50 protein-coding genes and 1 pseudogene are annotated in these 55,423 nt (G+C 70.4%); 27 read left to right on the top strand and 24 right to left on the bottom strand.

What is annotated here, in order from left to right; all coding sequences use genetic code 11:
* From ACFQS9_RS04460 to ACFQS9_RS04440, 5 genes are all read right to left on the bottom strand, one after another.
* A partial coding sequence (locus ACFQS9_RS04460; protein ID WP_378401988.1) for a 2-oxoglutarate dehydrogenase E1 subunit family protein occupies nt 1-223 on the bottom strand: 223 nt, incomplete at its 3' end.
* Between the two features lie 109 nt (nt 224-332).
* Nucleotides 333-4,184, bottom strand: coding sequence for an ABC transporter ATP-binding protein (locus ACFQS9_RS04455; protein WP_378401986.1), 3,852 nt, complete (start codon nt 4,182-4,184; stop codon nt 333-335).
* A 44-nt stretch (nt 4,185-4,228) separates the two neighbouring features.
* Nucleotides 4,229-4,990 (bottom strand): ABC transporter permease, encoded by a 762-nt coding sequence (locus ACFQS9_RS04450; protein ID WP_378401985.1) that lies wholly within the window; start codon nt 4,988-4,990, stop codon nt 4,229-4,231.
* On the bottom strand, nt 4,987-5,940 hold the full coding sequence (locus tag ACFQS9_RS04445; RefSeq protein ID WP_378401983.1) for an ABC transporter ATP-binding protein: 954 nt from the start codon (nt 5,938-5,940) through the stop codon (nt 4,987-4,989). Before ACFQS9_RS04445 ends, ACFQS9_RS04450 begins: the two co-directional genes overlap by 4 nt.
* 72 nt (nt 5,941-6,012) lie before the next feature.
* On the bottom strand, nt 6,013-6,870 hold the full coding sequence (locus ACFQS9_RS04440; RefSeq protein ID WP_378401981.1) for an LLM class F420-dependent oxidoreductase: 858 nt from the start codon (nt 6,868-6,870) through the stop codon (nt 6,013-6,015).
* A gap of 112 nt (nt 6,871-6,982) precedes the next feature.
* Here ACFQS9_RS04440 and ACFQS9_RS04435 point away from each other — a divergent pair, with 112 nt between their 5' ends.
* Nucleotides 6,983-8,161 carry a YbfB/YjiJ family MFS transporter gene (locus ACFQS9_RS04435; protein WP_378401979.1) on the top strand — a complete coding sequence of 393 codons (1,179 nt, stop codon included), beginning with the start codon at nt 6,983-6,985 and terminating at the stop codon, nt 8,159-8,161.
* A 40-nt stretch (nt 8,162-8,201) separates the two neighbouring features.
* Nucleotides 8,202-10,022: an HNH endonuclease signature motif containing protein gene (locus ACFQS9_RS04430; protein WP_378401977.1), complete on the top strand. Its 1,821-nt coding sequence runs from the start codon at nt 8,202-8,204 to the stop codon at nt 10,020-10,022.
* A gap of 603 nt (nt 10,023-10,625) precedes the next feature.
* Here ACFQS9_RS04430 and ACFQS9_RS04425 read toward each other — a convergent pair.
* The 3 genes from ACFQS9_RS04425 to ACFQS9_RS04415 all read right to left on the bottom strand — a co-directional run bounded on the left by ACFQS9_RS04425 (nt 10,626) and on the right by ACFQS9_RS04415 (nt 12,537).
* Nucleotides 10,626-11,258 carry a DUF305 domain-containing protein gene (locus ACFQS9_RS04425; protein ID WP_378401975.1) on the bottom strand — a complete coding sequence of 211 codons (633 nt, stop codon included), beginning with the start codon at nt 11,256-11,258 and terminating at the stop codon, nt 10,626-10,628.
* 68 nt (nt 11,259-11,326) lie between these two features.
* Entirely contained in the window at nt 11,327-11,836 is a 510-nt protein-coding gene (locus ACFQS9_RS04420) for a hypothetical protein (protein ID WP_378401973.1), read from the bottom strand.
* A 23-nt stretch (nt 11,837-11,859) separates the two neighbouring features.
* Nucleotides 11,860-12,537, bottom strand: a complete 678-nt coding sequence (locus ACFQS9_RS04415) for a hypothetical protein (RefSeq protein ID WP_378401992.1) — start codon at nt 12,535-12,537, stop codon at nt 11,860-11,862.
* Nucleotides 12,538-12,668: 131 nt separating this feature from the next.
* Between ACFQS9_RS04415 and ACFQS9_RS04410 the strand changes: the two genes are divergently transcribed.
* Nucleotides 12,669-13,517, top strand: a complete 849-nt coding sequence (locus ACFQS9_RS04410; RefSeq protein ID WP_378401971.1) for a helix-turn-helix domain-containing protein — start codon at nt 12,669-12,671, stop codon at nt 13,515-13,517.
* On the top strand, nt 13,514-13,927 hold the full coding sequence (locus ACFQS9_RS04405; protein WP_378401969.1) for a VOC family protein: 414 nt from the start codon (nt 13,514-13,516) through the stop codon (nt 13,925-13,927). Before ACFQS9_RS04410 ends, ACFQS9_RS04405 begins: the two co-directional genes overlap by 4 nt.
* Here ACFQS9_RS04405 and ACFQS9_RS04400 read toward each other — a convergent pair.
* Genes ACFQS9_RS04400 through ACFQS9_RS04390 form a run of 3 tightly spaced genes read right to left on the bottom strand, consistent with a single transcriptional unit; the run spans nt 13,897 to nt 16,312 of the window.
* Nucleotides 13,897-14,940, bottom strand: a complete 1,044-nt coding sequence (locus tag ACFQS9_RS04400; RefSeq protein WP_378401967.1) for a glutathione S-transferase family protein — start codon at nt 14,938-14,940, stop codon at nt 13,897-13,899. The genes ACFQS9_RS04405 and ACFQS9_RS04400 overlap by 31 nt on opposite strands.
* A gap of 33 nt (nt 14,941-14,973) precedes the next feature.
* Complete coding sequence (locus ACFQS9_RS04395) at nt 14,974-15,522, bottom strand: GNAT family N-acetyltransferase (protein ID WP_378401965.1); 549 nt, start codon at nt 15,520-15,522, stop codon at nt 14,974-14,976.
* Nucleotides 15,473-16,312: a phosphatase PAP2 family protein gene (locus tag ACFQS9_RS04390; protein ID WP_378401964.1), complete on the bottom strand. Its 840-nt coding sequence runs from the start codon at nt 16,310-16,312 to the stop codon at nt 15,473-15,475. Before ACFQS9_RS04390 ends, ACFQS9_RS04395 begins: the two co-directional genes overlap by 50 nt.
* A 115-nt stretch (nt 16,313-16,427) precedes the next feature.
* Between ACFQS9_RS04390 and ACFQS9_RS04385 the strand changes: the two genes are divergently transcribed.
* The 6 genes from ACFQS9_RS04385 (at nt 16,428) to ACFQS9_RS04360 (ending at nt 22,564) form a co-directional block, all read left to right on the top strand.
* The gene (locus ACFQS9_RS04385) at nt 16,428-17,024 is read left to right on the top strand and encodes a PadR family transcriptional regulator (protein WP_378401962.1); all 597 of its coding nucleotides are present in this window, start codon (nt 16,428-16,430) and stop codon (nt 17,022-17,024) included.
* A gap of 3 nt (nt 17,025-17,027) precedes the next feature.
* The gene (locus ACFQS9_RS04380; RefSeq protein WP_378401960.1) at nt 17,028-18,509 is read left to right on the top strand and encodes an MFS transporter; all 1,482 of its coding nucleotides are present in this window, start codon (nt 17,028-17,030) and stop codon (nt 18,507-18,509) included.
* A gap of 32 nt (nt 18,510-18,541) precedes the next feature.
* The gene (locus ACFQS9_RS04375) at nt 18,542-19,363 is read left to right on the top strand and encodes an enoyl-CoA hydratase/isomerase family protein (RefSeq protein WP_378401958.1); all 822 of its coding nucleotides are present in this window, start codon (nt 18,542-18,544) and stop codon (nt 19,361-19,363) included.
* Between the two features lie 76 nt (nt 19,364-19,439).
* Nucleotides 19,440-20,201 carry a crotonase/enoyl-CoA hydratase family protein gene (locus tag ACFQS9_RS04370; RefSeq protein WP_027502924.1) on the top strand — a complete coding sequence of 254 codons (762 nt, stop codon included), beginning with the start codon at nt 19,440-19,442 and terminating at the stop codon, nt 20,199-20,201.
* Between the two features lie 23 nt (nt 20,202-20,224).
* Nucleotides 20,225-21,559, top strand: a complete 1,335-nt coding sequence (locus ACFQS9_RS04365; RefSeq protein ID WP_378401956.1) for a DUF1254 domain-containing protein — start codon at nt 20,225-20,227, stop codon at nt 21,557-21,559.
* 39 nt (nt 21,560-21,598) lie between these two features.
* A complete protein-coding gene (locus ACFQS9_RS04360) occupies nt 21,599-22,564 on the top strand; it encodes an adenosine deaminase (protein WP_378401954.1) in 966 nt (321 codons plus the stop codon).
* A 90-nt stretch (nt 22,565-22,654) separates the two neighbouring features.
* On the opposite strand, the gene ACFQS9_RS04355 is transcribed toward ACFQS9_RS04360, so the two are convergent.
* Nucleotides 22,655-23,968, bottom strand: a complete 1,314-nt coding sequence (locus ACFQS9_RS04355) for a D-arabinono-1,4-lactone oxidase (protein WP_378401952.1) — start codon at nt 23,966-23,968, stop codon at nt 22,655-22,657.
* A 77-nt stretch (nt 23,969-24,045) separates the two neighbouring features.
* On the opposite strand from ACFQS9_RS04355, the gene ACFQS9_RS04350 reads away from it, so the two are divergent.
* Together ACFQS9_RS04350 and ACFQS9_RS04345 are read left to right on the top strand one after the other, a co-directional pair.
* Nucleotides 24,046-24,702, top strand: coding sequence for a TetR/AcrR family transcriptional regulator (locus tag ACFQS9_RS04350; RefSeq protein ID WP_378401950.1), 657 nt, complete (start codon nt 24,046-24,048; stop codon nt 24,700-24,702).
* Nucleotides 24,703-24,778: 76 nt separating this feature from the next.
* On the top strand, nt 24,779-25,957 hold the full coding sequence (locus tag ACFQS9_RS04345) for an amino acid deaminase/aldolase (protein WP_378401990.1): 1,179 nt from the start codon (nt 24,779-24,781) through the stop codon (nt 25,955-25,957).
* On the opposite strand, the gene ACFQS9_RS04340 is transcribed toward ACFQS9_RS04345, so the two are convergent.
* Both ACFQS9_RS04340 and ACFQS9_RS04335 read right to left on the bottom strand, forming a co-directional pair.
* Nucleotides 25,954-29,442 carry a TM0106 family RecB-like putative nuclease gene (locus ACFQS9_RS04340; RefSeq protein WP_378401948.1) on the bottom strand — a complete coding sequence of 1,163 codons (3,489 nt, stop codon included), beginning with the start codon at nt 29,440-29,442 and terminating at the stop codon, nt 25,954-25,956. The genes ACFQS9_RS04345 and ACFQS9_RS04340 overlap by 4 nt on opposite strands.
* A 55-nt stretch (nt 29,443-29,497) precedes the next feature.
* Entirely contained in the window at nt 29,498-30,001 is a 504-nt protein-coding gene (locus tag ACFQS9_RS04335; protein WP_378401946.1) for a uracil-DNA glycosylase family protein, read from the bottom strand.
* Between ACFQS9_RS04335 and ACFQS9_RS04330 the strand changes: the two genes are divergently transcribed.
* Nucleotides 30,000-30,764: an SIR2 family NAD-dependent protein deacylase gene (locus ACFQS9_RS04330; RefSeq protein ID WP_378401944.1), complete on the top strand. Its 765-nt coding sequence runs from the start codon at nt 30,000-30,002 to the stop codon at nt 30,762-30,764. The two genes, ACFQS9_RS04335 and ACFQS9_RS04330, sit on opposite strands and share 2 nt — an antisense overlap.
* A gap of 11 nt (nt 30,765-30,775) precedes the next feature.
* On the opposite strand, the gene ACFQS9_RS04325 is transcribed toward ACFQS9_RS04330, so the two are convergent.
* Nucleotides 30,776-31,414 (bottom strand): hypothetical protein, encoded by a 639-nt coding sequence (locus tag ACFQS9_RS04325; RefSeq protein WP_378401943.1) that lies wholly within the window; start codon nt 31,412-31,414, stop codon nt 30,776-30,778.
* A gap of 100 nt (nt 31,415-31,514) precedes the next feature.
* On the opposite strand from ACFQS9_RS04325, the gene ACFQS9_RS04320 reads away from it, so the two are divergent.
* The 3 genes from ACFQS9_RS04320 (at nt 31,515) to ACFQS9_RS04310 (ending at nt 33,834) form a co-directional block, all read left to right on the top strand.
* Nucleotides 31,515-32,129, top strand: a complete 615-nt coding sequence (locus ACFQS9_RS04320; RefSeq protein WP_378401941.1) for an alpha/beta hydrolase — start codon at nt 31,515-31,517, stop codon at nt 32,127-32,129.
* Nucleotides 32,126-32,881 carry a maleylpyruvate isomerase N-terminal domain-containing protein gene (locus ACFQS9_RS04315; protein ID WP_378401939.1) on the top strand — a complete coding sequence of 252 codons (756 nt, stop codon included), beginning with the start codon at nt 32,126-32,128 and terminating at the stop codon, nt 32,879-32,881. Before ACFQS9_RS04320 ends, ACFQS9_RS04315 begins: the two co-directional genes overlap by 4 nt.
* A gap of 167 nt (nt 32,882-33,048) precedes the next feature.
* Nucleotides 33,049-33,834, top strand: a complete 786-nt coding sequence (locus ACFQS9_RS04310; protein WP_378401937.1) for an ESX secretion-associated protein EspG — start codon at nt 33,049-33,051, stop codon at nt 33,832-33,834.
* A gap of 188 nt (nt 33,835-34,022) precedes the next feature.
* Here the strand turns inward: ACFQS9_RS04310 and ACFQS9_RS04305 are convergent, their stop codons facing one another.
* The 4 genes from ACFQS9_RS04305 to ACFQS9_RS04290 all read right to left on the bottom strand — a co-directional run bounded on the left by ACFQS9_RS04305 (nt 34,023) and on the right by ACFQS9_RS04290 (nt 38,817).
* A complete protein-coding gene (locus tag ACFQS9_RS04305) occupies nt 34,023-35,810 on the bottom strand; it encodes an AMP-dependent synthetase/ligase (RefSeq protein ID WP_378401935.1) in 1,788 nt (595 codons plus the stop codon).
* Between the two features lie 170 nt (nt 35,811-35,980).
* Complete coding sequence (locus ACFQS9_RS04300) at nt 35,981-36,607, bottom strand: phosphoribosyltransferase (RefSeq protein WP_378401933.1); 627 nt, start codon at nt 36,605-36,607, stop codon at nt 35,981-35,983.
* A 73-nt stretch (nt 36,608-36,680) separates the two neighbouring features.
* Nucleotides 36,681-37,478, bottom strand: a complete 798-nt coding sequence (locus ACFQS9_RS04295) for a carbon-nitrogen hydrolase family protein (RefSeq protein ID WP_378401932.1) — start codon at nt 37,476-37,478, stop codon at nt 36,681-36,683.
* A 55-nt stretch (nt 37,479-37,533) separates the two neighbouring features.
* Entirely contained in the window at nt 37,534-38,817 is a 1,284-nt protein-coding gene (locus ACFQS9_RS04290) for a TrpB-like pyridoxal phosphate-dependent enzyme (protein ID WP_378401930.1), read from the bottom strand.
* 126 nt (nt 38,818-38,943) lie between these two features.
* On the opposite strand from ACFQS9_RS04290, the gene ACFQS9_RS04285 reads away from it, so the two are divergent.
* The 3 genes from ACFQS9_RS04285 to ACFQS9_RS04275 are packed head-to-tail and all read left to right on the top strand — an operon-like array spanning nt 38,944 to nt 41,943.
* Nucleotides 38,944-39,486, top strand: coding sequence for a PadR family transcriptional regulator (locus ACFQS9_RS04285; RefSeq protein WP_378401928.1), 543 nt, complete (start codon nt 38,944-38,946; stop codon nt 39,484-39,486).
* Nucleotides 39,483-40,121: a GyrI-like domain-containing protein gene (locus tag ACFQS9_RS04280; RefSeq protein WP_378401926.1), complete on the top strand. Its 639-nt coding sequence runs from the start codon at nt 39,483-39,485 to the stop codon at nt 40,119-40,121. The genes ACFQS9_RS04285 and ACFQS9_RS04280 overlap by 4 nt, the downstream gene beginning before the upstream one ends.
* Before the next feature lie 40 nt (nt 40,122-40,161).
* On the top strand, nt 40,162-41,943 hold the full coding sequence (locus tag ACFQS9_RS04275) for a DEAD/DEAH box helicase (protein WP_378401924.1): 1,782 nt from the start codon (nt 40,162-40,164) through the stop codon (nt 41,941-41,943).
* A 4-nt stretch (nt 41,944-41,947) separates the two neighbouring features.
* On the opposite strand, the gene ACFQS9_RS04270 is transcribed toward ACFQS9_RS04275, so the two are convergent.
* Nucleotides 41,948-44,821 carry an AfsR/SARP family transcriptional regulator gene (locus tag ACFQS9_RS04270; protein ID WP_378401922.1) on the bottom strand — a complete coding sequence of 958 codons (2,874 nt, stop codon included), beginning with the start codon at nt 44,819-44,821 and terminating at the stop codon, nt 41,948-41,950.
* Between the two features lie 144 nt (nt 44,822-44,965).
* Between ACFQS9_RS04270 and ACFQS9_RS04265 the strand changes: the two genes are divergently transcribed.
* The 4 genes from ACFQS9_RS04265 (at nt 44,966) to ACFQS9_RS04250 (ending at nt 49,470) form a co-directional block, all read left to right on the top strand.
* On the top strand, nt 44,966-45,121 hold the full coding sequence (locus ACFQS9_RS04265; RefSeq protein WP_378401920.1) for a putative ATP-grasp target RiPP: 156 nt from the start codon (nt 44,966-44,968) through the stop codon (nt 45,119-45,121).
* A gap of 79 nt (nt 45,122-45,200) precedes the next feature.
* Nucleotides 45,201-46,226 (top strand): MvdC/MvdD family ATP grasp protein, encoded by a 1,026-nt coding sequence (locus ACFQS9_RS04260; RefSeq protein WP_378401918.1) that lies wholly within the window; start codon nt 45,201-45,203, stop codon nt 46,224-46,226.
* Complete coding sequence (locus ACFQS9_RS04255; RefSeq protein ID WP_378401916.1) at nt 46,223-47,314, top strand: TIGR04500 family putative peptide maturation system protein; 1,092 nt, start codon at nt 46,223-46,225, stop codon at nt 47,312-47,314. The genes ACFQS9_RS04260 and ACFQS9_RS04255 overlap by 4 nt, the downstream gene beginning before the upstream one ends.
* Nucleotides 47,311-49,470 carry a peptidase domain-containing ABC transporter gene (locus ACFQS9_RS04250; protein ID WP_378401914.1) on the top strand — a complete coding sequence of 720 codons (2,160 nt, stop codon included), beginning with the start codon at nt 47,311-47,313 and terminating at the stop codon, nt 49,468-49,470. Before ACFQS9_RS04255 ends, ACFQS9_RS04250 begins: the two co-directional genes overlap by 4 nt.
* 7 nt (nt 49,471-49,477) lie before the next feature.
* Here the strand turns inward: ACFQS9_RS04250 and ACFQS9_RS04245 are convergent, their stop codons facing one another.
* Nucleotides 49,478-50,071, bottom strand: coding sequence for a hypothetical protein (locus ACFQS9_RS04245; RefSeq protein WP_378401912.1), 594 nt, complete (start codon nt 50,069-50,071; stop codon nt 49,478-49,480).
* A gap of 74 nt (nt 50,072-50,145) precedes the next feature.
* Complete coding sequence (locus ACFQS9_RS04240; protein ID WP_378401910.1) at nt 50,146-50,670, bottom strand: hypothetical protein; 525 nt, start codon at nt 50,668-50,670, stop codon at nt 50,146-50,148.
* 154 nt (nt 50,671-50,824) lie between these two features.
* Between ACFQS9_RS04240 and ACFQS9_RS04235 the strand changes: the two genes are divergently transcribed.
* A complete protein-coding gene (locus tag ACFQS9_RS04235) occupies nt 50,825-51,295 on the top strand; it encodes an SRPBCC family protein (RefSeq protein WP_378401908.1) in 471 nt (156 codons plus the stop codon).
* Complete coding sequence (locus tag ACFQS9_RS04230) at nt 51,292-51,615, top strand: ArsR/SmtB family transcription factor (protein ID WP_378401906.1); 324 nt, start codon at nt 51,292-51,294, stop codon at nt 51,613-51,615. The genes ACFQS9_RS04235 and ACFQS9_RS04230 overlap by 4 nt, the downstream gene beginning before the upstream one ends.
* 10 nt (nt 51,616-51,625) lie before the next feature.
* On the opposite strand, the gene ACFQS9_RS04225 is transcribed toward ACFQS9_RS04230, so the two are convergent.
* Nucleotides 51,626-52,402 carry a deoxyribonuclease IV gene (locus ACFQS9_RS04225; RefSeq protein WP_378401904.1) on the bottom strand — a complete coding sequence of 259 codons (777 nt, stop codon included), beginning with the start codon at nt 52,400-52,402 and terminating at the stop codon, nt 51,626-51,628.
* 194 nt (nt 52,403-52,596) lie between these two features.
* Here ACFQS9_RS04225 and ACFQS9_RS04220 point away from each other — a divergent pair, with 194 nt between their 5' ends.
* Nucleotides 52,597-52,986, top strand: a complete 390-nt coding sequence (locus ACFQS9_RS04220; protein WP_378401903.1) for an ester cyclase — start codon at nt 52,597-52,599, stop codon at nt 52,984-52,986.
* A gap of 777 nt (nt 52,987-53,763) precedes the next feature.
* Nucleotides 53,764-54,672: a hypothetical protein gene (locus tag ACFQS9_RS04215; RefSeq protein ID WP_378401994.1), complete on the top strand. Its 909-nt coding sequence runs from the start codon at nt 53,764-53,766 to the stop codon at nt 54,670-54,672.
* A gap of 263 nt (nt 54,673-54,935) precedes the next feature.
* Here the strand turns inward: ACFQS9_RS04215 and ACFQS9_RS04210 are convergent.
* Nucleotides 54,936-55,073, bottom strand: a pseudogene (locus ACFQS9_RS04210) (WD40 repeat domain-containing protein); the annotation flags it as partial.
* Nucleotides 55,074-55,423 lie beyond the last annotated feature (350 nt).

Genomic DNA, 55,423 nt, shown 5'->3' with positions numbered 1-55,423 from the left:
TGCCGTTCGTCGCGGGCGCGGCGGTGCCGTTCGTCGGGGCGGGCGCCGCGGGCACCGTGGGGGTGCTCACGCCGTTGCCGGCTCCGGAAGCATCGGGCGTGTAATCGGTGAGGAATTCGTGCCAACTCGCGTCGACGGATGCCGGGTCCTTTTGGAACCTCTGGTACATCTCGTCGACCAGCCACTGGTTCTGTCCGAATTGTGACGTAGAACTGCTGCTCACGGCAGGTGTTCGCCTCGTTTCTCTCTTGGTCCCAGATCAGCGCGGATAGACCTGAGGCTAGCCCCCATCTGTGACGGGCGCGCACCGGGCGCCCGTCGAGTGAAGTACATCACTTCAGGCCGCCGGGTTCACTACTATCGATGACGGTTAGTCCTCGCGAATTATTCCCGGCCTGGCTCTGCGCTGCATCCCAGAGGCGCTCATAGTGACCACCGGCACGCCGCAGCTCGCCGTGCCGCCCGCACTCCACGATCCGTCCGTCGTCGATCACGACGACGAGGTCGGCCTGCGCGGCGGTCGCGAGGCGGTGCGCCACGATGACGGCGGTCCGGCGGCGGGTGAGCAGCCTGCCCGCCTCGAGCACGGTTCGCTCGGTCGCGGGATCCAGGGTCGCGGTGGCCTCGTCGAGCAGCAGCAGGTCGGGGTCGACCAGCTCGGCGCGGGCCAGGGCGATCAGCTGTCGCTGCCCGGCGGACAGGCCCTGACCGCGTTCCCCGATCGGCTGGAACATCCCGCCCCGGAAGCCGGCGATGGTGTGCAGTGCCCCGACCGCGCGGGCCGCGGCGACGATCTCGTCGCGAGTGGCGTCGGGCCTGCCGTAGGCGATGTTGCTCGCGACGTCCCCGGAGAACAGGTGCGCCTCCTGGGGGACCACGCCGAGCCGGCCGCGGTACCGGTGCAGCGGATAGGACCGCAGGTCGACGTCGTCGACGCGGACCGAGCCCTCGGTCGGGTCGTAGAACCTGGCGAGCAGCTTGACCACGGTCGACTTGCCTGCGCCGGTCTTGCCGACGAGGGCGACGGTGCGTCCGGACTCGATCCGCAGGTCCACTCCGCTCAGCGCGTCCCGTTCGGCGCCGCTGTAGCGGAAGCTCACCCCCGCGAAGGCGACGTCGCCGCGCAGGTGGCCCTCGATGGGAACGATGTCGGATTGGGTCGCGGTCTCGATCGAGCCGGCTTCCTCTAGAGAGCTGGACGTACGCAGGAGGTCGCCGATGCGGCTCAGGCCGACCCTGGCCTGCTGATAGCCGTCGAACACCTGCGAGAGCTGCTGGATGGGCCCGAACAACAGCCCCAGGTAGAGCACGAACGCCACGAGCGTCCCCGCGGTGGCGTCGCCGCCGGCCACCTCGCGGGCGCCGACCAGCACGACCGCGGCGAGCGCCAGGTCCGAGAGCAGCGTGATGAACGGGAAGAAGATCGAGATCGCGAGCTGCGAACGCATCCGGCTGCGCCGATAGCTGTCTGCCCGCTCCGCGAAGCGTTCGGCCGCGAAGTCCTCGCGCCGATACGCCTGGGCGGCGCGCAGGCCGGCGATGTTCTCCTGGAAATCGGCGTTCACGAGCGAGATGCGCTCGCGTGAGACCGAGTACGCGACGGAGGACACTCGCCGGAAGACCAGTGTGGCGACGATCAGCGGCGGCACCACCGCGAGGGCGACGAGCGCGAGGACGACATCCGTGAGCAGCAGCGCCACCGAGATGCCGACGACGGTGAGCACACTGACCACGGCCGTGGACAGGCCGGTCTGGAGGAACGTCGACAAGGCGTCGACGTCGGTGGTCATCCGGGTCATGATCCGGCCGGACAGCTCGCGCTCGTAATAGTCGAGCCCGAGCCGCTGCAGGTGGGCATAGCTGCGCACCCGCAGGCCGTAGAGAACCTTCTCTCCGGCCCTGGCGGTGATCACCGTCATCACCGCGACCACCGCCCAGTTGGCGGCCACCAGCGTGACGCCCGCGAGCGTCGCCCACCACAGCGCCGACGGCTGGTCGGGGACCACACCCTGATCGATGGCGAACTTGACGATCGACGGGAACACCACGCCCGCCAGCGAATCGAGCGCGAGGCAGGCGATCACCGCGGCCAGGATCCAGCGGACCGGCCGCAGCAGCGACGACAGGCGGAAGTCGCGGTCGGGCTCGCGCAGGCTCACCTCGTCCATCCGCGGGTCCTCGACGGCGGGTGGCAGTGCCCGGACCGCCGCGCGCAGCTCGGGGGTGGCCGCGACATCGCCGAGGGCGCCGGCCATCGGTCCGCCGCCACCGCCACCGCCACCGCCGCGGCCCGGGGCGCCGCCGTGTCCGTGCCCGGCCGGCGGGGCCCCGTTGTCGGCAACGACCGCGTCGAGCTCGGCAAGGGGCACGGTCTCGGGCCACAGTTGCGCGTCGGTGGGTTCGGGTCCGGTGGGCACCGGCGTCGGGTCCGAGTGCGCGCCTTCCGGATCCGGGTCGGCGAGCAGCGCCCGGAACAACGGACAGCGTGCGTCGAGCTCGGCGATCGTCCCGCTGTCGATGATCCGGCCGTCGTCGAGGACGGCGACCCGGTCCGCCAGGGTCAGCGTCGAGCGCCGGTGCGCCAGGATCAGCGTGGTCCGATCGCGCTGCGAGCGCAGGGTGTCGAAGATCGCGGCCTCGGTGGCGGCGTCGACGGCGGAGGTGGCGTCGTCGAGGATGAGCAGCTGCGGTGCGACCAGCAGCGCCCGGGCCAGCGCGACCCGTTGTCGCTGACCGCCCGAGAGGGTCAGCCCCCGCTCGCCGACGACGGTGTCGTATCCGTCCGGCAGCGCCTCGATGAACTCGTCGGCCTGCGCCATCTTCGCCGCCATCGCGATCTCCTCGGCACTCGCGTCGGACCGGCCGAGCGCGATGTTGGCGGAGATGGTGTCGGAGAACAGGAACGGCTCGTCGAAGACCAGCCCGACGGCCTCGCGCAGCTGATCGCCGCGCAGGTCGGCCACGTCGAATACCTGCCCCTCCACGGTGAGTCCCACACTGCCCGCGGCGGGGGCGTAGAAGCGGGGGAGCAGCAGCGACAGTGCGGTCTTGCCGGCGCCGGCCCGGCCGACGACGGCCACCGTCTCACCCGGGGCGAGGTCGAGGTCGAGGTCGCGCAGCACGTCGCGCCCCGGCTCGAAGCCGAACGTGACCCCGCGCAGCCGGACACCGATCGGTCCGGACGGCAGGGGGACCGGGTGCGCGGGGTCCGCGACCGCCGGCTCGGTGTCGATCACCTCGTAGACCCGTTCGACGGCGGCACGGGACAGCTGGGCCATGATCACCACGGACGACAGGAGCCGGGTGACGTTCGACATCGTCGCGACGTAGGTCGCGAAGGCGAGAAAGGTGCCCACGGAGATCGAGCCGCCCAGCGCCAGCGCGCCGCCGAGGGCGATCACCCCGACCAGGCCGAGTTGGGGCAGCGCGGCCATCGTCGGGGTGAATCGGGAGTTGATCCGGGCGGCCCGCATCCGCTCCGCGTACAGGTCGCGGCCGAGATCCTCGAGGCGTTGTACGGCCCTGGCCTCCTGACCGAAGCCCTTGACCACGCGGACCCCGGTGACGGTTTCCTCGACATGCTGGGCGAGGTCGGCGGCACGTTGCTGGGCCGACCAGGTGGCCGCGAACAAGGTGGGCCGGATCCGCCAGACCACCAGCGACACCGCCGGGACCACGAGCAGCGCGACGACGGTGAGCAGCGGGGAGAGGTACGCCATCACCACGACCGTGAGCAGGAACTGGATCAGCGCCCCCGCGGACAACGGGACCATGGCGAGCAGGCCCTGCACCAACTGCAGATCCGTGATCGAGCGGGACACCACCTGCCCGGTGCGGATCTGGTCCTGGCCGGCGCCGTCGAGGCGTTGCAGCGAGCCGAGCAGCCCGAGCCGGAGGTCGTGCTGCACGTCGATGGAGAGCCGCCCGGCGAGCATCCGGCGGCCGAACTGGCAGCCGAACCGGACCACGGCCAGCGCCGCGATGGTCGCGGCGACGGTCGCGATCATCTCGGTGGCGCCGCTGGTGGCGTCGTCGATCGCGATCCGGGTCAGGAGCGGGAACGAGATGTCGATGATCGCGGCGATCACCGTGACCGTGAGCGCGCCGAGCACGACGGTCCGGTGGGCCCAGCATTCGGCGGCCAGCCGACGTATCCAGCCGCGTTCGTTCTCCGAGTTCGCCATCGAAAACCACGGTAGCCCCGGGGTCCGACGCGAGTGTTTCAGGCCTATGTGATGTCGCGGGCCCGCGTCAGCCACCAGCCGAGGCCGCCGGACAGCGCCGCCCAGGCCAGCAGGGCCACCGGCGCGAGCGGCCACGGCGCGGTGTCGGCGAGTCCGTCGGTGGCCGCGCCCAGCACGGTGGACAGGGTGAGCGCGCCGGGCAACCACGGCACGACCGATCCGGCGCCGAACCCCGCGAGGACCGTGCCGACGATCATCTCGCCCACCGGATACCAGGCGAGCAGGGCGATCGCGGCGCCGACAGGGGATGCGAACGCCAGCCCCAGTCCGGCCCCGAGCAGTGACCAGGCGACCGATGTCAGCACCCCGGTCGCGAGCAGTCCCGTCAGCGAGCCGTCGAAGTCCGCGGCGCCGCCGAACGCCGTCAGGCAGATCACCGCGACGGCCAGGGCCGCGATCGCGTACAGCCCTCCGAACGCCGCCGTCACGATCAGTTTCGCGGCGAGCACCCGATCCCGGCCCGAGGCGGTGAGGAAGGTGGGAGTCAGTGTGCTGAACCGGAATTCGGTGCCCGTGTTCACCGCCCCGAACACGCCTGCGAACAGCGCGACCCACCCGATCGTGATGAAGAGCCCGACGTTCGCCGCGCTGGTGGTCAGTTCCGCGTCGATGGTGGCGAGGCTGTCGTCGACGGCCGCGAAGATCACCCCGGAGAAGAGCGCGACCGCCAGCGGTGCGATCGCGAGGGCCCACCAGAAGCGCAGCGTGGTGACCTTGCGCAGTTCGGCGGTGAGCAGTGCGGTCATCGCGGACCCCCGTACGCCTGGCCCTGCGGGTACCCCGCCGCGTACCGGCCGGAGGTCATCGACAGGAACACCTGCTCGAGGTCGACCGGCTCGGCGGTCGCGCCGAAGATGCGGACCCCGGCAGGATGGGCGATGGCCGCGATCGTGTCGAGTTCCGCGCCGGTGACGGCGAGGCGGCCGTCGGGCAGCACCTGGGCATCGGTGATGCCGGTGGCGGCCAGGGCGATCGCCAGGGTCGCGGGATCGGAAGCGGCGACCAGGACCCGGCCCTGACGCGAGCGTCGCAGTTCGTCGAGGCCACCCTGGTAGACGAGGCGGCCCTCGCTCACGATCACGAGGCGGTCGACGGTCTGCTCGACCTCACGGAGGACGTGGCTGGAGACGAGGACGGTGCGGCCGGATCCGGCGAACGCCCTGAGGAAATCGCGCAGCCACGCGATGCCCTCCGGGTCGAGGCCGTTCGCGGGCTCGTCGAGGACGAGGATCTGTGGGTCGCCGAGCAGTGCGGTCGCCAGCGCGAGCCGCTGGCGCATGCCGAGCGAGAAGGTGCCGACCCGCTGGTGTGCGGACTGTTCGAGCCCGACCAGCGCCAACACCGCTCGCGCGCGGGAGTCCGGTAGCCCGATCGCGGCCGCGTAGACGAGCAGGTGTCCGAGCGCGGCGCGGTTCGGGTGCAGGCTCAGCGAGTCGAGGACCGCGCCGACCACCCGGGCGGGCTGCGCGAGTTCCGCGAACGGCACACCGGTGACGGTGGCGCTGCCCGCGGTCGGCCGCACCAGGCCGAGCAGCATGCGCAGCGTGGTGGTCTTGCCCGCGCCGTTCGGGCCGAGGAACCCGGTTATCGATCCCTGCGGCACGGTGAAGCTCAGATCGGACACGGCGTCAACGGTTTTGAACCGCTTGCTCAGCCCGCTGGCCTCGAGTGCCGCCGGGTATCCCACTGCGCTCATGCCGTGCCCTCCCTCCGTGATTGGCGTCAGCCTATCCGCGGAGGGAGGGGCGGGCCGATCGCCCGCGCGGTTTCAGTTCTGCAGGCCGAGCGCCGTGGCGAGCGCGGTGAGGGCGGGCAGCTGGTCGCCGTCGACGGGGAGCGCCTGGATGGCGACATGGTTTGCGCCCGCGTCGAGGTGTTCGGTGAGGCGGGCGGCGATCGCGGCGGCGTCGCCGTGCGCGACGAGGGCGTCGATCACCCGGTCGCTGCCGCCGTCGGAGAGTTCGGCCTCGGTGAATCCGAGCCGGGTGAGGTTCGCGATGTAGTTCTGTAGGTGCAGATACGGGTTCTCCACGACGGGGCGGCCGATCGCCCTTGCGGCCGCGGCGTCGGTGTCGAGCACGATCTTGTGCTCGGGCGCGAGAAGTGGTTCGGGGCCGAGCAACTCGCGCGCTTCGCGGGTGTGCTCGGGTGTGGTCAGGTAGGGGTGCGCGCCCGCGGTGCGGTCCGCCGCGAGCCTGAGCACGCGCGGTCCGAGGGCCGCGAGGACGCGGCGCCCGGCGGGGACCCCGGCCGCGTCGAGTTCGTCGAGATAGGAGACGAGTGCCTGGTAGGGCTTCGCGTAGACCTGTCCGGAGTGCTCGGGATGACCGGCGCCGATGCCGAGCAGGAACCTGCCCGGGTGGCGCGCCTCCAGTCGGTGGAACGACGCGGCGACCTCGGCGGCGGGGGAGACCCAGATGTTGGTGATCCCGGTGGCGACGGTGAGACCGGTGGTCGCGTCGAGCAGGGACTCGGCGGTCGCGAGGTCCGCGGGTGGGGAGCCGCCGAGCCAGACGGTGCCGTAACCCAGTCGTTCGAGCGCCTGCCCGAACTCGGGAGTCGCAAAGTACGCGGGCTGCCACACACCGATTCGGCCGAGGTCTGGGGTTTCTTCGATGACGCTCATGGGCTCTCCGTCCGATTGGCTCGCCATAGGGGTGCTTTGCGCAACCTCGCGACGCGGGAGTTCATTCCGGCAGCTGATTCGGCGATTCTCGGCGGGTCGTAGCCTGCTGGTCATGGTGGTTACCGGGGGCAACGATCGGCTGCTCGTGCTGCGGGCGAGCCTCACGCTGGCGGTCGCGATGGGGCTGGGCCGGTTCGCGTTCACGCCGATCCTGCCGTTGATGGCGGACCAGGCGGGCCTGACCGCGGAGTCCGCCGCCACCCTGGCGACGGCGAACTACCTCGGCTACCTGGTCGGCGCGGTGGTGGCGATCTTCGCGCACTGGATTCCCAGGAGCCGCCCGGCATTACGGGTGTCGCTGGTGTTGCTGGTCGCGACGCTGGCGTTGATGCCGGCGGCCGAGTCGATGTCGCTGTGGCTGACCCTGCGGTTCCTGGCGGGCGTCGCCAGCGCGGTGCTGTTCGTGTACACCGCGCGGGTGGCGCATCAGCAGGTCACGGGCGGCGGGGACGGTGTCGGCTGGGTGTTCGGTGGGATCGGGGCCGGCATCGCGCTGTCCGGCTGCGCGCTGCTCGCGCTGGGGTCCGGCGGATCATGGCGGGTGAGCTGGCTGGTGGTGGCCGTGCTGGCGGCGGTGCTGGCGCTGTTCGCGTGGTCGCTGCCCGGTGGTGATCCCGCGACCGCTGCCTCGGCGGGCCGGGCGACGCCGGTGTCGCGCCGGGACCGGACGAGGTTCGCCTGGCTGATGTCGGCGTACTTCTGCGAGGGCGTCGGCTACATCGTGTCCGCGACCTTCATCGTCGCCGCGGTGGCGTCGATCGGAACGTCGGCCTGGCTGGGGAGTGCGGTGTGGATTGCGGTCGGGTTGGCCGGACTGCCGTCCTGTGTGCTGTGGATCAGGCTGTCGCGCAAGCACTCCCGGGTGGCGATGCTCGCGGTGGCGTACGCCGTCCAGGTGGCCGGGGTGGCGGCCTCGGCACTCTTCGACTCCACGGTGGTGCAGTTGGTCGCTGCGCTGGCCTTCGGCGGCACGTTCATGGGGATCGTGATGCTGACGCTCGCGGAGGGCACGGAACTGGTGGGCCCGCGTGCCCCCGCCATCGGCACGGCGCTGTACGGGCTCGGCCAGGTGCTCGGCCCGCTGATGGTGGCTCCGTTGCTCGACACCGGCTACTCGAGGTCCCTGGCCGTCGCGGCCGGAATCCTTGTGCTCGGGTTGGCGTTCGTGGTGCCGCTGTTGAGGGCCGGGCGGGTGGAAGCGCCGGAACCCGAGCAGGTCATCTCACGCTGAAACCCCATTCCTGTCGGCCCTCAGGGGTATTGTCGAATGTATGTTCGAGTACGGTGGTGGGGTTCAGGTGGGCGAGGTGAGGGCCGGTGCCGAGGCGGCGGCCGCGTCGTTGCTGGCTGATGTCGCCGCCCTCGACGAGGTCGGTCGGTCGTGGCGCGTCGAGAATCGGTGTGCGGCGCGGAAGGTGTTGGCGGCGGGCCGGTTCTGGGAATCGTGGATCGAACGCGATATCCGGTTGGGGTCGGGCGACATCGTCGACTGCGGCAACAATGCGATCGCCGAGCTGGCGGTGCGGATGGGCTGCTCGAAGACCGTCGCGGAGTCGTTTGCGTCGCTGGGGATGGACCTGCGGCTGCGGCTCCCCCTGGCCCGGGCGGCGTTCGAGGCGGGTGAGCTGGACCTGCCGCGGGTGCGGGCCATCGCGCGGGAGACAACGGGACTGACACCCGAGACCGTCGCGGTCCTGGAACCGGAGATCGTGGCCGCGGCACGGCACCTGACGCCCGGCCCGCTGGCAGGGGAAATCAGCCGCCTCATCTCCGAGTTCTCGGCGGAAGAGGCCGCCGCGCAACGCGAAACCGCCCAGCAACTGGGGCGGCGGATCATCAAACGCGGCCGCGGCACCACCACCTCCACCATTGAGGTCACCGTCTCCCCCGAGGAGGCCGAGCAGGTGATGCAGCTGGTCGCCGAGTTCGCCGCCACCGTGTGCCCGCATGACAAGCGCGGCAAGCAGTGCCGGCTGGTCGATGCGGTGATGGCGATCATGCACGGCGAGCCGTACCTGCAGTGCAGCTGCGGACGCGAGGACTGCACCCAGGCCGGACGAACCGCGCTGCCGGGCCGGCGGGCACCGCTGACCCAGATCACCATGGATGTGGCGACGCTGCTCGGGTTGCTTTCCGAGCCCGCATACCTGCACGGCCACGGACTGATCGACCCGGAGTTGGCACGCACACTCGCCGCAGACGGGACCTGGCAGGCACAGCTCACCGAAGCCCTCAACCTCGCCGAGGAACTCGGCCTGATCCACCATGACAAGGTCGGCGAAACCGAAGCTGAAACCGACTCCGCCGACCGTGCTGCCGCAGGCCCGGTCAATGAGGCTGCGCCGGAACCGAAACCGGAACCAACGGCGGGCACCGCTGACCACACCGAGACCACCTCACCTAGCACCGAGCCGCCACCCCCAGCATCGCCGCGATTCTGTCTACGCTCATTCCTCGCCCGAAGCAGTCGCCGAAAAGCTGGGTACGTTCCCGACTTCGGGCCCCGCCCACCAACCGGACCATGCACCGGAGCGTCGGACACCCAACCCGGCGCACACACCGCACCACCAGCCCCGACCAGCGTCGGCACCATCACCGAGGCGATCCTCGCCGCTATCGATGCCGACCCGACCCTGGCGCGACCGGAACACCCCGACGGGCACGGTGGATTCGCGACTCCGCCCGACGGCGCCCTCACCTACCGCCCCGACGCCACCACCACCGCACTCGTCCGCGCCCGCGACGGCCATTGCAGATTCCCCGGCTGCACCCGCCCCGCCGCCCAATGCCAGACCGATCACATCGTCGAGTACTGGGCCTACGACCCGGCTTTCGGCGGCTGGACCATCGTGTCCAACCTGCAATGCCTTTGCCAGTTCCACCACCAACTCAAAACCCTCGGCCGCTGGACCGTGACCGCCCTTCCCGGCCACGCCTTGCTCTGGACCTCCCACACCGGCACCACCGCCATCACCCTCCCCGCAGGCGCCCACGGCAGCCACACCCACACCACCCCCAGCCCACACATCACCGGCCGCCGCGGCCACACCCCACCACTGCCACCGCCGACACCAGACCCGCCACCGTTCTGAATGCGCACGTCCCCGCGGCGATCAGGGTGACCACGGGGACGTGCGGCAGGGTTCGAGCGACTACTGCCTGAGTATCGAGTTCATCTGGTTGATCTCGGCCTCCTGGCCGGCGACGATCCTCTTGGCGAGCTCCTTGAACTGCCCACGATTAGCTGACGATGTTTGGCATCTCCGCTAGGGCGAAACGCCCAAGCTCTCCTCGGCGATAGATACGGTAGGGCGGGAAATCTCCCGAAATCAATGAGGTGAACCAAGATGGGTAGCGTCGGAATCGATTTCAATCTGGCATTCGATGCATTTTTGAAGTGGTTGAACGTCACGTTCGGCCTCGGCGGAGGTATCGGAATCGGCTAAATCAGAGCTCTTTGAGCGAATGGCCTTCTGAAACGAATCTCGAATCTTCCAGGGGCCATTCTATTCTTGTGCGGATCGCTGGTCCCGCCGGGCAGATCGTGGGATTCTCCTCTGGTTCAGTACCTTTCACGGCCCGGGCTACCGGGAGGTTTCGGCCAAACCCGCAAGAACGTCCGAACAAGAACCCAAATCTGAACGCGCACGTCCCCGGGGCCACCAGGATGACCACGGGGACGTGCGTTCGAGCGACTACTGCCCGAGCATCGACTTCATCTGGTCGATCTCGGCCTCCTGGCCGGCGATGATCTTCTGCGCGAGCTCCTTGACCTGCTCGCTCTGTCCGTCAGTCAGGATCGCGGACGACGAATCCACCGCGCCCTGATGATGCGCGATCATCATCTCGAGCCACGCCCGGTCGAAGTCCGCGCCCGACGCCCGCTCGAGCTGGGTCATCTGGTCCGCGGTCATCATCCCGTCGCCACCATCGCCATGGCCCATGTCGGCATGGCTCGCGTCGGCGGCCATCGTCGGCGCGCCCCACTCCGCGAGCCACCCCGTCATCTGTGCGATCTCGGGGTCCTGCGCGGCCTTGATCTGGCCGGCCAGCGCCAGCAGTTCGGCGTTCTCGGTGCGGCCCTCGGCGAGCGCCGCCATCTCCACGGCCTGCTGGTGGTGCGGAATCATCATCTGCACCCACATGACATCGGCGTTGTTGTGCGCGCCCGGCGACGCGGACGGTGCAGGACTCGCGGTCGTGGACATGGAGCCCATCGAATCCATCGAATGGCCGGATCCGGAGTCGTCATTGGAGCAGCCCGCGATCAGGGCGACGGCGGCAGCGGCCGCGGCGATCAGGCCGGCGGTCTTGGTACGAGTGTTCATTGTTGTTCTTCCTTGGTCTTTCGAGTGATCAGAGGCCGGACTGCGTCGAGCACGACGCAGTGGCCCTGTCAGACCCGCAGAAGGCACAAGGTGGCAAGGCGATTCGAGGTGGGCGCGGCAAAGGGTGGCCCGCGACCGGTGCGGGCCACGGCGGACCGGCCGCGGAAAATTCGGGGGCCGGCCCCCGACGGCAGGCCGAACGCGATCAGGGACATCGCCAACAGCACCGCCGAGAGCAGGACCGCGACGCACGCGTTGAGCATGTGGTGACCACCCGGGTGGTCGGCGGGCTGCTGGTCGGTGGGCGCCGCGGCGTGGGCCGACGCCTCCGGGTGTGACGTCGGCCGATCCGGTGCGATGGCCGGGGAGGTGGATCGGGTCATCGCGGCGTGGGCCGGGCTCGGGAGGTGCGCGTCCATCGCCGGGGTGCTCGTCGCCGCCCGCGGGACGTGCGCCTGCCCACCCTGCTGCACGGCGGCCGCCACGTGATGCATCGCCAGCAGACCGAACACCAGCGCGCCGAGCAGCAGCGCGCACGACAGTGCGGCGCGCTGCGGGGCGAGGCGGAGCCGATCCATGGCTAAACCATACCCTGCGGGGGTCAGGTAGTAAGCTCCAGCGGCCACCGCGCGGGTGCGGGGCCGAAGGCGTCGCGTGCGTTGTTGATCACGCCCTTGCCGATCACCCGGTTTCCGGTCCCGCCGATCGCCGCGCCGATGCCCGCGGGTACGAGCTTGCCCAGGATCAGCGCGCTCCGGCGTGCCGCGTACTTGGTGACGAACTTGTGGATCAACTTTCGGTTCATCCCCGTCATGGTCTGCGCCGGGAGTCGATTGGTGATGAGCGAGCCCCAGTTCTTCGTGGTCGCGCCGACGGCCTTCTCCACGATCTCCATGCCCGAGGCGCCCAGTGCCACCGCGAGGACCAGGGCGCGCCGCTGCTCGTGCTGCTGCACCGAGATGCCGTGCACCGAGGCGATCGCCAGCGTCAACAGGGCGGAGGCCTCCAGGAAGAACACCGACTCGGCGCCGACCGCCGCGATCGAGCCGACCGTGCCGATGCCGGGCACCGCAGCGGCCGCGCCCACCGCACCGCCGCTGCCGGTCACGGCGGTGAGGAACATCTTCTCCATCCGCTCGATGATCTGCTGCGGATTCTCGTCGGGGTGGGCGCGCCGGACGCGCTCCACATACTTCTGAACAGCGGGTCCCTGCAGCCTGGCGCCGTTGTCGAGCAACGACACGATGACCTGCTCGATTCGTCCCAGCTTGTCCGCCATGGTCTTCCCCTCCGTCACGGCCTGCACCGTCCGCGGCCGAACTCCCTACCAACGGTCGGGCTCGTCGTGTTGTTCCGGGCCCGAGCCCGGCATCGCTGGATGCGACGCAGATCACTGCCTACGCTGAGTTCATGGCCGGGCACTCGGAGGGTAGACGGGCAGCGCCCGCCAGGCCCCTGCGCCCGTACCTCGCCCCGTACGAGGGATATCGGCTGGCGGGATTCGAGCCCGGCTCGCACCTGGGTCTGCCCTCTCCGTACCTGACCGTGATCATCGCGCTCGACGCCCCGCTCGAGCTCGCGCGGATGTCCGATCCTCGGCAGCAGCCCGGCGCCTGGGGCACGCTCGCCAGCGGCCTGTGCACCGCGCCGGTGACGATCCGGCACGACGGCAACCAGCACGGCGTCCAGCTGGCCCTCACCCCGGCCGGTTCCCGGGCACTCCTGGGCGTGCCCGCCGCCGAACTCGGCGCCTGGGTCGTCGAGCTCGAGGACCTGCTCGGCGCCGACGCCACCGAGCTCAGCGACCGGATCGCGGCGCAGCCCTCCTGGGAGGCCAGGTTCGCGGTCCTCGACGAGGTGTTCTCCCGGCGTCTCGGGGACGCCGAGATCGACCCGCATCTCGAGCACGCGTGGCAGCTCCTCACGGCCGCCGAGGGCGTGATCCGGGTCGGCCAGGTGGCCCGCGAGGTCGGGTGGAGCAGAAGGCACCTGGTCGGCCGGTTCACCGCCGAGTTCGGAGTCAGCCCCAAGGAGGCGGCCAAGCTCGCGCGCTTCCACCGCTCGCATCAACTCCTGCGCAGCCGGCCGTCGATCTCGCTCGCCGACGCCGCCGCCCGGTGCGGCTTCTACGACCAGGCCCACCTGGCGCGGGACTGGCGGGACATCGTCGGTATCCCGCCCTCGAGGTGGCGCGCCGAGGAGTTGTTCTCATTCATCCAAGCGGACGAGGCGTCAGAAGGAGCAGTGTCGACGGCATGACCACACAGACGACCAACACGACCACCATCTGGCCGACGCTCAGCTACGCGAACGCGCGGGGTGCCATCGCGTTCCTCGTGGACGCCTTCGGATTCACCCCGACCGCCGTCTATGGGGAGGGGGAGCGGGTCGACCACGCCCAGCTGGACTGGCCGGGCGGCGGCGGCATCATGCTCGGTTCGCAACGTCCGGACTCCGCGGTGGGGGACCTGCCGACGGGGGTGGGCTCGGTGTACATCGTCGTCTCGGACCCCGACGCGCTGTACCGCCGCGCCGTCGACGCCGGGGCGACCGTCGTGAAGGGGCTGACCGACGAGGACTACGGCTCGCGCGGGTTCACCTGCCGCGACCCCGAGGGCGTGTACTGGAGCTTCGGAACCTATGCCGGAGAGCCGCCGAAGACCCAGTGATCGGCCGGGACCACCTCGTCGGGCTTCGGCGGGTGCGGCGGCGTGCCGTCGCCGAACGGACTGCCGCCCAACGCTTCGCGACCATGCGGCTCGGGCCAGTTCGCGAGATCCGGACCTTTGGGGATGATCTGAGTCGGGTTCACGTCGGAGTGCACCACGTAGTAGTGCTCCTTGATCTGTGCGAAGTCGATGGTGTCGCCGAAGCCCGGCGTCTGGAACAGATCCCGCGCGTAGTCCCACAGCACATGCATCTCGGTGAGCTTGCTCCGATTGCACTTGAAGTGCCCGTGGTAGACGGCGTCGAACCGGACCAGGGTGGTGAACAGCCGGACGTCCGCCTCGGTGATGGTGTCGCCCACCAGGAATCGCTGTGTCGCGAGCCGGTGGGTCAGCCAGTCCAACCTCGCGAACAGCCGGTCGTAGGCCGCCTCGTACGACTCCTGCGTGCCCGCGAAACCGCAGCGGTACACGCCGTTGTTGACGTCCTTGAACACCAACTCGGCGACCTCGTCGATCTCCGGTCGCAGCGCCTCCGGGTACAGGTCGGGCGCGCCCTCGCGGTGGTACTGCTTCCATTCGGTCGAGAGGTCGAGGGTGAGCTGCGGATAGTTGTTGGTCACCACCTGGCCGGTCGGGATGTCGACGATCGCGGGCACCGTGATCCCGCGCGGATAGTCGGGGATGCGGGCGAAGTACGCGTCCTGCAGGCGCGGGATCTTCAGCACCGGGTCCACCCCGCCGGGATCGAGGTCGAAGGTCCAGCTCCGCTGGTCGTGGGTCGGCCCGCAGACGCCCATGGACAGCACGTCCTCGAGGCCGAGCAGGCGCCGCACGATGATGGCCCGATTCGCCCAGGGGCACGCCCGCGCGACGACGAGGCGGTAGCGACCGGGTTCGACCGGGTAGCCGTCGCGGCCGTCAGCGGTGATCCGGGTGCTGACGTACCGGGTGTCGCGGGTGAACTCCTTGCCCGCCTCGACGTACGCGCCGGTGATGCTGTTCTCGTCGGTCACTGTTCATCAACTCCGTCGTTGGGGGGCAACAGTTCACACGGTACTTCGCGGCAGCGTGGCGGAAGTATGGACTCCCAGCTCCTCATAGCCCAGCGACGCGGCCAGTCGGCGCGAGGCCGTGTTGCCGGGATGGCTGCGCCACTGCGGGATCAGGCCGGCGTCGATCGCGTCGTTGGTCGTCAGCCGGGACACCACCGCCCCGTGCCCGCGCCTGCGATGATCCGGCGAGGTGAGGGCGCCCATCTGGGCCAGGATGCCCTGCCACTCCGCGTACCCGGACGAGGACAGCGGAGTCCCCGCGTCATCGACCAGCGTGAACCAGTTCCGCTTACCCGTGAGGTCGGCCTCCGCCGCGTCGTCGGGTGGGCAGGCGGACTGCAGGGCCAACACGTGCTCGAGGTCGTGCGAGATCAGCGGGTCCTCGCGGCCGATCTCGGTGCCGACGTCGGCGGCGAAGGACAGCAGTCGCGGGCCCGAACAGCTGCCGCCGTGGTCCTTGGTGATCGTGAGCATCGTCGCGCCGTCGGTCAGCTCATCGTCGCTGTAGTGCTCCGCCCGTTCGATCGCCCAGTCCGGGCCCACCAGCGCGCTCGCCCCAGCCAGCCGGAGGAACCGGACCCGGTCGGAGGTCTGGTCCACCCGGATGTGCCGGGTACCCGGCCGGGCCAGGCCACGATCCGGCAGTCCCAGTTCCCTGGCCCAGGCCAGGGCGATGATGTCGATCTGATGGGCGTCCACCTTGGCCACGGTATCGGTCCCGGCGCTCGGCGCACGCCGGCCACAGGATCGCCGCCCAGGCCGCCACGACGAGCACCGCGGCGACCACGTCGCTGGGACGGTGCCACTGGCAGATCATCACCGCGGATCCGGCCGCGGCGGCGGCCGCACACATCAGGGCGGCGACGGCGGCTCGCGAGCCGGGGGTCAGGACCATCGCCAGTCCGACCGCCAGTGAGGTGATCACCGTGACGTGGCCGCTCGGCAGCGTGTTGTGTGCCCCCCAGCCGAGATACGGACGATCGAGCAGCAGTTTGACCGCCTGCGTGGTGACGTTCGCGCCCGCGATCACCGCCAACGCGACGGCGAGCGAGCGCGGCCGGCGACGGATCAGCCCGATGAGGACGATCACGCCGACCGCCGCGGCGATGAATGCCGCGTTCACCGCACCGAGCAGGGCGAACCCCGCCTCGTGCCAGGAGTCGGGAGCCGCATTCGCGGCGCGCATCAGCTGCTGGTCGGCCAGCTGGCCCCCCTCGGTGGCGACGAACACCGAGTGCACGAGCATCAGCGCGAGCGCGCACCCGGCCGCGATCGTCGCGCCCAGCACGTAACCAGGCGCGCGACCATTCGCCCGGGGCTTTGATGTCCACATTCCGACCAGGATGCCCGGCCCAGATGAGAACTCCATGAGAGAGCGGTTGCCCGCGGCGACCTCCACACCGTATATTCCGTGTGGACTAATTGGCGTGGGATATATGGGGGTGCACATGGCAACCGCAGCGTTGAGGCCGCTCGGGATCACCGTGCTGGCCCTGCTGTTCGAGCGGCCCATGCACCCGTACGAGATGTACCAACTGCACGTGGCGCGACGCGACGACCGGCTCGTCAAGATCAGGCCGGGCTCGCTCTACCACACCGTGGAGCGGCTCGAACGCCAGGAACTGGTCGCCGTCGTCGGCACGGAGCGGGCAGGCAATCGCCCGGAGCGCACCACCTACTGCGTCACCGATGCCGGGCGTGCGGCGCTCACCCGGTGGGTGGGCGAGACCCTGTCGACACCGAATCCGGAGTACCCGGCGTTCCCGCTGGCGCTCGCCGAGGCGCACAACCTCGATGCCGACAGTGTGTGCGCCGCCGTGGCCGAACGGATCGGCCTGGTGGAGAAGGACATCGCCGAGCTCGACGCGTTGCGCCAGGTGGCAGTGTCCAGGGAGATCCCGCGGGTGTTCTGGTTCGGCTTCGACTACCTGCGTGCTCTCGCGGTCACCGAGGTCGAGTGGCTGCGCGGGCTGATCGACGAGATCGAGACCGGCGCACTGCCGTGGCACATCGACAGGCAACACCCCGAACCGGCGAAGGGCTGACACGTGACCGAGCTCAACCAGAACGCCGAGATCAAGCAATGGCCCGCGCTCTGGGCCCTGTGCCTGGGCTTCTTCATGATCCTGGTGGACTCCACGATCGTGGCGGTCGCGAACCCGGCGATCATGGAGGACCTGAACTCCGACATCAACAGCGTGGTCTGGGTGACCAGCGCCTACCTGCTCGCGTACGCGGTGCCGCTGCTCATCACCGGAAGGCTCGGTGATCGCTTCGGCCCCAAGAACCTCTACCTGTCCGGACTCACGTTGTTCACCGCCGCCTCGCTGTGGTGCGGACTGTCCGGGAACATCGAGATGCTCATCGTCGCCCGGGTCTTCCAGGGGTTCGGTGCGGCCATGATGACGCCGCAGACGATGGCCGTCATCACCCGGATCTTCCCGCCGGACAAGCGCGGTACCGCGATGGGCCTGTGGGGCGCGGTCGCCGGCGTGGCCACCCTCGTCGGCCCGCTCGCCGGCGGCGTCCTGGTCGACGGCCTCGGCTGGCAGTGGATCTTCATCGTCAACGTCCCGGTCGGGGTGATCGCCTTCCTGGCCGCCGTCCGCTTCGTGCCTGCCCTGCCGACCAACCGTCACCGTTTCGACATCCCCGGCGTCGTGCTCAGCGCGACCGGCATGTTCTTGCTGGTGTTCGGCCTGCAGGAGGGCAACACCTTCAACTGGTCAGCGCGGATCTGGCTGCTCATCGGCGCGGGCATCGTGCTGTTGGCGATCTTCATCTGGTACCAGTCGTGGAACAAGAACGAGCCGCTGCTGCCGCTGGGCCTGTTCAAGGACCGCAACTTCTCGCTGGCCAACATCGCGATCACCTCGATGGGCTTCTCGATCACCGCGATGGTGGTGCCGCTGATGTTCTACGCGCAGGCCGTCCGCGGGCTCTCACCGACCGGTTCGGCGTTGCTGATGGTTCCGATGGCGGTGCTCACCGGCGTGCTGGCGCCGAACGTCGGCAAACTGGTCGATCGGGTGCACCCCCGCTACATCGCCGCGCCCGGCTTCCTGATGCTCTCGATCTCCCTCGGCTGGCTCGCCTTGGTGATGAAGCCGGGCGTCGCGATCTGGGAGCTGCTGCTGCCCATCGCCCTGATGGGCGTGGCGAACGCGTTCATCTGGTCGCCGCTGGCGGCCACCGCCACCAGGAACCTCCCGATGAACGCGGCAGGCGCGGGGTCCGGCGTGTACAACACCACCCGCCAGGTCGGTGCGGTGCTCGGAAGCGCCGGTATCGGTGCCCTGATCACCTCGCGCCTGACCGCCAATGGTGTGCCTGCCGGCGGCGGGCCGGAGTCCGGCGGCACGATGCCGAGCTTCATCGTCGACGGGTTCAGCACGTCGATGGCGCAGGCCGTGCTGCTGCCCGCGGGCGTGCTGCTGATCGGTTTTGTTGCGTCGCTGTGCTTCTCGCGCCCCGTCCGTGGGGGTGACCAGCCCCCGGCGGCCGTCGAACAGGAGCGCGTCCAGGCCTAGGCCGCGGGGCTCCGGTGTGGCAGGCTGGCGCCATGACTGCGTCGCTCCCGTCTGCCACACCCGAGTCCGCCCGGCCGACCCGGCTGGAGCGCATCACCACGGAGGCCGGCGCGGAGATCGCCGTGCTGACGTTCGCGCACGGACCGCTGAACCTGTTCGACAAGGCCATGTTCGACTCCATCACCGCCGACGTGGACGCACTGAGCGCGGACCCTCCGCGTGCGGTGCTGCTGCGCGCGGAGGGCAAGGTCGTCTCCGGCGGGGTCGACGTGCACGTCTTCGAGGGCCTGACCACCGAGCAGGGCGCCGAGCTGTGGCAGACGCTGTTCGCCGAGATCATCCACCAGATCGAGGCGCTGCCCTGCCCGGTCGTGTACGCCGCGCACGGGCTGACGCTCACCGCCGCCTTCGAGATCGCCCTCGCCTGCGACATCATCCTCGCCGCGCCCAGGGCCAAGTTCGGACTCGTCGAGACGGTGGTCGGGCTGACGCCGTCGATGGGAGGGCCGCAGCGCCTCGCCGAGCGCGCCGGCTCCGGTCGCGCCAGGGAGTTGGTGATGACCGGAGACCTGTACGACGCAGCGACATTGGCCTCCTGGGGGGTGGTCAACGCGGTGCACGAGGACGTCGACGCGGCCGCCCGCGCCCTCGTCGCGCGGCTCGCGGACGGCCCGACCCGTGCCCACCACGCCACCAAGAAGATCATCGAGGCCTGGCGTTCCGGTGGTGTGGCGCATGCGGACTCGATCACCCCCGAGGTGTCGGGCGAGCTGTTCGGCACCGAGGACCTGGTCGGCGCGGTGCGCAGCTTCCTCGCGGTGGGCCCCGGTAAGGCCGAGTACTCGGGCCGCTGAACTCGGAGTCGTCTCGCATCGGCGCTGAGCGCCATAGGCGTCTCACATCGGCGCCGTACCGCCTAGGGTTGGCCGCATGTCTGATGAAGTGCTGCTCGAACGTCGTGGCCGCATCCTGGTCATCACCATCAACCGTCCCGAGGCGCGCAACGCGATCAACGCCGCGGTCAGCAACGGGCTCGCGGCGGCCGTCGACGAACTCGACGCCGACGCGGACCTCTCGCTGGCCGTCCTGACTGGTGCGGGGGGCAACTTCTGCGCGGGCATGGACCTCAAGGCCTTCGTCGCCGGAGAGAACGTCATCGCCCCCGGCAAGGGTCTCGGCTTCACCGAGGCGCCGCCGCGCAAGCCGATCATCTCGGCCGTCGAGGGCTACGCCCTTGCGGGCGGCACCGAGCTGGTGTTGGCGACGGACCTGGTCGTCGCGTCCTCGGAGGCCCGGTTCGGCATCCCCGAGGTCAAGCGTGGCCTGGTCGCCGCCGGTGGCGGACTGCTCCGCCTGCCCAAGCGGATCCCGTACCAGAAGGCGCTCGAATTGGCCCTCACCGGAGACAGTTTCACCGCCGAGGAGGCGCACGGCTACGGCTTCGTCAACCGGCTGACCGAACCCGGCAAGGCGCTCGACGGCGCGCTGGAGCTGGCCGAGCGGATCACCGCCAACGGCCCGCTCGCGGTCGCCGCCACGAAGGAGGTGATCGTCAAGTCGTCCGGTTGGACCGACGAGGAGGCATTCACCCGGCAGCTGGAGCTGATGGGTCCGGTGTTCGCCTCGGAGGACGCGCAGGAAGGAGCGATCGCCTTCGCGCAGAAGCGCGCCCCGGTCTGGAAGGGCCGATAGCGGTGCGTCGAGGTCGGGTGGCCGTGCTGCCTGCACTCGTGCTGGTGGCCGGGCTGCTCGGCGGGTGCGCCGCACCGCAACAGGATTCGGCGAGGGAGCCGGCGGAGGTCGCGGCCGACGGCTACGTCTACGGCTACGCGCCGATCGCCCTGGCCCGGACCCGGGCCAACATGATCTGCCTGCTGCCGGTCAACCAGCTCTACAGCCAGCCCGCGATGTCGGGGCCCGAGACCAGGGTGGTCGTCGCCCCGAACGCGGACACCCTGTACTCGATCGCCTGGCTCGACCTCCGGTCCGGCCCGGTGCTGCTGACCCACCCGGAGATGGGGGAGCGGTACTTCGACTTCCAGCTCCTCGACATGTACACCAACGTGTTCGGCAACATCGGCACCAGGGAGACCGGGCAGGCGGCGGGCTCGCACGTGATCGTGCCGCCCGGGTGGCACGGCGAGACGCCCGCGGGCGCCGCGGTGATCGAGTCGCCCACTTGGGACGCCTGGATGATCGGGCGGACCCTGGTGGAGTCCGATGCGGACCTCGCCGCGGCTCGCGCCGCCCAGCAGCAGTACACGATGACGGTGCTCGCCACCCCGATCCCGGACGCGCCGCCCCCGCTGCCGCCGACCGACTGCGGCAACAACCCGTCGCCGCAGGCGATCGCGGGCTCCGGCCCCGCGTTCTTCGACGAGCTGTCCGCGATCCTCGCGGCGAACCCACCGCCCGCGGCGGACGCACCGATGCTCGAGCAGCTCGCCACCCTCGGGGTGACGCTCGGCGCGATACCCAGCGGCGGCGAACCGGACGACGTCGCGGCCCTGGCGGCGGGAGTGGTCCGCGGGGACAAGCGGATCGTCGGGCTCGCGGACACCGCGTTCGGAGGCGACGGCCCCTGGAGCTCGCTGCCGGACGCGGGCCGGTACGGCACCGACTACCTGCACCGCGCCGGGGTCGCGAAGATCGGGCTCGGGGCGAACGTGCCCGAGGAGTCGATGTACTACGTCGCCAGGACCGACTTGGGCGGCGCTGCGCTGCGCGGAGACGGTGCCGGCTACCGCCTGCACTTCCCGGCCGACGGGCTTCCGCCGATCGACGAGCGCGGCTTCTGGTCCGTCACCCTCTACGGGCCGGACATGTTCTTCGTGGCGAACCCGTTGGGCCGCTACGCGATCGGTGACCGCACCCCCGGGCTGGTGCGCGGCCCGGACGGCTCGCTCGACCTGTGGATCGGGGCACGACCGCCCGCGTCCGGCCCGTCCAACTGGTTGCCCGCACCGGACGGCGAGTTCGTCCTCATGCTGCGCTCGTACCTGCCGACCGACCGGGCGTGGACGCCGCCTGCGCCGGAGCCGGCGCGCTGAGGCGGGATACTGGACGCCTGACGACCTCAGGAGGACACCGTGTCGACCCCGCTCGCCGAGCTGCACATGCACATCGAGGGATCCCTCGAGCCCGAGCTGATCTTTGCGCTCGCCGAGCGCAACAAGGTGGAGCTGCCCTATCGGGACCTCGACGACCTGCGCAGACGCTACGAGTTCAGCGACCTGCAGTCCTTCCTGGACCTCTACTTCGCGAACATGGCGGTGTTGCGGACCGAGCAGGACTTCGCCGACCTGGCCCGCGCCTACTTCGCGCGTGCGGCGGCCGGCGGCGTGCGCCACGCCGAGATCTTCTTCAACCCGCAGGCGCACACGGTCCGCGGGGTGCCGCTGCGCGCGGTCCTGGACGGACTGGCCGATGCCGTCCGCGCCAGCGAGGCCGAGTTCGGGGTGTCCAGCGACCTGATCGCGGCCGTGCTGCGGGACCGGCCGGTGCCCGAGGCCGAGGCGATGCTGGACGAGGTGCTCCGGCTGGACGTCCCGGTCCTCGGTCTCGGCCTGGACTCCGCCGAGGTCGGCTACCCGCCGTCGCTGTTCGTGGACGTGTTCGCGCGGGCGCGGGCGAACGGGCTGCACACGGTGGCACACGCGGGGGAGGAGGGGCCGCCCGACTACGTCTGGCAGGCCCTGGATCTGCTCCGGGTGGAGCGGATCGACCACGGCGTGCGGTGCCTGGAGGACGAGGCCCTGGTCGCGCGGCTCGTCGACGAGCAGATCCCGCTGACGGTCTGTCCGCTGTCGAACGTGCGGCTGCGGGTGGTCGACACCCTGGCCGAGCATCCGCTGCGCCGCATGCTCGAGGCCGGGTTGCTGGTGACCGTCAACTCCGACGACCCGGCCTACTTCGGCGGCTACGTCGACGACAACTTCGCGCGACTGCAGGCGGAGCTCGGGCTGACCGCGGAGGAACGGGACACCCTGGCCCGCAATTCCATCCGGGCCTCGTTCGCATCGCCCGAGCGGAAGGCGGCGCTGCTCGCCGGCTGAGCGGGCGCCTGTGACGACGACGAACGGGCGGTTACCGGGCAGGCCTCACGGCCGTTGCCCCGGTAACCGCCCGTTCGTGGCGTCGAGCGCCTATCCCAGCACCTGGCGCAGGTAGGCGTTGTCGAAGACCCGCGCCGGGTCGTACTTGTCGCGCACCGAACGGAACTCGTCGAAGTGCGCGTAGGTGGGCCGTAGGTCCGCCGCGGTGCGCGAGTGCAGCTTGCCCCAGTGCGGCCGACCGTCGACGGCCCGGGCGATCGACTCCACGGCGTCGAAGTACTCGCTGTGATCGCGACGGTGGTACTGGTGGACGGCGATGTAGGCGGTGTCGCGGCCGTTCGCGGTCGACAGCCAGATGTCGTCGGCCGCGGCGAATCGGACCTCGACGGGGAACGCCACCTGGATGCCGGACTTCTCCAGCCAGCCGTCGATCTCGCGCAGGGTGTCGGGCAGCGCCTCGGCGGGGATGGCGTACTCCATCTCGCGGAATTTCACCCGGCGAGGGGAGGCGAACACCGAGTAGCTGCGGTCGGTGAACTCGCGTGCCGAGAGCGCCCGTGAGGAGACGTTGTTGATCCGCGGGATCGCGGCCGGGAACCGGGTGGCGACCCGGTTGACTCCCTCGAACAGGGTGTTGGAGAGCAGTTCGTCGTCGATGAATCCGCGGACCTTGCCGACGGGCGTCAGCGGGGTGTCGCCCGGGAGGCGGGTGTTGTGCTTGGTCAGGACCCGGTCGGTGTGGGGGAACCAGTAGAACTCGAAATGGTCGACGCCGTGTGCGTGCTCGTCGATCCGCGCCATGGTCTCGCTCAGGCGCGCGGGGGCCTCGACCGCCCGCATCGCGTAGGCGGGTTCGCACAGCAGCGTCATGGACGCGATGACGCCGAGCGCCCCGAGGCCGAGGCGCGCCGCGTTGTACAGCTCGGCATTCTCCTCGTCGGAGCAGGTCACCACCGCGCCGTCCGCCAGCACGATCTGCAGCCCGCGGACCTGGGTGGCCAGGCCGCCGAACCGGGCCCCCGTGCCGTGGGTTCCGGTCGAGATCGCGCCCGCGATGGACTGCACGTCGATGTCGCCGAGGTTCGTCATGGCGAGACCGCGATCCCACAATGCGGGATTGAGTTCGTTCAATCGAGTGCCCGCGAGAACCGTGACGAGAGCGCCCGACGGTTCGACCGGGACCACGGATTCGATGCCCGTAAGGTTGTCCAGGCTGATCTGGACGCCATCGGTGACAGCGACGGGGGTGAAGGAATGTCCGGCACCAACGCACTTGACGTGCAAGCCTTCTGCTGCGGCGCGGGTGATCTCGTCACTCAGTTCCGCGACGGTCGCGGGTGCAGCGAGGCGAGTGGGCCGCGCGGTGGCGCTGCCGGCCCAGTTCTGCCAGAAATGTGATTCCATTCACTCATGATCTACTGGACGATCGTCCAGGTCAACACCTAATACGGAATCGGGCTCCGGCGTTCTAGGATCGGCAGATGCTGAATCGGCTTCCTGCGGATGAACGTCGCGCCCAACTCGTCGAGTCCGCGATGGGTATCGCGGAGCGCACCGGGATCAACTCCGTCACCATTCGTGCCGTCGCCGAGGAGGCGGGGGTCTCGCTCGGGGTGGTCCACTATTGCTTCGAGAACAAGGAGGCGCTGGTCGCCGCCATGGGCGAGGCCTTGGTTCTGCAGCTCAGTGGGGCGCTGCGGTACGCCTTCGGCACGGCTCAGGGCGATGGTGACCAGAGCGGCCTGCGGGGCCTGCGCGAGGTCCTGCACAGCGGCCTGTCCAATATGTGGCCGCTCATCGAGGCGACGCCGAACCGCCAGCTGCTCACCTACGAGATCACCGCGTACGGGCTCCGGCAGCAGGCCGCGGGCGCCGAGCTCGCCGGCTCCATCGCCGCCCTGCAGTACCGGACGATGGACGTCGAGGCGACCGCCTTCCTCGAGGAGACGGCCCGGTACACGGGGACCGCGTGGACCGAGCCGGTCGAGCACATCGCCCGTTTCTGCCTCGCGGTGATCGACGGCATCGTGCTGCGGTGGCTCGTCGACCGTGACGGCGAGGCGGTGATCGCTCAGCTCGACGACGCGGTGCAGATGATCGCGATGAAGGCGGTCGAGGCGGAGTCCGAGCAGGCCTAAACCTGGACACTCGTCCAAGTCGATGGTTGACTCACGAACCATGACCACGACCCGCGAACGGCTGGACTCCTACGCCATGACCTCCACCCGCGAACGCCTGGACGCGGCCACCCGCGAGCTCGACCCGCCGCTCGCCGCGGTGGACCTCGGGACGCTGCGCACCAACGCCGCGGACCTGGTGCGTCGTGCCGGCGGCACCCCGGTTCGGGTGGCCAGCAAATCGGTGCGCTGCCGCGCGGTCCTCGAGGAGACGCTGGGCACCGGGCTCACCGGCCAGGGCGGCTTCCGCGGGATCATGTCCTACTCCCTGCGCGAGGCGATCTGGTTGGTGCGGCTCGGCGCACGCGACGTCCTGATGGGATACCCGACCGTCGACCGTGGCGCGCTGGCCGAGCTCGCCTCCGACCCGCTGCTGCTCGAGTCCATCACGCTGATGGTCGACAATCCGGCTCAGCTCGACGTGGTCCACGACGCGGCGGGCAGTGCCGCGGTCCCCGCCCGGGTGTGTCTCGACATCGACGCGTCGCTGCGGGTGGGCCCGCTGCACCTGGGCGTCCGCCGCTCGCCGCTGCGGACCCCCGACGAGGCCGCGGCCGTCGCGCGTGAGGCCAAGCGCCGTGGGTTCGCCGTCGTGGGCGTGATGTTCTACGAGGCGCAGATCGCCGGCCTGCAGGACACCAGCGCGCCGATCCGGCTGATCAAGCGCGCCTCCGCGGCGGAGCTCGCGACCCGACGCTCGGCGGTCGTGGACGCGGTCAGCGCCACCGTCGGGGAGCTGCAGATCGTCAACAGCGGGGGCACCGGTTCCCTCGAGGTCAGCTCCGCCGACGGTTCCGTCACCGAGGTGACGGCCGGTTCCGGGCTGTACGTGCCGACGCTCTTCGACCGGTACCACGCGTTCACCCCACGCCCGTCGCTGTACTTCGCGCTGTCGGCGGTGCGGAAGCCGACGCCCCGCATCGCCACCCTGTTCGGCGGCGGCTACATCGCGTCGGGTCCCGCGGGCGCCGCGCGGGTGCCGACCCCCGTCTGGCCCGCCGGCCTCAAGCTCATGCGCAACGAGGGCGCCGGCGAGGTCCAGACCCCGGTGACCGGGGATCCGGCCGCGGCCCTTCGGATCGGGGACCGGGTCTGGTTCCGGCACGCCAAGGCGGGCGAGGCGTGCGAGCGCTTCAACGAGCTGCACCTGGTCGAGGCCGACGGCACCCGCACCACGGTGCCGACGTACCGGGGCGAGGGGCGCTGCTTCGGCTAGGCGTGTGTCCGCATGAACCCGCCCAGCTCGGTCAGGCCGGCGGGGGTGGTCGGTAGGTAGTGGGTCAGGGCGGGGGAGCGCACGATCACCGCGCGCCATTTCCCGCGGGAGAGGGCCACGTTCAGCCTGTTCCGGGACAACAGGAAGCCCATCCCCCTGGGCACCTCGTCGGCGGAGGACGCCGTCATCGACACGAGCACCACCGCGGCTTCCCGGCCCTGGAACTTGTCGACGGTGCCGACGAGGATCTCGTCGAGCCCCGCGTCGGCGAGGGTGCGGCGGAGCAGGCTCACCTGGGCGTTGTACGGGGCGACGACGAGGAGGTCGGCCTGGTCGAGCGGGCGGGCGGCCTCGCCTGCCCCGGGGGTCCACGGCGCCCCCAGCAAGGCGCGCACCTCCCTCACCACGGCCTCGGCTTCCTCGACGGACTCCGTCGAGTTGCCGTGGTGCTCGACGTACAGCGCCGCCACGCCGGGCTCGACCCCTTCGAGTGCGCGCGCCGTGGTGGCGGACTCCTGCGAGTGCAGCTGTCCCTCGTAGGACAGGTCCGAGACGGCCGCGCACACCGCGGGATGCATCCGCCAGGTCCGGTCCAGGAAGTAGCCGAGCTCCGGCGGCAGGGCGCCGTGGCCCTGCGCCAACCAGCCCAGCGCGGAGGTGTCCACCGGCTCCGGATGGGTGCCCTGGCTGACCTGCGGCAGCTGCTGCGGGTCACCGAGCAGCAGCAGGTTGCGGGCGGAGATCCCCACCGCGATGGTGTTGGCGAGCGAGAACTGACCGGCCTCGTCGACCACCAGCAGGTCCAGGCTGCCCGCCGGCACCCGGGCCGTGTGCGCGAGATCCCAGGCGGTACCGCCGATCACGCAACCCGTCTGCTCGTGTTCGGTGAGGAAGGCGGCCAGGCCGCCGGACTCGACCTTTGTCCAGGCCGGGTTCTCGGCCAGACCCGAGGCTGCGCTTTTGGGTCGCTCTGCAGGCTCTGCTCCGGCCTTCTTCGCGACCCGCTCGCCCGGCACCCCGGCTCGCACGATCCCGTCGAGCATGTTTTCGACCACCGAATGTGATTGCGCGACAACGCCGATTCGCCAGCCGTGCCGGTTCGCCAGGTCGGCGACCACCGCGGCGCCGGTGTGGGTCTTGCCGGTGCCGGGCGGCCCCTGGACCGCGAGATAGGAGTTGTCTAGGTCCAGCAACGCCGCGGTGATCGCGGCCGCCCTGTTCGCCGGGTCCGCGACGGGGAGCGGGGCGCCGGACCGGGTGCGCGGGGGCATCCGGCGCAGGATGTCGACCGCGGCCGAGGCGGGCATCGCGGGCAGGGCGGCCGCCGCGGAGGCGGCCTGTTCGGCGATCGCGGCCTCGATGGCGACGGTCCGCACGGGCTGCCCGGGGGCGAGCGCGATCGGCAGAACCGCGTGCGGGCCCGCGCCCGTCGGCTCGAGCTCCTCCACGACCGCGACCTCGCGCCGTTCGCCGTCGGGGCCGCCCTCGTCGGCCAGCGCGAGGACCGTGACCGGCACGGCACCGCGGACACCGGGATCGGCGGAACCGACCCCCGTGCCCCCGTCGTAGAGGGCGTAGACCTGGTCGCCGGGCCGTACCGTGGTGCCCGCGCCCCAGTGCCCGGCGAGCCGAACGTGCCTGCGCTGCTTGCGTTGCCGCGGGGTGCTCGTGTGCCAGTCCACGACCAGCTCGGTCGACTCGGCCACCAGGACATCCGCGGTGTCTGCCCACTCGTCCTCGGGCTGCACCAGCCGGTCGAAGTGTGCCCACCAGAACGGTTTGCGTTCGCGTCGGTGGTATCCGAGCGCGGCCGCCATCAGCGCGGCGGCCTGCTGGTCGTCGGTGCGCTCGCCGGGCAGCGCCTCGCCGACATGGGCGCGCAACGCGGCCTCCGCTGCGCTCTGTTCCTCGACCGGCGCCGACAGCACCTGTTGTGCCGGGTGCGGCTGCACCCCGTGTTCGGCCGCGATGCCGCGCAGCCAGTCCCGCAGCCGCAGCGTGGAGACGCAGTCGTACTCGTTGTAGTCGGCGATGCCCTGCAGGAGGTCCTGCGCCTCGCGATCCTTGCCGCCGTCGCGCAGGGCGCAGTAGTTCGCGTAGGCCACGATGGAATCGGCGGCGGTGGCGACGTCGCTCTCGCGGAGTTGGTCGCCCATGTACAGCGGCTCGAGCTTCTTGATCGAGTACGACGGCGCGCCGACCCGGACCGCGCCGCGGACGACCGGGTACAGGTCCACCAGCACCTTCTCGCGTAGCAGGTCGTCCACCGCGTCCTCGCCGACGCCGTAGCGGCCGGCCAGCCGCAGCAGCGCGGTCTTCTCGTAGGCCGCGTAGTGGTAGACGTGCATGTGTGGGAAGCGTTTCCGGCGCTGCGCGACGTAGTCGAGGAAGTCGAGCAGGGCCTGGCGTTCCTGCTTGCGGTCGTGTGCCCAGAACGGACGGAACGTACCGTCCGTCTCCACGATCCCGAACAGGTACTCGAGACCCCAGTCGGTGGACCCGTCCTCCGCCCACAGCGGGTCGCCCTCGAAGTCGAAGAAGATGTCGCCCGGGTCGGGCTCCGGGACGGCGGCGAGGGCCCTGGCTCCGTCGACCACCTCGTAGATCGGGGTGTCCGAGCGTTCCTGCCGGATCTGGGCGGCGGCCTGGGCGCGCAGCGCCGCGAACGTCCGGACACTCATCCCCTCGACCGGCTCGTGTCGGTCCGCGAGGGCATCGAGGGTCGGGACACCGCCGCGAATCAGCTTCTCCCGCTGCGACGACCGCATCCCCGCGACCAACAGCAGGTCCCGGGTGCGCACGATCTCCGGGGTGCACTCGTCGCACCGGCCGCAGGCGCGGTAGCGGGGATCGGCCCAGGACGCCGGGTCCTGGTCGCGGCGGTGCCGGTCGAGTACCCGCACCAGCTCGTCACGGCGCTGTCGGAAGACGGGAACGATGTCGCCCAGCGCGTAGTCCGCGGCGCTGCGGTCGCCGAGGACCAGCCGGGCGTGCGACGCGGCGGGGATGCCGTCCGCGGTCAGTGCGTCCGCGTAGGCGGCCAGCTGCAGCAGTGCGGTCACCTTCGCGTGCCGGGAGAGCTTGGTGTCGACCACCACGTACCCGTCGCCCTCGCGCACCAGGAAGTCGCAGAAGCCGAGGAACCGGCCGTCGAAGAAGGTGCCCTGGTAGATCACGTCGGCGCCCGCTCGTGCCGCCGCCACGGTGGCCTTGTTGGCCCGGGTCAGTTCCTCCCAGTCACGGCGCGGCCGGTCGATGCGGACCACGCCGTCGCCGAACTGCTCGACGTACTCGTGGAGTTGGCGCTGCTCGTGTGCGTCGCCGAGCTCCGAGGTCCGCGCGAGCATCGGGTCCGCCCGATCCGCGTCGGTCGGTTCGATCCGCCCCAGTTTCGCGTCGAGCCGACGCAGCAGCGCGTACTCGCACTCCGCGGCCTGGGACAGGTCACTGGCGCTGTAGATCAACACGTCGTCGAGGAGGAACACGGGGACGACTATCGCAGACGGTCCCGACAGCGTCGGTTGTCCGTGCAGCTGCGTGCTAGCCGCGTCCGCCGCAGGCGGCGGAGATGCCGGCCATCGTCTGGGCCTCCGCCAATGCGGCGTCGAGCGCCGCATCCTCGAGCAGGCCCGGGTCGGCGGGGTGGTGGATGCCGAGCACCGTCACCGGGCGACCGTCGGCGGGGGTGAGCGTGAACCGGGCGCCGGGTGCGAATCCGGGAGCCGGCTCCGGCAGTGCGACGCCCACCGCGTGCAGTGCGCGCAGCGTGGCGTCCCAACCGGCCGGGCCGAGCGCGACGATCACCCGTACCCAGGCGCGCACCTCCGCGTACTCGCGATCCAGCCACGACGCCTCACCGACCGCCGAGACGATCCGGGTTCCGAACAGGCGCTGGCCGGGCTCGCGCAGCCCGGTCGGCCGGGAGGCGATGCCGATGTGGTGCAGCGACCGGGCGATCCGGTCCTCCGCCGTCGGATCCGGTGCCGGGTCCACGATCAGCAGTCGGGGCAGGGCGTCGCCGTATCCGGGCACAATCGTCGACATGAGTCCCATTGAACCCGATCCGGCGCTGGTCGATGCGGTCCGCGGGGCCCGCCGGGTGGTGGTCTTCTCCGGAGCGGGCATGTCCGCGGAGTCCGGCGTGCCCACGTTTCGCGACGCGCTCTCCGGGCTGTGGGAGCGGTTCGACCCGGCCGAGCTGGCCACCCCGCAGGCCTGGGAGCGCGATCGTGAGCTGGTGTGGGCCTGGTACGAGTGGCGCCGCGCGCTCGTGCGGCGGGTGCAGCCCAATGCCGGCCACCGGGCCGTGGCGGACTGGGCGCTGTCCACCGAACTGGCCGTGGTCACGCAGAACGTCGACGACCTGCACGAGCGGGCGGGCTCGACCGTCGCCGCGCACCTGCACGGCAGCCTGTTCGCGCCGCGGTGCAGCGCATGCGGAACGCCCGCACACGTCGACGTCCATCCGGATCTCGCACCGGTGGAACGTCTCGCGCCACCCCTGTGCGCAGAGTGCCGGGCGCCCGTCCGGCCGGGCGTGGTGTGGTTCGGGGAGGACCTGCCGCCCGCGGCGTGGAGCGTCGCGCAGGATGCGGTCGAGCGGTGCGACCTGATGGTGGTGGTCGGCACCTCGGGGGTGGTGTACCCGGCGGCGGAGCTCCCGCTGCGGGCGGTCGCGTCGGGCGCGACGGTGGTCGAGATCAACCCGGAGCCAACCGATCTGACCTCCGCGGTGACCCACTCCTGGCGGGCCACCGCGGCGCGGGCGTTGCCTGCCCTGGTCGCGAGTTGCCGCCCCGAGGGCTGAACCGTGGCGCCCTAGAAGGTGCGCAACGCGTCGCGGCTCAGCTGGTAGCCGTGCCCGGCGACCTGGTGGGCGCAGAGCAGTCCGTCCTCGGTGCTCAGGCAGCCGAAGTCGCCCATCCGGATGCTGCTGCCGTACGGCAGCACCCTGCTGCCCCGGGTGACCAGCGGCCTCGGCAGGCACACGCCCTTGCCGACGCCCTCGCCGGTGAGCATCGCGTAGTCGGGAAACCACTGGCACGGTTCCTTGACGTCGGCGGGTTTGGTCGCGGAGGGATAGCTGTGGTCGGAGACCTCGCAGAGCAGCACGGTCGGGTCCTTCGGCGTCGAGCAGCGGATGTTGCCGCTGGGCGTCGTGAAGTGGAAGCCGATGGTCGGCGCGGCAGGGGACGAATCGGTCTCCTTCGCATCGTGATACGTCTCGGGGTCGACCGGCGACCCGGCGGAGATGCGTGCTGTCTCGGCGGAACGGCCGCCCGGGTTCGGCGGCGCCGGGGTCGGCCTGCCGGTGGTGGCGGGGCCGCCCCAGTCCGCGGCGGCGACCGCGGTTCCCTCGATGCCGGGCCCGCCGCACCCGGCGACCGCCGCGACGACCGCGACGGCGCCGAGGACGCGGGCGAGGGCCGGGGGACATCCACGGGAGCGGCGCTGCATCGGACGACTATCGCAGATGCGCAGGCGCCCGGTCCGATGTGAGGGAGCGCACAGCAGCGACCGCTCACCGGTCGGGCACGGCCCAGTGCACAATCTGCCGATGCCGTTCTTCGCCGGGGCCAGCGGACAGGTCCACTACCGACATTGGCCGGTACCGGAGCCCGTCGCGGGCATGGTGTTCCTGCACGGGATGGGCCAGCACAGCGGGCACTATCACCGATTCGCGCGCGCCCTCGGCGCCGCGCGGATCGAGGTATGGGCCCTCGACCACGTCGGCCACGGGTTGTCCGAGGGCGACCTCGGTGTCTACGGACCGGTGCCCGAGCTCGGCCAGAATGCGCTGCTGCTCACCGAGATCGCCGAGGACCAGCGGCCGGGCCTTCCCCTCGTGGTGATGGGCCATTCGCTCGGTGCGGCCGCGGCGATCGAGACGCTCGGTGTCGAACCGGCGCGGTTCCGGGCCGCCGTACTCTGCGGGCTCCCGCGTGCCATCGCCCAGCGGCCGCCGATCGCCGCGCGGTTGCCGATCCTGGCCGTGCACGGTGTGGACGACAGGCTCGCCCCGATCGATGCGGTCCGGTCGTGGGCGGACGCGATGCCGTCCGTCGCGCTGCGCGAGTACCCGGACGCGGGTCACGATCTGCTGCACGAACCGGTGCGGCATGTGGTGACTTCCGACGTCGTGGACTTCGTGCTGGGTACCGTTCAGGGATGACGCCCGACCAACACCTAGAGATGCTCCGGACCGAGGGGCTGCGCCTCGCCGCGATGCCGGTGGAGGCGCTCGACGCGCACGTCCCCACGGTGCCGGGATGGACGCTGGAACGGGTGGTGCGGCACACCGGCCGGGTGCACCGATGGGTGCGGGCGACGCTCGCGGCGGGTCCGGGAGCCGACCTGGACGGGGCCGGGCAGCCGGAATCGCTGCCCCGTGGCCCGGACTGCCTGACGGCGTACCGCGAGGCCCTCGAACAGTTGCTCGCCGAGATCACCGCGCACGATTTCGACCGCGGCGCACCGACGTTCGCCGGACCGGGCACCGTCGGGTTCTGGGCGCGCAGGCAGGCGCACGAGGTGGCGGTGCACCGGATCGATGCGGCCGATGCAGTGCACGCCGTGGGCGGCCCGGCACCGGCGGCCATCTCCGCGGAGTCGGCCGCGGACGGCGTCGACGAGTGGGCCAGGCTGATGCTGGTCCGCGCACTCCCCGCCGACCGGATCCCGGCGGAGCTGCACGGTAGGACCGTGCATCTGCACGGCACCGACACCGACGATGCGGAATGGTTGTTGCGGTTCGGACCCGAGGGCGTCACCGTCGAGGCCGGGCACGCGAAGGGAGACGTCGCAGTGCGCGGCACCGCGCAGGAACTGCTGCTGACGATGTGGCGTCGGCGACCGCTGGCCGCGCTCGAGGTGTTCGGTGATGCCTCCGTGGCGCAGCGGCTGGTGGACGCGGCCCGGATCTAGTCGGGCCGGTTCGGAGAGCGGAACCACGGCGGGCGCTCACGCGTCCAAACGAAGCAGTGACACATGTGTCGGGGAACGGACAGCAGGGACGGAATGTCGATGACGGACGCGGACAACGGCAACGAGCTGATCGGCGACCTGTCGCCGGTGCCGGGGGCCTGACCCGGATGCGATGGAATCTCAGCCCGGACGAGTTCGACCACGCCTGGCGCGAGGCTGGACTCGGCCGTTTCCCGTACCCGCTGGAGGTGCAGCGCACCGTCGACGGCCCCGCCGCCCACGCGCGTGCGCTGTCCGATTGGTACGAGGGCTACCGCTCCGCCGAGCTCGCCGTGGCGTTGGGGATTCTCGCGAAACCGTCCCTGCGCGTGGAGATCTTCGGGGTGGAGGGCAGCGCAGCCGTCAGCGATGGCCTGCCTGCCGCGGTCAGCGACGGGCGGCTCGCCGCCGAATGGGATGGTCGGCCCGCAGCCGTGGTCCGGGTTCTCGGGTGTGCGAGCGAGCGCACCTCCGTGGTGGTCGCGCAGCGCCCCGGGCTCACGGCGGACACGGGCGGGGACCTGGCGATGTGCCTGGGTGGGGTGGAGACGCTCGCGCAGCGGATCGTGGACATGCTGCCGGGGGCCGAGCCGGGTGGCAGGAGGGCGATGACGGCCCCGGCACCCGAGGTTCGCGGGGGCAGGCGGTCCTCGCTTCTGGTGCCGGTGCGCTCGGCGACGACGGCGGCACGGATCCGGGCGCTGCTCGACCGGCCGCGCACCGGAGTGGGACAGGTGGTCGTCACCAGCGGACTCGATCGTCCCGGGACGCCATCGAGCGGGGCGTTCAGCTGGATCGACGTGAGCGGCGACGGCAGATACCTGGTGCGCACGGGGTCCGCGGTCGAGATCCGGCCGCTCTCGGTCGCCGGCTTCGCCGCTGAGTTGCGTGCGGAGCTGCCGGCGACCTTCTGAGCGACGATCAGGTCATGATGATCGCGTCGGCCGAGCCGAACGCGAGCGCGAGGTTGTTGAAGAACGTCGTCACCGGGTCGTACACGAGCACGTCCTGCGGGTTGAGCATCGAACCCTCCTCCTGGATAACCGAATGGGTCGTCCCCCCGACCGGAGGGACGACCCATTCACTCATGCTCGGGGACCGCTCAGGAGTAAATTGCCTCGATCGCGGTGGCGAATTCCTGGTGGATGATGTTGCGCTTGAGCTTGAGGGTGGGGGTCAGCTCGCCCGTCTCGACGGTGAAGTCCACATCCAGGATGCGGTACTTCTTGATCTGCTCGGGGTTCGAGACCTTCTTGTTCCCCTCGGCGACCGCGGCGTCGATCTCGGCGACCAGGTCGGCGTGCTTGACGATCTCGGAGATCGGGGTGTCCGCGGCGATGCCGTTGCGCTCGAGCCAGCCCGGCAGGGCCTCGGGGTCGATGGTGATCAGGGCGCCGATGAACGGCTTCGCGTCACCGACGACGAGGCACTGGCTGATCAGGGCGTGCGCCCGCAGCGCGTCCTCGAGCACGGCCGGGGCGACATTCTTGCCGCCCGCGGTCACGATGATCTCCTTCTTGCGCCCCGTGATCGACACGTAGCCCTCGGAGTCGATGGAGCCGAGGTCGCCGGTGTGGAACCAGCCGTCGCGGATGGAGTCCGCGGTGGCCGCGTCGTTGTGCCAGTAACCGCCGAACACCACCGGGCCCTTGACCAGCAGCTCGCCGTCCTCGGCGATCTTGGCCGCGTGCCCGTTGATCGGCTTGCCGACGGTGCCGACCTTCTGCGCGCTCGTGGTGTTCACGGTGATCGCGGCGCTGGTCTCGGTGAGGCCGTAGCCCTCGTAGATCGGGAGGCCGATGCCCCGGAAGAAGTGACCGAGACGCGCGCCGAGGGCCGCGCCGCCGGACACCGCACGGTCACACTCGCCGCCGAGCGCCGCCCGCAGCTTGCCGTAGACCAGCTTGTCGAAGAGGGCGTGCTTGAGCTTGAGCCCGAGGCCCGCGCCGCCGGCGTCCTGTGCCTCGCTCCAGGCGATGGCGGTGTCGGCCGCCTGGGCGAAGATCTTGCCCTTGCCGCCGTCCTCGGCCTTCTGCTTGGCCGAGTTGTACACCTTCTCGAACACGCGGGGCACGGACAGGATGAAGTTCGGCTTGAACGTCGCGAACTGCTCGAGCAGGGTGCTGATGTCGGCGGTGTGGCCGACGGTCACCTTGTTGTCGAACGCGCCGAAGGAGATCGCGCGGGCGAACACGTGCGCCAGCGGCAGGAACATCAGGGTGCTCTGGCCCTCGTACATCGCGTCGTTCAGCGCGATCTTGACGGCCTTGGACTCGGCGAAGAAGTTCGAGTGGGTCAGCTGAACGCCCTTGGGGCGGCCGGTGGTGCCGGAGGTGTAGATCAGCGTGGCGGCCGAGGAGGCGACCACCTGTCCGCGGCGCTCGTCCAGTTCCTCATCGGTGATGGCCGAGCCGCGGGCGGTGAGTTCGTCGAGGGCGCCGGCCTCGATCTGGAGCATCTCGCGCAGGGCGGGCGCGGCCTCGGCGACGTCCTTGACGGTGGCCGCGTGCTTGGCGGTCTCGACGACCAGCATGGCGGTCGCGGAATCCTCGAGAATCCACTGGGCCTGGTCGGCCGAGGAGGTCTCGTAGATCGCGACGGTGCAGCCGCCCGCGGTCCAGATTGCGTAGTCCAGCACGACCCACTCGTAGCGGGTCGCGGACAGGATGGCGACGCGGTCGCCGAGCGCGATGCCGGACGCCATCAGGCCCTTGGCGACACCCCTGACCTGTGCGGCGAACTCGGCCGCGGTGACGTTGACCCAGGCGCCGTTGACCAGTCGCTTGAAGGGCACGTGCTGGGGGCATTCCTTCTCGAAGCGGAACACCGTATCGGCCATGGAGATGTCTTCCGGGATGGAAAACGACGCCGGAACTTCGAACTCTCGCACTATGACCCCTCCAGGTACTACTGACATGTGGAGTGTGCATTGGATCACATCTGTGGTCGGTATGCACTCCCAAGGTTGTCCGGAATGCGAGGGTCACCCCCCGCCGTGGGGAATTACGTGTAACTCCAAGTCGCGTGAACTGCTGGTTTTTCGCCGAGTTGAGGCATAGATCACTTCTCCAGCAAATCGGTCACCTCCCGGTCGGTCAGCTGGTGGAAGTCCCGGTAGGCGCCGCCGACGCCGCCGAGCCAACGCGGCACCAGCGGGCAGATCACCTCGTCCGCCTCCTCGGCCATCCGGGTGACCGCTTCCTCCGAGGAGACCGGCACCGCGACCACCACGCGTGCCGCCCCCTCTGCCCGCGCCACCCGGCATGCCGCCGCCGCCGTCGCCCCGGTGGCCATGCCGTCGTCGACGATCACCACCGTCCGGTCGCGCAGCGGAATCCGCCCCCGGTCGCCGCGCAGCACCCGCGCGCGACGATCGAGTTCGCGGCGCTCCCGCGACTCGACGGTGGCGAGTCCGAGCGGACTGATCCCGGTCTGCGCGAGGACGTCGTCGTTGAGCACCCGGATGCCGCCCTCGCCCAGCGCGCCCATCGCCAGCTCCGGCTGCCACGGCACGCCGAGCTTGCGGACCAGGATCACGTCGAGTTCGCCGCCGAGCTCGTGCGCCACCTCCGCGGCGACCGGCACCCCGCCCCGGGGCAGTCCGAGCACGAGCGGATCCGCGTCGCGCAGGTGGCCGAGCGACTCGGCCAACGTGCGACCGGCCTTCGCGCGGGTCTCGTACAGCATCCTGACTCTGACGCTACGCCGCCGGTCACCGCGGCGACACCGCTCGGGAGGCCGCGTGCGGCCCGGGTCGGGATTAGCGTTCGGTGATGCCGAACCGGCGCAGCGCCAGCGCCGGGTTGGTCGCCCGCACCTGGGCGATCCGCTCGGCGGTGGCCTCGGCGCGCGCGGTTCCGACCTGATCGCCGAGCGACGCGAGCACCACGCCCATCGGGTCGACGATCATCGAGTTGCCCGCCCCGGTCCGGGCGCTCTGGTCGGCGGCCGCGACGTAGATGGTGTTCTCGATCGCGCGCGCCCGCACCAGGGTCGTCCAGTGGTCCTCCTTGAGCGGCCCGGGCACCCACTGCGCGGGCAGCAACAGCACGTCCGCCCCCGCGTCCACGATCCGCCGGGTGACCTCCGGGAATCGCAGGTCATAGCAGGTCTGCATGCCGAAGGTGAGGTCCTCGACCTCGAAGGTCGCCGGGTCGTCGATCGCGCCGGCGCGGAAGAATTCGGATTCGCGGTAGCCGAAGGCGTCGTAGAGGTGCAGCTTTCGGTAGACGGCGGCGATCCGGCCGTCGGGGGCCGCCGCGACCAGGGTGTTGGAGACCCGCTCGTCGCCGTCGAGCGCCTCGTTGATGCCGGCGACCACGTGCACGCCGAACTGGCCGGCGATCTCGAGCATCCCGCCGACGAACGGGCCGTCCAGAGGTTCGGCGGAGGACAGGATGCGTTCGTCCGTGGGCGGCGCGGTGAACATGGCGTACTCGGGTGCCACCACCACCTGCGCGCCGCGCGAGGCCGCCTCGCCGACGAGGTTTCGCAGCGCCAGGTGGTTCTCCCGCTTGTCCTGTCCGGCGGAGAACTGGGCAACGGCGATCTCGACCATGGCACGAGTATGGCCCAGTCGGTGGGCGCGCCGCGGGCGCGCCCACCGGCGCGTCCTAGGCCGTGGAGGTGAGATCGCCGTCCAGGTAGGCCTGGTACGCGGGCAGGTCCAGCATGCCGTGCCCGGACAGGCCGATGACCAGGACCTCCGGCTCGGTCAGGCCGCGCGCGTACTCGGCGCAGGCGGCGATCGCGTGCGCGGACTCGGGTGCCGGCACGATGCCCTCGGCGCGGGCGAACAGCACGCCCGCGGCGAACGAGTCGGTCTGGTCGACGGCCTGGCCCTGCACGTAGCCCAGGTCGACGGTGTGGCTGAGCAGCGGCGCCATGCCGTGGTAGCGCAGGCCGCCGGCGTGGATCGGGTCCGGGATGAAGTCCTGGCCGAGGGTGTGCATCTTCAGCAGCGGCGTCAGGCCCGCGACATCGCCGTGGTCGTAGCGGTACTCGCCCTTGGTGATCGAGGGGCAGGCGGCCGGCTCGGCGGCGACGATGCGCGTCGTGGCCCGGTCGTGCAGCACCTCGCGGATGAACGGGAACGCGAGCCCGGCCAGGTTCGACCCGCCGCCCGCGCAGCCGAACACCACGTCCGCGTTGGCCTCGCCTGCCGCGCGTAGCTGCTCGACGGCCTCGAGCCCGATGACGGTCTGGTGCAGCACCACGTGGTTGAGCACGCTGCCGAGGGCGTAGCGGGCATCGGGGTCGCCGGCCGCGACCTCCACGGCCTCGCTGACCGCGATGCCGAGCGAGCCCGGGGTGTCGGGGAACTCGGCGAGCATCTTGCGTCCGGACTCGGTGAGGTCGGACGGGCTCGGGTGCACGGTGGCGCCGTAGGTCTCGATGAGGTGGCGGCGGTACGGCTTGGACGCGTAGGACGCCCGCACCTGCCACACCTCGAGCTCGATGCCGAACTTGGCGCACGCGAAGGACAGCGCGCTGCCCCACTGGCCCGCACCGGTCTCGGTGGTGATCTTCTTGACCCCGTCCTGGGCGTTGTAATACGCCTGCGCCACCGCGGTGTTGGTCTTGTGGCTGCCCACCGGGCTGACGCCCTCGTACTTGACGTAGATGCGGGCCGGGGTGCCGAGCGCCTTCTCGAACTCCTTCGCCCGGATCAGCGGTGCCGGGCGCCAGGTCCGGTACACCTCGCGGATCGGCTCGGGGATCTCGATGTACTGCTCGGTGGCGGCCTCCTGCGCGATCAGCGCGCTCGGGAACAGTGCCTCGAGGTCGGCGGGGGTGACCGGCTCCTTGGTGCCGGGGTGCAGGTGCGGGGGCGGCGGCACCGGCAGGTCAGCCGCGATGTTGTACCAGTGGGTGGGGATCGGCGTCGGCTCGGGCACGGGCGCTCCTGGTCGGGATTCGGGCGAATGGGACGGGCACATTGTGATCAGCGGCACTCGCGGTGCCGCAACCAGGGTGCTCGTGCGGCCCGCCCTGGCACATATCCTAGTGCTAGGATATGTGCCATGTCCGCAGTGCTGACCGAATCCGAGGTGACCGTGCTCGGCCTGATCGCCGAGCGTCCGCGCCACGGCTTCGATCTCGAGAAGGTGATCGGCGAGCGGGGCATGCGGCAGTGGACCCAGATCGGGTTCTCCTCGATCTATTACCTCCTCGGCAAGCTCGACAAGCGCGGCCTCATCGAGGAGGTGGCGGTCGAGTCCGGCGGCCCCGGCCGGGCTCGCCGGGTCTACGCGATCACCCCGGCCGGGCGGGCGGCCGCCGCGGAGCGAACCGCGGCGTTCCTCGCCGAGCCGTCCACTGTCGCCGCGCCGGTACTGGTCGGGATGGCCAACTGGCCGCTGCTCCCGCCCGCCGAGTCGGTCGCCGCACTGCGGCGACGCTCGGACGCGTTGAGCCGCAAGCGGGCGGAGGTGCTCGCCGCGCGTGATGCCCAACAACCGCTACCGGAGTTCGTCGGGGCCGTCTTCGAGTACTCGGTCGCGATGCTCGACGCCGAACAGAGCTGGGTCGCCCGGACCCTGACATCCCTCGAGAGGAAACGATGACCAAGCTGGATTTCAAGAAGCAGAAGGAGCTCTACGCGCCTGCCGCCGATGACTTCGTGCTGGTGGAGGTTCCGTCGATGTGGTTCCTCATGATCGACGGCCACGGTGATCCGAACGTCTCCGAGGACTATCGGCTGGCGGTCGAGGCGCTGTACGCCGCCTCGTACGCGGTGAAGTTCGCGAGCAAGAAGGGTCACGAGGCCGACTATGTGGTCGGTCCGCTCGAGGGCCGGTGGTGGGCGCCGGATCCTGCGGTCTTCGTCGACCGCAGCAAGTCGGAGTGGAACTGGACGATGCAGATCCGGCAGCCGGACTGGATGACCACCGCTGAGGTCGCGGCGATCCTGGCCGAGACGGAGTCCAAGAAGAAGTTGCCCGTCGTGGGGGAGTTGCGTCACGAACGGCACGAGGAGGGGCTGTCGGCGCAGATCATGCACGTCGGGTCGTACGACGACGAGGCGCCGACCCTCGAGCGGCTGCACTCCGAGTTCCTGCCCGGCCGCGGTCTCGAATTCAATGGCAAGCACCACGAGATCTATCTCGGCGACCCCAGGAAGACCGCGCCCGAGAAGCTACGGACGGTGCTCCGCCAGCCCGTCCGTGCGGCGTCGGCGACGGGCGCGGCCAGGGTGTGAACGCCGGCACCGGGCGGCAACGTACTAAACTCCTGGTGAGATGAGCGACACCGAGCACAACCCCGAGCCGGAAACCGACACCACCACCTTTGCCGATCTCGGCATCGATGAACGGGTGCTGCGGGCACTCTCGGACGTCGGCTACGAGTCGCCGTCGCCGATCCAGGCCGCCACCATCCCGCCGCTGATGTCCGGAAACGACGTCGTCGGCCTCGCGCAGACCGGCACCGGCAAGACCGCGGCGTTCGCGGTTCCGATCCTGTCCCGCATCGACACCGAGCAGAAGCGGCCGCAGGCCCTGGTGCTGGCGCCGACCCGCGAGCTGGCGTTGCAGGTGGCGGAGGCGTTCGGCAAGTACTCGGCGCACATCCCCGGGCTGAGCGTGCTGCCGATCTACGGCGGTCAGGCCTACGGCGTGCAGCTGTCCGGGCTGCGGCGCGGGGCGCAGATCATCGTCGGCACCCCGGGCCGGGTGATCGATCACCTGGAGAAGGGCACCCTCGACCTCTCGCACCTGGACTACCTCGTGCTCGACGAGGCCGACGAGATGCTCAAGATGGGCTTCCAGGACGACGTCGAGCGGATCCTGGCCGACACCCCCGAGTACAAGCAGGTGGCGCTGTTCTCGGCGACCATGCCGCCGGCGATCCGCAAGATCTCCAAGCAGTACCTGCACGATCCGGTCGAGATCACCGTCAAGTCGAAGACCTCGACGGCCTCGAACATCAGCCAGCGGTACGTCCAGGTCGCGCACCAGCGCAAGCTGGATGCGCTCACCCGGGTCCTCGAGGTGGAGTCGTTCGAGGCGATGATCATCTTCGTCCGCACCAAGCAGGCCACCGAGGATCTCGCCGAACGCCTGCGGGCGCGCGGGTTCTCGTCCGCCGCGATCAACGGCGACATCGTGCAGGCGCAGCGTGAGCGCACCATCGGTCAGCTCAAGAACGGTGCGCTCGACATCCTGGTCGCCACCGACGTCGCGGCCCGCGGTCTCGACGTCGAGCGCATCTCGCACGTCGTCAACTACGACATCCCGCACGACACCGAGTCCTACGTCCACCGCATCGGCCGTACCGGCCGCGCCGGACGCTCCGGCGAGGCGTTGCTGTTCGTGGCCCCGCGGGAACGGCACCTGCTCAAGGCGATCGAGAAGGCCACGCGTCAGCCGTTGACGGAGATGCAGCTGCCGACCGTCGAGGATGTCAATGCGCAGCGCGTCGCCAAGTTCGGCGACTCGATCACCGAGAGCCTGAACTCCGACAGCCTGGCGCTGTTCCGGACGCTGATCGAGGACTACGAGCGCGAGCACGACGTGCCGCTCGCCGACATCGCGGCGGCCCTGGCCGTGCTCTCGCGTGACGGGGACACGTTCTTGATGCCGCCCGAGCCGCCCGCCCCGCCGCGCCGCGAGCGCGAGCCCCGCGGGGAGCGCCCGCCCCGCAAGCGCGAGCCCCGCGGGGAGCGCCCGCCCCGCAAGTTCGACGAAGGGCCCAAGTTCGGTCGGGAGGGCCAGGAGCTCGCCACCTACCGGATCGCGGTCGGCAAGCGGCACAAGGTTGCGCCCGGCGCGATTGTCGGCGCGATCGCCAACGAGGGCGGTCTTCGGCGAAGCGACTTCGGCCACATCAGCATTCGGCCCGATCACAGCCTGGTGGAGCTGCCGGCGGATCTCGCGAACGAGACCCTCGAGGCGCTGCGGCGGACCCGGATCTCCGGTGTGCTCATCCAGCTGACCCCGGACCAGGGCCCGCCCGGGCACCGGCCCTCGCGCGACGGCGGCAAGGGCAAGTTCGACCGTAAGCCCAAGCGCGAGCGCTACTAGCGGATCACGCCGACCGGGCCGGGGCGTCGGGGACCCGGATCGTCACCCTGTCCCGGGACAGGGCGGCGCCCCGGGACAGACCCGCCTCGAGACGGTCCGACGGGATCCCCGCCCGCAGCTCGCGGTCGTAGCGGGCCAGGTCGACCGGGTCCATCGCGTGCGGGTGGTAGCCGATCAGCGCGCCCTGCTTGGCCACCACCCCGGTCAGTTCCGCGGCCGAGTCGTGGTCCCCGCGCCGGAACGCCGCGTAGGCAAGCGTGGCCACCGCCACCAGCCATGAGGTGACGTCGTCGTTGGACTCGCACACCGCAACCATCCGGATCAGCTTGTCCTCCGCAGGGCCGCCCCACTTGTCCTGGGCCAGATCGGCCTTCGCGTCGATCCACAGTGTGGAAGCCTCACACCAGCCGTATCCGTACTCCGCCGCGACCCGCGTCGCCGCACCGAGGTTGCGGGCGGCATCGTCGTAGGCGCCGGCCCGAAAGTCCGCCGTCCCCAGGCACATCAGCGCCTCGGCCTCGGTGAACGGCTGCTCGGCTCGCCGCGCGAAGTCCAGTGCACTCGTGGCGTGCGCCCTCGCCTGCTCGACCAGCCCGGAGCCGGCCTCGAAGAAGGCGAGGATCAGTGCGGCCTCCGTCCGTGCGACGGGGTCGGCCGCGTGGGCGTGGAGTTCGGCGAGCCTGCCGAACGCCTCGAGGAGTCCGACCATGTCGCCGGCGAGGTACCGGATCAGCGTCACCCCGGAGACGGCGCGCACCCTGATCGGGCTCGGGATGTCCGACATCGCTGGGGCATCGTGTTGCTGCAGTGCGGGATCGAGGTAGCTCAGCGCCTCCGCGACGTGTCCGGCCCGGTACCAGTACCAGTAGACTCCGCCGGCGATCCGGAGGTAGGTCTCGTGGTCGTGCAGGTTGGCGTCCAGCGCGGCGCGGACGTTCCCGATCTCGAGGTCGAGCCGCCGCATCCACCGGGTGCTCAGGGGTCCCCGCAGCCCGTAGTGGGCGCCGTCGGCCAGTTCGCAGATCCACCGGGTGTGCCGCTCGCGCAGCTCCGCGGTGTGCGAGCGATCGCGGATCAGTGCCGCGTACCCGCGCAGGGTTTCGAGCATGCGATAGCGGCGGGGGTCGCCACCCACCACGGAGATCAGCGACTTGTCGACGAGGGAGGCCAGGTCGGCGAGCAGGGTCGGGTGGTCGACGACGGCGGTCGCGGCGTCGAGGTCGAACCCACCCTCGAAGATCGCCAGGGATTGGAAGAGGTGCTGCTCGCCCGGGGTGAGCGACCGGTACGACCACTCGACCGCGGCGAGCATCGTGGTGTGCCGGGCGTTGGTGCGCGAGCCGCCCCGCAGCACGCTGAAGCGATCGTCGATGTTCGCGATCAACTGCCGCACCGACAGGGTGCGGCACTGGGCCGCTGCCAGTTCGATGGCCAGGGGCATCCCGTCGAGTTCGGTGCACAACCGGTCGAGCAGGGCGCGTTCCTCGGCGTCCGGTTCGAAGGCGCCGAGCTGTGCGGCGGCGCGCTCGACGAACAGTTGCACATCCTCGCCGTCGGTGAGGGGCGGCACCTCGTACACGAATTCGCCTGCGGCGAGCAGAGCTTCGCGGCTGGTCGCGAGGATCCGAACCGACGGGCACCGGGTCAGGATCGTCGTCACCACGTCGGCGACCGGGTCCACGACCTGTTCGCAGTTGTCGAGGACCAGCAGCAGTTCGCGCTCGCGAAGCACTACGGCGAGGGACTCGACACCGCCGGCGACGGTCAGTCCGAGGGCGGTGGCGACGGCGTCGGTGACCTGGGCGCCGTCGCGGGCACCGGCCAACTCCACCAGCCACGGCCCGTCGGTGTCCCGTCGGGACCGCGCGGCTTCGAGCGCGAGCCGCGTCTTGCCCATGCCGCCCGCACCGGTGAGCGTGACGAGGCGGTGCGTGCGGATCAGCGTGGCGAGTTCGGTGAGCTGGGTCGCCCGCCCCACCAGCGGGGAGAGGGCGAGGGGGATGTTGTGCGCGAACGGATCCGGCGCCGCCGGTGGGGTCGGCGGCGGGGTCGGCGGCTGGGCTGCGGCCGGGGCCGTCGGTGCCGGCGTCAGGGCGACGTCGTGGTCGAGGATCGCGGCCTGCAGCGCCAGCAGGCTGGGGCGCGGATCGGTCCCGAGCTCGTCGGCGAGCGTGTCCCGAGCCCGGCGCAGCGCGTCGAGCGCCTCACCGGGACGTCCGGCGAGGTAGTGCGCGCGGGCCAGTAGTTCCCACGACCGCTCCCGGAGCGGATGCCGACGAGTGAACGCGTCCAGCTGGGCTGCCGCGGATCCGTACTCGCCCAGCGCGAGTGCGGCCTCCGTCCGATCCTCCACCGCGTCGAGCCGGAGCGCGTCGAGCCGTTGTGCCTCGACGGACACGGCTTCGGAGTCGGTGACGTCCACGTACGCGTCGCCGCGCCAGTGATCCAGTGCGGCGTCGAGGGTTTCGGCTGCCGACGCGGCGTTGCCGTCGACGAGATGTGTCCTGCCGGCGCGTGCCAACGCGGTGAACTGCTGCCAGTCCGTGGCATCGGGTTCGAGCGCGTATCCGTTGCCGCGCCGTGTCAGCACCCGGGAACGCGCCCCGGGACGGTGGGGATCGAGCGCCCGGCGGATCCGCGCGACATAGCCCTGCAGGGTGACCTTGGCGCTGGGCGGCGGGTCGGCGCCCCACAGGTCGTCGATCAGCGCGCCGTCGGAGACGCTCTCACCGGCCGCGATCGCCAGCCGCGACAGCAACGCCCGCGGCACCGGGCCGCCGATCGAGACGTCCTCGTCGCCCACGAGTACCCGCACCGGGCCGAGAACCTGCAGGTACACGGACTTCGGTGGCGGCGTGGCGGCGATCGGTTCGAGCATGCCGATCAGCATAGGGCGCGCGCTTGCCAGCGACTTACCAGTGAGTTGCCAGCGCCGTGCAGCGCACTGCTAATCGCTTCCCACCGCGGCCCGGCACTGTCTGTGGTGTCGGACGGACCGACGCTTCCACTGAAGGAGAGACAGATGCGCAACACCACCATCAACGAGATCCCCGCGGCCGGCGCCGAGCTCAACGAGGCCCAGCTCGCGGCCGTTTCCGGTGGTCGCCGAGACCGTGGCCGTTCCAGCAAGGTCATCGACGTGGTCGACGGCTGGACCGGGACCGACGGCGACTTCTGATCGGTCACCCACCTGGGTGACAGGGGGCGCGGTGCGAACCGCGCCCCTTCCCATCGGGACACACACGAGGAGCATCGCCATGCCAGAGCCCGCCGCCCACATCCTGGTGCTGACGCAGCCCGGTGACGCCCACGCCGACACGGTGACGGGCCTACTCGACGCCGCGGGCGCCCGCGTCAGCGTCTTCGATCCCGCCGAGTTCCCCTCCGCGGCGGCGTTGTCGGTGCGCTACAGCACCGACGGCCGGCACAGCCGCGGGCTCGTCCGCGACGGTGATCGGGTCGACCTGGATTCCATCGACGCCGTCTGGTTCCGCCGCCCACAGGACCCGCGCGCGCACGCCGCGATCGAGGACCCCGCGGTCCGCGAGTACGTCGAGCAGGAATGCGAGTCCTTCGCCGCGGGGCTCTGGGACGACCTGGACGCGCTCGCCGTGCCGGGCACCAGGTCCGCGATCCGGCTCGCCGGCCGCAAGCCGGGCCAGCTCGCGTTGGCGGGACGGCTTGGCTTCGAGCTCCCGCCGACGATCATCACGACCGATCCCGACGAGTTCCTCGACTTCTGGGACGAGCACGAGGGCCGGGTCATCACCAAGCCGCTTCAGCGACCGTGGCTGGTGCGCGGCGACGAAAGCTACGCCCGGATGGCGGAACTCGCCACCACCGTCGACGTGGCCTCCGCCGAAGCGATGCGGCTGTGTCCGCTCATCGTCCAGGGCTATGTGCCGAAGCGGGTGGAACTGCGGGTGACCGTCGTCGGTACCACCGTCTTCGCCGCCGAGATCCACAGCCAGCAGAGCAATCACACCCGTCTCGACTGGCGCTGCTACGACCCGTCCGCGACCCGGTACGCCGTGCACGAACTCCCCGCCGACGTCGCCCGGCGTTGCGCAATCCTGGTCGCCGAGCTCGGCCTGCGGTACGGCGCCATCGACCTGATCGTGACCCCGGACGGCCGGTACGTCTTCCTGGAGATCAACCCGTCCGGCCAGTGGCTGTGGATCGAGGACGCCACCGGGCTGCCCATCTCCGTCGAGCTGGCCTCCCTGCTGCTGAGCTCGGCCGACCGTCACCTGCCCCAACGAACCCTCGGAGCCCACCGATGACCGCACCGACCCCGACCCTGCTCTCCGAGGCGCTGAACCTGCTGGTGCAGCTCAACGAGGGCGGGGCGCGGCCCGACCCCCGCGAGGCCCTCGCCCCGCTGCGCGCCCGGCACCCGCGCACCCGGATGCGGCTGCTCCGGCATCGCGAATCGGTGGACGACTCGATGCACTACGGGCTGCTGCTGACGGAGACCGGGGTGGGCACGGCCACGCTGTCGTGGGCGCCCGAGCGGGCCGTTCCCTGGTCGCTGCGCGGAACCCAGCGCACGGCGGAGTCGATGTTGCTGCGGGTGAACGGGGAGGCGCTCGCGATCGAGGAGGCGATGGCCTACCTCGACGTGATGTGGGAGCGGACGGAGCTGCTCGATCGGCTGATCTCGGTGTGCCTGATCAAGCAGGAACTCGCCGAGAATCCCGTGCGGTTGGAACCGGACGTACTGCAGGACGCGATGGACGCGTTCCGGCGCGCGCGCGGGCTGCTGACGGTGGTGGACACCGAGCGCTGGATGCGTGCCCGGACCCTCAGCCATGCGGCGCTCGAGGAGCTGGTGGAGCGCGAGGCCGCCATCGCCGAGCTGAAGCGGCGGGTCGTGGCGGACCGCGGTCCCGGGTGGCTGGCCGAGAACGCCGGCGGTCTCGATCGGGCGCGGGTCGTCGTCGTGCGATTCGCCGAGCGCGGCGAGGCCGAACGGTTCCTGGACCTCGTGCGGGCACGGATGGTCGACCGCACGGAGACTGCTGTGTCCGTGTTCGCCGCCGCGGCCGCGGGGGAGTTCGCGGCCTCGGCCACGCTCTCGGGCGTCGAGATGACCGAGGTGGTCAGGTGCGAGCTGCCCGAATCTCTTGCGGGCCCGCTGTTCCTGGCCGAACCCTCTGAGGTGCTCGGTCCGGTGCCGGACGAGTCGGGATGGCAGGTCGTGCAGGTACTGGCGCACAATCGGGCGGCGTCGGACGGACAGGCCGATCGGGCGGTGGCGGAGGCGGTGTTCGCGCAGTGGCTGGCGGAGCGTCGCGAGGCCGCCCGGATCGAATGGTTCTGGGGCGACGCCGACAAGACGCCCACCGGCACACCGGTGCACCGGCCGTGACGCGGATCGTCCCCGTCGCTCAGAACGGGATGTCGGACTGCGGCGCGGCGTGCCTGACGATGATCCTCCGGTATTTCGGGTCGCACCGCACCGCGGCCGAGGTGGGCGAGGAGCTGGGGGTGGGCCGGGACGGGTTGACCGCGCTGGCGCTGGTGCAGGCCGCGCGCGGGTACGGGCTGCGCGTGCGCGCGCTGGGTGGGCCTGCCCGGATGGTGTTGAGCGGCGAGGCGACCCTGCCGGCCGTGGCGCATTGGCGCGGTGACCACTTCGTGGTGGTCGAACGGGTCGGACCGGGCTGGGTGCACATCGTGGATCCGGCCCGAGGCAGGCGCAGGATCCGGCACGACGAGTTCGGCGAGGGCTATTCCGGGGTGTTGCTCGAGTTCGAGCGGGGGTCGGTCGAACCGGCCCGGTCCGAACGGGCGCGGGCGCCGTGGCGCCGGGAGTTGGCGTCGCTGCTGCTGCGCGGGCGGCGCGGCCTGATCGCCCGGATCGTGCTCGCGTCGGCGGCGTTGCAGGCGGTGGGGATGGCACTGCCGTTGTCCTCGGCGGTCCTGGTGGATCGGGTGATTCCAGACGACGATAGGAGCCTGCTGCTCGCGGTGATGCTCGTCGTCGGTGTCGCGGGGCTCGCCTACCTCGGCATCGGGTTGGCGCGCAGCGCGCTGCTGGTCCTGTTCCGCAGCCAGGTCGACGCGGAGGTCACCGCGACCCTGGTCGATCGGCTGCTGCGGCTCCCGCTCGGCTACTTCCTCAGACGCGGCACCGGAGATGTGGTGCAACGCATCTCATCGGTGGGTGCGGTCCGGGAACTCGTCACCGGCCCGGTTGTCGCGGCACTCCTGGACGGGCCGCTGGCTCTCGGCTACCTCGCGGTGGTGTTCTGGTGGTCGCCGCTCGTCGGACTGTGGTTGACGGGGTTCGCCGCGGCGTCGGTCGTCCTGATCGGGGCGAGCAATCGCCGGGTGGTCGAGCTCGGGCAGCGGGAGCTCGCCGGGCAGGCCGCGGCCGAGGGGCAGCTGATCGAGGCGATCGGGGGCATGGAGACGGTGAAGGCGTCCGGCGCGGAGGCCGCGGTGATGGCGCAGTGGTCGCGGCTGTTCGAGGCGTCGGTGCGGGACGCGGCGCGCAGTGGCCTGCTGCAGGGGGCACTGGACGCGGCCCTCGCGACCCTGCGGGTCGGGGCCCCGGCCGTGCTGATCACCGTCGGTGTGACGCAGGTGATGTCGGGGCAGCAGACCCTCGGCCAGATGATCGCGCTGAACGGGATCGCGCTGGCCGCGCTGGCGCCGATCGGTTCGCTCGTCGGCACCCTGCAGCGCCTCCAGGTGGCGGGGGCGCACCTGCGCCGGATCGGCGACATTCTCGAGGCGCCGGTCGAGCAGCGGGACCAGCGGGTCTCGGCCGCACCGGCGCTGCGCGGATCGATCTCGTTGCGGGGCGTCGGTTTTCGCTACGACCCGCGCTCGGAGTGGGTGCTGCGCGGCCTCGACCTGGAGATTGCGCCGGGGGCGACGGTTGCCCTCGTCGGTCGCTCGGGTTCGGGCAAGAGCACCCTCGCGCGACTGCTGCTCGGGCTGTTCCCGCCGACCGAGGGGTCGGTGCATTTCGACGGCATCGATTCGACGCGAGTCGACCTGAGGTCGTTGCGCGCTCAGTTCGGCGTCGTCACCCAGGAGTGTGTGCTGTTCACCGGCAGCATCGCGGACAACATCGCGCTGTGCCGTCCCGGGGCCGGGCACGACGAGATCGTCGCGGCCGCCCGGGTCGCCTGCATTCATGACGAGATCGTCGCGATGCCGATGGGCTACGACACCGTGCTGCGCGAGGGCGCGGGGCTGTCCGGCGGTCAGCGGCAGCGGCTGGCGTTGGCGCGCGCCGTGCTGGCGGACCCGTGCATCCTGCTGCTGGACGAGGCCACGAGTGCGCTGGACACGGGCACGGAAGCGGCCGTCGCGTGGAACCTGTCCGGAATGCGCCAGACCCGCATCGTCATCGCGCACCGCCTGAGCACGGTGCGGGAGGCGGACGTGATCCTGGTGCTGGACGACGGCCAGATCGTGGAGAGCGGCAGACACGACGACCTGGTCGCCGCGGGCGGCGCGTACGCCGATCTCGTTGCGGGGCAGACGATCGAGGCCGCCCCGGCAACGTGATCCGGGGCTACTTGGCCGGTGCGGCAGGCGCGGCGACGGTGAACATGCCGACGGTCGGCAGCACCACACAGGTCGCGTCGGCGTAGGTGACGGTGCCGAACAGTGCGGCGGCCACGTTGCCGGGGCCCGAGTCGACGACCTTCGACAGCGACGGCGTGCCGAACTCGGTGACGCCGTCGATGGGGGCGATGCCGCTGGCGCCGGTGCTGGTGTTGACCCACACGGCGGTCAGGCCGGAGCCCTTGGCGACACCGGAGACGCGGGGCGAGGCCTGGAACCGGATCTGGCCGGCCTTGAGGTCGCCGCCGCTGCTGGCGGAGGCTCCGGTGAGGGTGATCGGGACGCCGGGGCCGCAGCCGAGGGTCGGGGAGGTGAACGCGAACAGGCCGAAGGAGCTCGCGATGTTCGTGGTGACCAGGGGAGAGCCCGCCAGGACGTCGACGGCGGCGCTGTTCGCCTCCGAGTTGGCGGCGGCCTTGCGGAGATCCTGGATGCCGTCCGACTGGGGGTCGGCGCCCGCGGTGCCCGCGAACACGAGGGTGGCGGTCGCGCCGATCGCGAACGCGGCGGTGGTGCGACGTGCCAGGTTCTTGCCGTTCACTCAATGCTCCTCGTGGTCGTGTGCTGCTCCGAGGAGAAGGTACCGGATAACCGTGCACCCGGCGAGAGATGATTTCAGCGTGCCGAGGTGAGCGGTTGCTCCCCGAGAGATTCCCGGATCGCGCCGATCAGGTCGGCCTTCTTGTCGTTGTATCGGTTTCGGAAGGCGTCCTGGTCGGTGATGCCGTCGATGGTGGAATCGGTGATGAATCCGAAGAGGGCCACGGTCGCGCCGACCACCGGTCCGGGCGCGCAGATCCGGAGCTCGTTCGCCATGGCGTCCATCTCGACGATGGACCTGGCCAGTGCCTTCAGCTTCGGGTCGTCGGCGTCCAGGGACTCCTCGAGGTCCGCCTCGGCGAGGACCGCGTGGTCCACCTCGACGATGCTGTTGTGGGCCCGATCGGCCGCGGCGAGGAAGCGCACGTAGGTGGACCGGGCCTGCGGGTCGGTGGGGACGGTGCGGACGGACTCGGCCGCGGGGGCCGTCCTGCCGCGCCGGACGGCGAACACGCCGAGCAGGATTCCGACGATCATCGACACCGGTACCGCCCACCACGGTGCGGCATCGGAGCTCAGGGCCTCGACCAGCGAGTTCACTTGCCGATCCTAACAATCGGCGACCCGAATTCCGGTGAGCGACGGGCGGCGACACGCGAGGCCTTTGATGCAACCCTGCGGTTGCATTATGTGGAGACAAGTGCAACCATTGGGTTGCAGTCATCGAAGGGCAATCCACAGTAAGGAGATCGAGATGTCGTCGACAGGGCAGGCAGTTGTGGACGAGGGGCGGTACACCGTCAGCCGCACCGTGGTCATCGACGCACCGCGCGACCGGGTGTGGCAGGCGCTGACCGATCCGGCGCACATCGCGAAATGGTTCGGCCAGCGCGCCGTGATCGACTCGCTCACCGTCGGGGCCAGGGGCGTCTTCGGCTGGGACGAGCACGGCGACATGCCGCTCGAGATCATCGAGGTCGACGAGCCCGACCGCTTCGGGTACCGCTGGGGCCACGTCGGCGATCCCGACCTGATCCGCGGCACGGACGTGCGATTCGCGCTTCGCGAGCTCGGCGGCTCGACCGAGCTCACCGTCGTCGAGACCGGGTTCGACCGGGTCAGCGACATGGAATCCGAGCGCCGCGACGCGCTCGAGGGCAACCGTCAGGGCTGGAACGCCGAACTGGACGAGCTGGTGGCCTACCTCGAGGCGAAGGCGGCATGACCGGCGGGGGTGCGGCGCCGACCCGCGTGTTCGCCGTGCTCGCCGACGACACCCGGTGGGACATTCTCGTGCTGCTCGGCGAGGCGGACCTGTCCGCGTCCGCGCTCGCGGATCGCCTCCCCGTCAGCAGGCAGGCGATCGCGAAGCACCTCGCGGCGCTCGAGTCGGCCGGGCTCGTCGAACGCGTCCCGGCGGGGCGGGAGGTGCGTTACCGCGCGATCGGCGCCACCCTGAGCGCGGTGGGACGCCGGCTCGAGGCGATCGGCGCGCAGTGGGACGCCCGGCTCGCGGAGATCAAGCGGATCGCCGAGGCGCTGTAGGCCTTGTCGGTCAGGCGTCGCCGACGGCCTCGCGCAGGTAGGCGAGGTCGTCGGCGAGGCCGTCCGCGGGCGTCTCCAGGATGACCGGGGCCTGCGCGGCGAGCACCACCGCCGCGAGCAGCTCCGGGTCGATGGTCCCATCGGCCAGGTTCGCATGCCGGTCGCGCGCGGAGTTGAACTCGTCGCGGGAGTTGTTCAGGTGCACCAGGTCGATGCGCCCCGTGATCGCCTTGATCCGCTCCACTACGCCGACCAGCTCCTCGCCGCCGGCCCACGCGTGGCAGGTGTCGAGGCAGAAGCCGGCGCCGAACTCGCCGACCTGGTCCCACAGCCGGGCGATGTCGTCGAACCGCCGCGCCATCGACGATTCCCCGCCCGCGGTGTTCTCGATCAGGATCGGCACCTCGAAGCCGCCCTTGTCGGCCTGCCGCTCGAACAGCTTGCGCCAGTTGTCGAACCCCGCGGCCGTGTCCTCGCCGTCCCGGACGTGCCCGCCGTGCACGACCAGGCCGATCGCGCCCAGGTCCGCCGCGGCCTTCGCCTGATCCGCGACCGACTTGCGGGAGGGGATCCGGATCCGGTTGTTCAGGCTGGCCACGTTGATGACGTACGAGGAGTGGACCACGACGTCGATCGGGCTCTCCCGGATCTGCTCGGACCTCGGGTGCGGGGTCAGCTTGTTCCACTTCTGCGGATCGGTGAGGAACAACTGCACGACATCCGCGCCGAGCCGTTCACCTGCCCCGATGGGATCGTCGTCCTCGCGTACGTGTGCTCCGATGCGCATGGGTACAGGGTAGGTCCTGGGACTGACAGACACCTTTGAGAACCCCTTCTCGCGACATCCGCCTCGATGCCGCCGTACAGCTCGCGACCGAAGAAGCATCCGAGGCGGAGCTGTTCCCGATCCTGGTCGAGCACGGCACGCGGCAGCGCGAAGAACTCCACCGGCTCGGACCAGGGTTTGAGGTTCGCTAGGTAGTGGTGGCGCCGATCACGGCACGGAGTTCACCAAGTCGCCTGGAACTCCACGACCCGGACCAGCTCCTTGAGCTGCTCACCGACGACATCGTCTACGACGACTGCGCCTGGCCCCGGACGATGCACGGCAAAGCCGACGTACGGGAATTCATCGACAACACCTGGCGCGCGTTCCTCGAGCTGACCTTCGAGTTGGTCGCCGGCCCGCACGTGGCGTGCGACGGTCCGCGAGCCGCCTTCTGGTGGAAGGCCAGCGGCACCAACCTGGGCCCGATCGACCCTCCCGGCATACCCGCCACCGGCAGGCGCATCGAACTCGACGGCGTCGACATCCACGAGTACCGCAACGGAAAAGTCGCCAAGCTGCGGATCATCTTCAAATGGCAATGACATGGCCGTCCAGTTGGGCGTGCTCCAAGCGCCCGGGAGCAGGGCAGAGAAGTCATGACTGGCATGCTGAAACTCAGGTCCCGCCTTACCCGCTCCTAATCAAATACCACCGCACGTCAGGGCAGACAAGGATCCGTTCTCTTAGGCCTATCGTCTGCATGGAGGGCAAGGTGGTGGAGTACGCCGACCGCCCGCAAAGCGACGGGACGTGAGTGGGGACGGGTCCACCTCGACGAGGCCCGCGCCGACGCCGTGGAGAATGCCGCCGCCGCACCCGCGAATCGAGTAGCTCACTACTCGTGTAAGACGGTGCGGCCGCGGCGAGAATAGGTAGACCGCTCACGCTGAGTGGAGGTCCTATGCGATCCACAATCGATAGCAGGACCCGGCCCCGGATGCGCGCGCATGTCCTACTGGGTGTGATGGCGCTGGTTCTGACGATATCCGTGGCACTGGTGTCCGGGTGTGACCGAGTGTCACGCACCCCAGCACCCAGCACTCCTGCCGTGCCGACCTCCAGGCCGACACCTACCGCCCTTGAGAACAATTCCCCGCGCGATAGTTCCGAAGGGGACGGACCAGTGATCAAGACGCCCCCGTTGGGGTCCCGGCCCACTACAGGTGATCCGCCCGTTCCAGGTCCGACGATTGAGGAACCGACGACCGTGCTACCGATACCTGATTCGCCGCCATCGGTCCCCGAAACCCCTGATGAGTGAAAAGGCACCACCGCAGGCACGGTCTGCGGAGAAGTGGGTAAGCGTAGTTACGGGAATCGTGGGGCCCACCACTTTGATTACCGGTCTGTGCTACTACTTCGGTGTCGTTTCCAAGAGCGCGTACTTCGCCTACTTCAGTCTCGACGACGACGCTTTCGGCTTCTCCACGGCTGACTACGTGCGAGATAGCGTGGCTGTCCTTTATCCCGTCCTTGTAGTCTTGCTGGCCGCGACCTGTGCCGGATTCTGGATCCTGCTGTACGGCAGGCGAAGACTCCGTCTCGGCCGACAATCCGGTCGCGCGGGATGGGCAGGTATCGCAGCAGGAGGGGCGCTGATCGCGCTGGCGGTGTGGGGTGTCGTCGCCCCCGTGATTCCGCTCCCGCGCGGCATAGCGGTTCCGGTACTCACGGCCGTAATGATTCCGGTGGCGCTGGGACTCGGAGCGGTGTTGATCGCAGCTGGTACCGAAGTTCTCGTGGTACTCCGATCGAGAAGTTCACCAAGACTAACCACTGCTGCAGAGCGATCCACGTGGCTCTTCGCAGGCGCGGCACTCGTACTGGCATTGTTTTGGCTGACCAACATCTACGCCAACGACTACGGACGCGACCATGCCGAGGCCGCCGCATCTGAATTGTGGGACAAAGAATCCGTGGTCGTGCTGGACACCGCTGATCCCCTGTTCGCCCCATCCAACCTGCTGCAGGAATCCGAACTCAGTCCGCAGCCCGGTCAGCGGTTCCGATACCGGTACGAGTGCCTTCGGACCGTTGCGGTCCGACCCGACCGCTGGGTGCTGGTCCCTGCGAGGTGGCAGGAAACCTACGGGTACGCGTTGATCGTCCGCATCGACGAGTCTTCACGGGTCATCGTGACGAGACGATCGGATCTCCCCGACATGAACGTACCTGGCGGCTGGCACGGAGAATGGCCATGTCCAGAGGTCGCCCCACCACCCTCCTGAACCCGAGGCCGCCGACCAAGGCGGCGTAGGCGGGCCGTGCGACGCCTGCCGACATGGTCGTAACTTTCGCTCGAGCTCGGCTGGGCGGCACGTCGGCCCCCAGCGACACAACGACGAGGCCGATTCCGTCGACGAGGACGGCGGGCACCGATGGGATCAAGGTTGGGTGGGGGAGCGGTGTCGGAGCCCGGTTCTACACCGCGGGCGTGGGCGCGAGGAGCAGGTCGCCGACCTGTTGCCCGGTAGCTGGTCCACAGCCGCACGGTGCTGCCGGCGCCGGCGGAGGCAAGGCGGGCGCAGTCCGGACCGGACGCCACGTCGTTCACCGTGTCGGTATGGCCGGTGAGGGGGGGCGTACCGCCTCTTGCTGTTGATCGATCGCCTCTCCTCGTTGCACGCACGCGACCCGCGATCGGCGACCGCTAGGACGATCAGCACGACCTGTCGTCCAGTGGTGGACACGCAGTCGCAGGTCCCGAACGTGCTGCGGAAACCGAGTAGTGCCTTACGCGCGACATCCGTAATGCCGGGCGTCAGACTCGGATGGTCCCCGTTCCGCGGCGGTATGTGAGGCGGGGTCCTACAACCACCAGCTCGTTTGTCCGCCTCGACTAAGAGGCGCGGACCGGCCCAGAAAGGCAACGCGATGTCAGATCGCATCCTGTACTACAGCGCGTCGACCGGACGCGGAGCCATTGGTTCCGTCGATCATGACAATAACCTCAGCGACGTATCAGTCATTCCGCCTGGG

It is taken from the genome of Rhodococcus daqingensis, from assembly GCF_042665615.1.
GTDB classification, from domain to species: Bacteria; Actinomycetota; Actinomycetes; order Mycobacteriales; family Mycobacteriaceae; genus Rhodococcus_G; species Rhodococcus_G daqingensis.
Note: the sequence above shows the minus strand (reverse complement) of the source record. Positions and strands in the feature narration are given on the sequence as shown.

Bases quoted from the DNA above. Each gene is read 5' to 3' on its own strand.
- ACFQS9_RS04455 (WP_378401986.1), bottom strand. From the start codon at position 4,184: ATGGCGAACTCGGAGAACGAACGCGGCTGGATACGTCGGCTGGCCGCC.
- ACFQS9_RS04450 (WP_378401985.1), bottom strand. From the start codon at position 4,990: ATGACCGCACTGCTCACCGCCGAACTGCGCAAGGTCACCACGCTGCGC.
- ACFQS9_RS04445 (WP_378401983.1), bottom strand. From the start codon at position 5,940: ATGAGCGCAGTGGGATACCCGGCGGCACTCGAGGCCAGCGGGCTGAGC.
- ACFQS9_RS04440 (WP_378401981.1), bottom strand. From the start codon at position 6,870: ATGAGCGTCATCGAAGAAACCCCAGACCTCGGCCGAATCGGTGTGTGG.
- ACFQS9_RS04435 (WP_378401979.1), top strand. From the start codon at position 6,983: ATGGTGGTTACCGGGGGCAACGATCGGCTGCTCGTGCTGCGGGCGAGC.
- ACFQS9_RS04430 (WP_378401977.1), top strand. From the start codon at position 8,202: ATGTTCGAGTACGGTGGTGGGGTTCAGGTGGGCGAGGTGAGGGCCGGT.
- ACFQS9_RS04425 (WP_378401975.1), bottom strand. From the start codon at position 11,258: ATGAACACTCGTACCAAGACCGCCGGCCTGATCGCCGCGGCCGCTGCC.
- ACFQS9_RS04420 (WP_378401973.1), bottom strand. From the start codon at position 11,836: ATGGATCGGCTCCGCCTCGCCCCGCAGCGCGCCGCACTGTCGTGCGCG.
- ACFQS9_RS04415 (WP_378401992.1), bottom strand. From the start codon at position 12,537: ATGGCGGACAAGCTGGGACGAATCGAGCAGGTCATCGTGTCGTTGCTC.
- ACFQS9_RS04410 (WP_378401971.1), top strand. From the start codon at position 12,669: ATGGCCGGGCACTCGGAGGGTAGACGGGCAGCGCCCGCCAGGCCCCTG.
- ACFQS9_RS04405 (WP_378401969.1), top strand. From the start codon at position 13,514: ATGACCACACAGACGACCAACACGACCACCATCTGGCCGACGCTCAGC.
- ACFQS9_RS04390 (WP_378401964.1), bottom strand. From the start codon at position 16,312: ATGTGGACATCAAAGCCCCGGGCGAATGGTCGCGCGCCTGGTTACGTG.
- ACFQS9_RS04385 (WP_378401962.1), top strand. From the start codon at position 16,428: ATGGCAACCGCAGCGTTGAGGCCGCTCGGGATCACCGTGCTGGCCCTG.
- ACFQS9_RS04375 (WP_378401958.1), top strand. From the start codon at position 18,542: ATGACTGCGTCGCTCCCGTCTGCCACACCCGAGTCCGCCCGGCCGACC.
- ACFQS9_RS04370 (WP_027502924.1), top strand. From the start codon at position 19,440: ATGTCTGATGAAGTGCTGCTCGAACGTCGTGGCCGCATCCTGGTCATC.
- ACFQS9_RS04355 (WP_378401952.1), bottom strand. From the start codon at position 23,968: ATGGAATCACATTTCTGGCAGAACTGGGCCGGCAGCGCCACCGCGCGG.
- ACFQS9_RS04350 (WP_378401950.1), top strand. From the start codon at position 24,046: ATGCTGAATCGGCTTCCTGCGGATGAACGTCGCGCCCAACTCGTCGAG.
- ACFQS9_RS04345 (WP_378401990.1), top strand. From the start codon at position 24,779: ATGACCTCCACCCGCGAACGCCTGGACGCGGCCACCCGCGAGCTCGAC.
- ACFQS9_RS04330 (WP_378401944.1), top strand. From the start codon at position 30,000: ATGAGTCCCATTGAACCCGATCCGGCGCTGGTCGATGCGGTCCGCGGG.
- ACFQS9_RS04335 (WP_378401946.1), bottom strand. From the start codon at position 30,001: ATGTCGACGATTGTGCCCGGATACGGCGACGCCCTGCCCCGACTGCTG.
- ACFQS9_RS04325 (WP_378401943.1), bottom strand. From the start codon at position 31,414: ATGCAGCGCCGCTCCCGTGGATGTCCCCCGGCCCTCGCCCGCGTCCTC.
- ACFQS9_RS04320 (WP_378401941.1), top strand. From the start codon at position 31,515: ATGCCGTTCTTCGCCGGGGCCAGCGGACAGGTCCACTACCGACATTGG.
- ACFQS9_RS04315 (WP_378401939.1), top strand. From the start codon at position 32,126: ATGACGCCCGACCAACACCTAGAGATGCTCCGGACCGAGGGGCTGCGC.
- ACFQS9_RS04310 (WP_378401937.1), top strand. From the start codon at position 33,049: ATGCGATGGAATCTCAGCCCGGACGAGTTCGACCACGCCTGGCGCGAG.
- ACFQS9_RS04300 (WP_378401933.1), bottom strand. From the start codon at position 36,607: ATGCTGTACGAGACCCGCGCGAAGGCCGGTCGCACGTTGGCCGAGTCG.
- ACFQS9_RS04295 (WP_378401932.1), bottom strand. From the start codon at position 37,478: ATGGTCGAGATCGCCGTTGCCCAGTTCTCCGCCGGACAGGACAAGCGG.
- ACFQS9_RS04285 (WP_378401928.1), top strand. From the start codon at position 38,944: ATGTCCGCAGTGCTGACCGAATCCGAGGTGACCGTGCTCGGCCTGATC.
- ACFQS9_RS04280 (WP_378401926.1), top strand. From the start codon at position 39,483: ATGACCAAGCTGGATTTCAAGAAGCAGAAGGAGCTCTACGCGCCTGCC.
- ACFQS9_RS04275 (WP_378401924.1), top strand. From the start codon at position 40,162: ATGAGCGACACCGAGCACAACCCCGAGCCGGAAACCGACACCACCACC.
- ACFQS9_RS04270 (WP_378401922.1), bottom strand. From the start codon at position 44,821: ATGCTCGAACCGATCGCCGCCACGCCGCCACCGAAGTCCGTGTACCTG.
- ACFQS9_RS04265 (WP_378401920.1), top strand. From the start codon at position 44,966: ATGCGCAACACCACCATCAACGAGATCCCCGCGGCCGGCGCCGAGCTC.
- ACFQS9_RS04260 (WP_378401918.1), top strand. From the start codon at position 45,201: ATGCCAGAGCCCGCCGCCCACATCCTGGTGCTGACGCAGCCCGGTGAC.
- ACFQS9_RS04255 (WP_378401916.1), top strand. From the start codon at position 46,223: ATGACCGCACCGACCCCGACCCTGCTCTCCGAGGCGCTGAACCTGCTG.
- ACFQS9_RS04235 (WP_378401908.1), top strand. From the start codon at position 50,825: ATGTCGTCGACAGGGCAGGCAGTTGTGGACGAGGGGCGGTACACCGTC.
- ACFQS9_RS04230 (WP_378401906.1), top strand. From the start codon at position 51,292: ATGACCGGCGGGGGTGCGGCGCCGACCCGCGTGTTCGCCGTGCTCGCC.
- ACFQS9_RS04225 (WP_378401904.1), bottom strand. From the start codon at position 52,402: ATGCGCATCGGAGCACACGTACGCGAGGACGACGATCCCATCGGGGCA.